This window comes from Pseudomonas sp. MYb60, assembly GCF_002979555.1.
GTDB lineage: Bacteria > Pseudomonadota > Gammaproteobacteria > Pseudomonadales > Pseudomonadaceae > Aquipseudomonas.
This window is the reverse complement of record NZ_PCOZ01000004.1, coordinates 334,611-391,421: the sequence shown is the minus strand read 5'-3', so window position 1 is coordinate 391,421 and position 56,811 is coordinate 334,611. Positions and strand designations below refer to the sequence as shown.

Here is a 56,811-nt window from a genome sequence, read left to right as displayed (position 1 = left end):
CGACCCCGGTTGTCACTCTCAGCAATTTGCCCGTCAATAATTCACCGGTAGACGTTACCGTGCCCCTTGCGGATATTTTGAGCAAGCCCTCAGGTATCTATCAAATGGCGTACATCTATAAAGACCGAGCGGGTAACGAATCCACCTTTCCCCCATACCTGGCGGAGATAACGCTTTCCGTCGAGCCCAGCCCTTCAAACCTGCAGCCGCCTGTCGTGCCTGAATCGCCGTTGGATCGGGAAGATGCTCAGTTGAATCGCGCTTATGTTCGAATCACGGGCTTCGATAATGCTGAAATTGGCGATCAAATCGTGGTCAGCTTTAACGGGCGACTGCTCTATCACACGGTCAACAACTTCATATTCCCTAAAGACGTTCCAATACCATGGCTCGATTTGGCGTTTGGAGGCCAGACTGCCCCCTATGTTGCCCCGGTTTTTTACAACGTTGTTCGAAACGGAAGCGCCTCCCCGAATTCCGCCACAATCAACGTACCCGTGGATATTTCTGCACCGGGCCTGGAACCTGATCCGGGCGGTCCTGGGCCGGTCAACCCAAACCTCGGCCTGCTGACACTCACCTCGGCCGGCGGCCTGACCAACGAAATCGGCCCGGGTGATACGGGTAATGCCACGGTTACTTTTGCTGTGTATAACGGCGCAACGGCGGGTCAGCTAATTCAGATTTACTTGAAGGGCCTGCCCATGCTGACACCGCCTTACACCGTCACCGTGGCGGACGAGACGGCTACACAGTTCAGTATTACGGTTCCCGCAGCAGGCATTGCCCTGGCCGGTAACGGTGTGCACGATGCCTATTACAGCCTCAATAACGGAACCAACAATAACGTCATCGACTCCTTGCCAACCCCGATCGATGTGAAGGCATTCGTAATTGAAGATTTGGCCGCGCTTGAATACCCGGATTCGATAGATTCCGGTATTGGCGACGACTCCCGCTTCATGAATTGCGATCATGGCGTTGCGTCAGGCATCAAAACCAGAATCATCAGCCCCGGCAAGTTGAAGGCCGGTGACAAAGTGAGCCTCGTGTGGGTGATCTATGGGCCTGATGACTTCTACTCGACCGTTGTAGTGCTCAGCCATGAGTTCGCTCCCGTGACCGTCACCATCGATCACTTTGCCGGGCACCCTGGCGAAGAGTTTATGGTGCCCTTCGCCACCTATATCTCACCTGTCACCGAGGGGCGTGTCGAGGCTTACTACAAAGTGCTCGGCGCGGGCGGTACGCCGGGACAGTCCGAACCTTCCATTTTGTACGTCACCCGCAAGCGCCTGGGCGGCGGTACTTGTGGCTGAAGCGCTGTTCCCAATGCACTGAGTCGTTCCCGATAACCCTTGAGGTCAATGCCTCAAGGGTTATTGGTTTTGCCCTGACGGTTCGCGTCAACGCTGCGCCCATCCATCATTAAGGAAAGTCCTACAAGGTCGTAGATTCGGCCTACATGAAGTTCCTCTGCGGGTACGTAATCTCTGCGCCTCTGAAAGCCCGAGTCGATGAGTCCTGTAATCGATTGGCTTGTTCAGTCACCCGACTAGAGGTTCTACCCAATGAATACCAACGTGTTTTTCAAACGTTCGCGCTTGTCTGCCGCGATCAAAATCCTGGCGATCGCTCCTTTTTCGCTGGCGGCAACTCACGTGTCCGCCGTGGACCTGGGCGCAGGTCAGCAGCTTGTCATTGATGCAGGCAGCGATTTTGATCGCTACACCCTGAAAGACGGTGCAAAGCTGATCTCCAACGGTGGTTCGATTCTCAGCATCCTGTCGCAGAATTCGACCTTTGAAATGAATGGCGGCGAGGTTGTGGCGGGCTCCGAACACGGCGTCCGGTTGTACGGCAGCCAGGCAACCATTCGCGATGCTCGAATTTCCAGCGCCAGCGGCATTGGGATGATCGTGGGCGAGCAAGATGGTGTAGGCAGTCACGCCCGGGTGTCCAACAGCCGGATCGAAGGCGCCACCTATGGCGTCAACCTGGGGCGGGAAAGTACGCTGCAGATGACGAACACGGATGTCATTGGCGGCGAGTTTGGCATACTGGCAATCGACGGCAACCTGACCGCCCAAGGCGGCAGTATCACCGGCGGCACCAATGGTCTCTATGTGTTTCGCACTGCTGATGGGATTGCACCCGCCAGCGTTCACCTCGAGGGCACCCGGGTAGTTGGGGAAACCGGTGCCGCCATCGTGGTGGACTCACCGGGGGTTGGTACTACGCCAATCACGCTCGTCAATGGCACCACGCTGGAGGGTGGCAACGGCAACATGTTGGAGGTGATCAACGGCGGCTCCGCTGACGTATTGGTCAACAACAGCAACCTGGCCGGCAACATTCAGGTAGGCGCCGGCAGTGCCCTGGACCTGAACCTGGATTTCGCCTCCATGAAGGGCGACATCATCAACGACGGTGGCACCGCCAATGTGGGCCTGAGCAACGGCGCAGTCCTGACCGGCCGCCTGGAAAACGTCGACAAGTTGTCGGTCAACAGCGATGCCACCTGGGTGTTGGTAGATGGCCAGGGTGAACTCAAGGAATTGTCGATGAACGGCGGTAACGTCAAGTTCGGCGACTCGGGCGCGTTCCACCAACTGGACGTGACCCACCTCAATGGCACCGGCGGCACCTTTATCATGAAGGCGGACTTCTCCACGTTGACAGGCGACTTCCTCAACGTGACCGGTACGTCATCCGGCGCCCACCAGTTGCTGATCGCCAGCACCGGTGCCGATCCGTTGTCCGATGACCGTTTGCATGTGGTTCACACCGCCGATGGCGGGGCGAGCTTCAGCCTGGTAGGCGACCGCGTAGACGTGGGTACCTATTCCTACGGCCTGGTCAGCGATAACCGTGATCACGATTGGTACCTGGATCCGAACAACAAGGTGATCAGCCCAAGCACCAACTCGGTATTGGCCTTGTTCAACGCGGCACCGAGTGTGTTGCTGGGTGAAATGACTACCCTGCGTACCCGTATGGGCGAGTTGCGCTTCAACGATGGCAAGTCCTCCGGGTTGTGGAGCCGTGCCTATGGCAACAAGTACGAAGTGTCCAACGACAAGACCGGCCTGGGTTACAACCAGTCCCAACGCGGTTTCACCCTTGGTGCCGATGCGCCGTTGCAGGCCGGTGATGGCCAATGGTTGATCGGTGCAATGGCCGGCCACAGTGCCTCGGACCTGGACCTCAACCGTGGCAGCAAGGCTGAGATCAAGAGCTACTACGTCGGCGGCTACGCCACTTGGCTGGATGCCGAAAGCGGCTTCTACTTCGACGGCGTGCTCAAGCTCAACCGCTTGCACAGTGATTCCGACGTGGCGATGAGCGACGGCAAGAAAGCCAAGGGCAACTACACGCAAAACGCCGTGGGCGCCTCGGCGGAAGTGGGTCGTCACATCAAGCTGGACGATGGCTATTTCGTTGAACCCTACGGACAAGTCGCGGCAGTGATCACCCAGGCCCAGAGCTACACCCTGGACAATGGCCTGCAGGCCAAGGGCGATCGTTCGAGCACGGTGATCGGTGAAGTCGGCGTGACCGCTGGCCGCAACTTCCAATTGGAAAGTGGCAGCGTGTTGCAGCCGTACCTCAAGGCCGCAGTGGCCCATGAGTTCGACCAGAGCAGCAAGGTGTTCGTCAATGACAACTCGTTCAATAACGACCTGTCGGGTTCACGCTTGAAGCTGGGCGCGGGCGTGGCGATGTCGGTGTCGCAGAACCTGAAGCTGCATGCGGATCTGGAGCGCAGTGTAGGCAAGACTATCAAGCAACCACTGGGGGTGAATGTGGGGTTGCGCTTCGAATTCTAAGGTGATGCAGTTGCAGGCTTGATGATGCATAAAAAAACCCGTACGCAAGTACGGGTTTTTTTATGCCATCTCCTTGAGTACCTCGTGACTTACAGCTTGACCAGTGTCGCGAAGTCGGCCTTACCGTTTGCTACCAGCATATGTTTGCCATCGGGTGTGACTTCAGCATCCATAGGGCCGTGGAATTCCGGCAACACACTGATGAGTTCAGGCCTGTCGTTTGTGGTGTCGAGAATGCTGACTTCATCGCGATCAAAATCACCAACATAAATCTTCTCGGCGATGGGGTGCGTAGCAACCATCCTTGCGTTGTCGAATGTCGTCACCTTAAGAAGCAGGGTATTGAGTTTTCGATTGAAAACCCCCAACTCGTTACCTTTGACATAAAAGCCGTTATCGCCGGTTTGCGAAAAAGCAAGATCGGCGACGGCCCCGGGAAACGGTGCTGATGTGATCCAAGAATCGGAGGCAGTATTGTACCGACGCATCCCGAATGAAGCCCCAAGGTCAGCAAATAGGATATTCTCGGGGCTCATGAAAACCCTCGATATTTGCGATGGAACAGTCGGGGAAACTGCTTGGACTGTATGGTTTTGCAGGTTGAGTTTTACGAGCCGATGTTCGTAATAGGAATTGAGCCACTCAGAGATTGCAGCGTACCCCCAAGAGGGTTGCCCAGAGGTTGTCGTGATATCCTCCGGTAACCGACGACCTAGTTGGATATGAGCAAGCAGTGTATAGGTATGGGCGTCAAATACACGGACGTAACTCCCTGGGTTCAAGATCTCGTGGTAATAACTCGCCAGCAGTTTTGTTCCGTCGGCACTCAAGGCAATCCCCCAGCACTTGGGCACTATAAGCGTCTGAACGACGTTGGCGGTTGGAATATCAATGACGCTGATTGACCCTGAGCCAATGTTCAATACAAATGCGATGTGGCTATCCGGCCTTATGACGATCCGGTGTCGACCCTGCCCAACCGGGATGTGTTTGACAATGGACGCCTTGCGCTGAATGCCGTAAGACACTGGTTTCAGCGCGATAGCGTTGCTTTCAAGCCCTGTCTCATCCATGGATACGCTGGCAAGCACGTTCAGGGTGCCACCATCATTGAGTTTGTCGAGATAGTCCTGCGGGATCAGATCACGCGTGCGCCTGGCTGTGAACTCTGCTGCGCTGACTTTGATGCCTTGACGCAAAAACAGATTCTCCACGCACTGCAGGTGAATGAAGACAGGTTGCTGCTGTTTGAAGAAGGGCCAGGCTTTCGCTTCGACGCTGTTAGGCTGGCTGGTATCGATCAGCCCTCCTTGCGCTTCAGGAACGCTCACCAAGTCAAGGGTTTGTTCTGACAGCGCATCCACGTCAACGGTCAGTTTGGGAGACTCAATAATCTCGTTGTTGCGCTTCACTTCAAAATGCGCGGTGAAGGACTCACCCACGTAAGCCGCGACAAAATCACTGATATAGGCAAACGTGATGTAGTCATGGCCGGCATCCGGGATCCCGGGTTTGCCAGGAATTGCGGGCATGCCTACGCCTGGCTTGTTCTGTACCACCAGCGTCACAAGGTCTGCGGGGTTCATCGGGTACTTGACCCTGAACGTGACAATACGAGGCGAAGGCGTCCAGACGTGCAGCGGGTTAAGGTGCACGACACAAGGTGCCACGTAAGTGCTTTCGAGCAGGCTCGGGCACTCGTTCAATTGTAGCTTCGCGCCTACGTTGACGATCAGTGGCAGGGATTTAAGCGGTGTGTCGGTAGGCAGCGTCCTGACTTCCCAGTGCAGTGTCATGGTGCCGTCTTTGTTCGCCAGCACCATTGCGCGTGCAATCGTGAAGGGCAGCGGTGAGCCAAACCAGGTCGGCGTCACTTTTAACCACGCGGTGGTTACACTGCCACCTGGTTTGCTGCCAGTGGCAACAATTCTGACCTCATCGTTCAGGGCGATGCTCGAATGTGGATGGACGAGCGCCCTCAGGTTGCCTTTGCTGACGAGCTCGTCAAACACATGATCAGGCGGTGGTGCTTCTGCTGAGGTGGGAGGGGGCAGCGTCACCGCAATGTCACCCACCTGGACGGTCACCGATTTCGAGGGGCGGGTGAAGTCTTCATTGACCACGTAATACGCTTTGAACGTGGAGCCCTCCAAGGCGGCGAAGCCGCTGGCATAGTCCAGGAAGTAGTCGATCGGTTCAGTGCCCGCGATCTCAGAGTATTTCGCATAAACAGGCGTGCCATCGAGGGCTTTGCCTTCGATGATCAGGTCGACCTTGTCGCTGGGATCTTGCCCGAAGAAAGGCACGGTAATTTCTACTGGATCGGTATCTACCGGCAAGGCTCCGCCCACGAGTCCTTTGACGATAGGGGCCGGCCGACTGTTGTCGACAGGTGTGCCGCGCATACTGTAAACGACGGCATTGGAGGGCGTATTGGCTTCACCCGCCCGCACGCGTTCATAAGTAATCAGCAAGCGGCCGCCCGCAAGTTTTTTGGCAAACGCCAACGGCAGAGGAACGTAAATGCGCAGCGCATTTGGCTGTGGAACGTTAACTGTTTCGGTGTGTTTTGAGGTCTCGCCTGTTGCGGTCAGCCCGAGATAGGTGACGAGTGCCTGGTCGTTGGCAGCCCAACCATGATTTCTGATGGGTATTTCAAAGTTCAGGTCGCTCGATTGTGAATCTGTGTCAATGAAGTCTTCGTCTGAACCTGCGTCGTAATCAGATTCAACTACAAATCCCTCAGGCAGCAACGGACCAGTGCCTCCACCTACGTTGCTTTGTATGAGTCTTGGAACTGAAAAGCCGATGGACTGATTACCGGCCTTATCCCTTACAAACCATTCAAGAATGTTTACCCCGGGCGTCACCTGTAGCCAAGTGCCGTAGTTGATGGTGATAACGATGGGGGCGTTGCCGGATGCCTCAAAACTGCTGACTTTGTGGGTGGCGATCACACCGCCAATACTGATGAAGATCACATCACCTTCTTTGCGGTGGTAGACCTGATCCACCAGCGGGTTCACCGGGTATTTATCAATGATCACCTTGATGCCCAGTTGAGCGGCCGCCTGGGTGATGATGCCGAAGGCTTCGATGGTTGAATCTTCGAAACGCACACGCGCCAGGTTTTCATTGATGGTGGGTGTACTGGCCTGTGGGTCGAGGCCCCCTGGCTCTTTTTGGTCCACCCAGATGCTCAAGGCGTCGGTCTGATCCGTGGTGCCACTAAAGCGCTTGACGAAGCCTTGCAACGTGTTGTTCGCCTGGTCGATAAACCGGACGGACTCAATATTCAGTGTAATGTCCTTGCCGATGGCTGCATCAGCGTCGGAGACGGTGTAGCTGGCGACCTGAAAACCATTGAGCTCAACCCAGACAAAGTCATTCCCAGCCTGTTCAAACCAAGCTTGGAGGGTGTAGATGACACCGAGGGCGCTGACCGCCAGGGCGGCTTTATTGAGAGCGCCGTCGGTGCCAGGTATGGGGGTCAGGTTAGGAATATAAGGGTATAGATCCGTGAATGGCAGCCGGGTTGAAGGGGGGCTGTGAAAACCGGGTGGGCAGCCTCCGACATCTGGCCGGTCAGGCAGGCGACCTCCAGCTTTTTTGCTCGGTCTTCTGCGCTGCACTGCGGGCACGCAACCACGCGGCAGGGCTGGCAGCGTAGTTTGATCGGGTGCAGGCTCCGTAGATGTGCAGTCACAGGGCAGGGCTGGCGGGAGATTCTGATCATGTGTCATGACGGGATACCTGTCTGAGTGTTAATCAAGAGTACGACCCGTAATCCATCGTTGAATTGAGTCGCAGCCTCGATTCAACGCCCCCCCTGCCACCCTGCCTAGCTGTGAGATTTGACAGTTAAGACGAACGGACGCAGCTCGTTGCGAGCCACGCCGGTATTGGTCAGGGCTGCCGGTTCCAGTGTCTGAACAACGGCTCCGCCAAAAACAACACAAACAACAACCGCATCACCTGCATCGCCGTCACCAACGGTACCGACAGTTGCAGGGTTTCGGCGGTGAGGCTCATCTCGGCAATGCCGCCGGGCATCATGCCTAAGGTCAGTGAGCGCAAGTCCAGGTGGGTCAGGGCACTCAGGCCGACTGCCGCCAACGTCGCCAGCGCCATGGTCAACGCCGTACCAATCAACGTGCGCCCCATGAACGACGGCGCCCGGCGAAAGAACTGCCGGTTGAAGTGACAACCCAAACCGCTGCCGATCAACCACTGGCCGATCTGGCTGCCGCCATCGGGCAGGCCGATATGCAAATCCCACACGACACTGGCCGTCGCACTCACCAGCAACGGCCCGAACAACCACGGGTTCGGCTGACGCAAGCGCTGCCAACCCCAGGCCACCAACGCGCCAAGCGGAAACAACGCCAACAGCCACGGCCAACTCACCGGCGCCGGATGAAACTGCGGCGCGCCGCCTTCCAGCAGATACTTGAAGATCGCCGGCACACACAGCACCACCACCAACACCCGCAGACTTTGCCCCGCCGCGACGCGGCTGAGCACCGCGCCATTGCGTGCGCCGAGGTTGACCATCTCGCCGGAACCGCCCGGCATGCTGGAGAAAAACGCGGTGGCGCGGTCTTCACCGCTGCGCCGCATCAGCCACACGCCGACCACGCTCGACAGGCTGGTGACCAGCGCGCCGAAAAAAATCAGCCCGAAGTGGCTCATCACCTGCTCGATCACCACCGGGGTGAAGTGCAGGCCGATGCCGATGCCGACCACCCATTGGCCGCATTTGCGCCCGCCGGGAATCTCCGCCAGCTGCCACGGCGTGAGGCAGCGCACCAGGATAATCGCCAGCAACGAACCGACCATGTACGGCAAAGGCCAGCCGACCAGGCTGGCCAGGTAACCGCCGGCCAGGCCGACCAGCGGTGTTCCCCACCAATGTTTAAAGGTGACCTCAGACATCGGCCACGGCACGACGCTGCAGGGCACGTTTGCGGTAGATCCGCACCAGCGGGAAGGCCAGCATCAGCGCGGTCAGCACCCACACCCCAAAGGTGATCGGGCTCGACCAGAGGATGTCCAGCGCGCCGTTGGAAATCGACAGCGCCCGGCGCAGGTTCTGCTCCATCAGGCCACCGAGGATAAAGCCCAGCAGCACTGGCGACAGCGGGAAGTCGAGCTTGCGCAGGATGTAACCGAAGATGCCGATGCCGACCATCAGGAACAGGTCGAAAGTGGTGGCGTGAACCGCGTACACACCGATCGCGGTAATGATCGCAATCACCGGCACCAGCGCCCAGTTCGGCACGGCAAGGATGCGCGTGAAGATGCGGATCATCGGGATGTTGAGGATCACCAGCATGATGTTGGCGATGAACAACGACGCGATCAGGCCCCAGACGATGTCCGGTTGCTGTTGGAACAGCAGCGGGCCCGGGGTGATGTTGTACAGCGACAGCGCGCCGATCATCACCGCGGTGGTGCCGGAACCCGGTACGCCGAGGGTCAGCATCGGCACCAGCGCGCCGCAGGCAGAGGCACCGATGGCGGTTTCCGGGGCCGCAAGACCGCGCATGTCGCCCTGGCCGAATTTACCGCTGGCACCCGCGATACGTTTCTCGGTCATGTAGGCAACCGCCGAGGCCAGTGTGGCACCGGCGCCGGGCAGCACGCCCATGATGAAACCCAGCAGGCCGCAACGGATGTTCACGACAAACACCGCAGACGCTTCCTTCAGGTTGAACATCATGCGCCCGGTGGCCTTCACCGCTTCCTGGCCACGGTGGGTTTTTTCCAGCAGCAACAGGATCTCGCTGATGGAGAACAGGCCCAGCACCAGCACGACAAACTGGATGCCGTCGGTGAGGTGGATGTTGTCGCCGGTAAAGCGGTACACGCCGCTGTTGGCGTCAATGCCGACCGCTGACAGGAACAGGCCGATCAACGCTGCGACGAAGGTCTTCAGCGGCTTGTCACCGGCCATGCCGCCGAGGCAGACAATCGCGAACACCATCAGTACGAAATATTCCGCAGGGCCGAAGGCAATCGCCCATTTGGCCAGCAGCGGCGCAAACAGCACCATGCCGCAGGTGGCGATGAACGCACCGATGAACGAACTCCACGCCGACAGCGACAGCGCCACACCGGCCAGGCCTTTGCGGGCCATCGGGTAGCCGTCGAGGGTGGTCATCACGGTGGAGGCTTCGCCCGGGATGTTGAGCAGGATCGAGCTGATACGCCCGCCGTATTCGCAGCCCAGGTACACGGCTGCCAACAGGATCAACGCCGACTCCGGTGGCAGGCCGAGGGCGAATGCAATCGGGATCAACAAGGCCACGCCGTTGATCGGGCCCAGGCCCGGCAGCAGGCCGACCACGGTGCCGATCAGGGTGCCGCACAGCGCGGTCACCAGGTTATAAGGGGACAGTGCAACGCCGAAGCCCTGGCCCAAGTAGCTGAAAGTATCCATATCAGTTCTCCAGAACGTCGAGCAGGCCCAGGGGCAACGGAACATCCATGGCTTTATCGAACAGCAGGTAAAGGCCCACGGCCATCAAGCTGACGATCACCACGCTCGGCAACCAGCGGCCGCCATACAGGCGCGCCATGGGGATGCCGATCAGCATGCTGCTGAGGATGAAGCCCAGGGGCTCGAAGGTGCCGGCGAACACGATCAGCAGCGCCACGCACACGCCGATCTTGACCAGGGTTTCGCGGTCCAGTGGCGGCTCGTCGTCGGTGTGCTTGGTCGGTTGTGGGCGAATGATCATGTAGATCAGGCCCAGGCTCATCAGCCCGAGCATCAGCAGCGGGTAGGCGCGAGGCCCCACCGGCTCGTAGGAAAACGCGGCCTGATACGGCCAGGCCATCAGCGCGAGACCGGCACAGACCAGCAGCATGATGCTGGCGAAAATGCGTTGTAAGAGCATGTGGAACTCCTGGGCCACGCCGCCCGGTTGAAGAGGACGTGGCCATGTGACAGGCAGGGGGCGGTTACTGGATCAGGCCAAACTCTTTGGCCAGCACTTTGTAGTCAGCCACTTGTTTCTTCACGTAGGTGTCCAGCTCCGGGCCGGTCATGGCGAACGGGAACAGCTCGCGCTGGTCACGCAGCTTGGCGAATTCGTCGGAGGCCAGCAGTTTGTCGAACGCCTCTTTCCACCAGGCGTAGTCGGCATCGCTGACTTTTGGCCCCAGGTAGAAACCGCGTACCACCGGCCAGACGATGTCGTAGCCTTGCTCTTTGGCGGTCGGAATATTCTTCATTTCCGGCTCGTCCAGACGCTGTTCGGAGAATACCGCCAGCAAGCGCATGTCGCCGCTCAGGATGTGCGGCATGGAGTCGGAGATGTCGGTACTGCCGACCTGGATGTGACCGCCGAGCAGGGCAGTGGCGATTTCACCGCCACCTTCGAGCGCCACGTAGCGCAGTTCACGCGGGTTGATCCCGGCGGCCTTGGCGATCAGCGCGGTTTGCATCCAGTCCTGACTGCCAACGGTGCCGCCGGAACCGATCACGACGCTGCCCGGATCTTTCTTCAGGGCTTTGACCAGATCGTCGAGGGTCTTGTAGGGCGAATCGTTTTTCACGGCGATGGCCCCGTAGCTGGTGCCAACGGCTGCCAGCCAGCGCACGGCGCCTTCGTCGAAGCGGCCGAACTTGCCCTGGGCCAGGTTCAGCAGCGAACCGCTGGACCAGGCCACCAGGGTGCCAGCATCCGCAGGGCGCTGGGCGACCACGGCGTTGTAGGCCACCGCACCGACGCCGCCGGGCATGTAGGTGACGCGCATCGGCTTGCTCAGCAGCTTTTCGTTGACCAGCGCGCTCTGCGCCAGTTTGCAGGTCAGGTCAAAGCCGCCGCCGGGGGAGGCCGGGGCGATGCATTCCGGGCGCTTGGGTTCGTCGGCGGCCAGCAGTTGGCCGGCGAACAGCAGGCAGCCGGCGGCGAGAGTCAATTTACGCAGTGAAAAGGTCATGGTGTTCTCCGTCTTTGTTGTTATGAGGGGCTACTACCAGAGCGCGATGCTGTAGCTCACCAGCAAGCGCATTTCATCCGCATCACGGGCTGAATAGTTGGAGCGATAGGTGGCATTGCGCAGGCGCACGGCCACATCCTTGAACGTGCCGCTCTGCACCACGTACTTGATCTCGCTGTTGCGCTCCCACTCTTTGCCAGTGTCGCCGTTCCTGAGCTTGATATTGTCACCCGAGAGGTAGCGGCTCATGAAACTCAGGCCTGGAATACCCAGCTTGGTGAAGTCGTAGTCATAACGTGCCTGCCAGGAACGCTCCTCGGCGCCGGCAAAGTCGTTGATCTGCACGAAGTTGACCAGGTACGGGTCGCTGCCATCCACGTAAGGGAATGCACTGTCGCCGGACATGTGCTGGTAGCCGGCGCTGAGCTTATGGCCATTGAGGGCATAGCTGAACAGGCCATTGAGCGAGGTGTTGTCGATCTTGCCGCCACGGGCTGCGCCGGTGTCATCGCTGATGGCCAGGCGCAGGTCGGTGGCGAAGGTGCCGGGGCCCATCGGCCGGGCGGCGACCAGGCCAAGGAAGTGCTGGCGGTACACGTCATCGAGTTGGGCGAAGTGGTAGCTGCCGGTGATCTTGTCGGCGAACTTGTAGTCGGCGCCGCCAAAGTTGAAATGCTTGCCGGTGGCGCCACTGACGAAGCGGCTGTTCTTGTTGTTGAGCGCGATGTCTTCGTAGTTGCTGTCGTCGCGGTCCTTGGCCTTGTCCAGGCGGCCGCCGGTGAACACCAGGTTCTTGAATTCCTTGGAGGTGATCAGGCCACCGTTGAAGGTCTGCGGCAGGATGCGCCCGTCGTTGGGCTTGAGGATTGGCAGTTCAGGGATCAGCGCGCCGATCTTCAGTTCGGTCGCCGAGATCTTCACCTTGCCGGTCAGGCCCAGCTTGGAGTACGAGTCGGCGGCGCGGCCATCGTCGTGGGTGGGCAGCAGGCCGGTGCCGGTGCGGTCGGGGCTGGAGTCGAGCTTGACCCCCAGCATGCCCAGTGCATCCACGCCAAAACCGACGGTGCCGTCGGTGTAGCCCGATTGCAGGTTGAGCATGAAGCCCTGGGCCCATTCGTCGCGCTTGGATTGCTGCGCGCTGGTGCCGTCGCGAAAGTCACGGTTGAAGTACATGTTGCGGGTTTCCAGGGTCGCGCTGCTGTCTTCGAAGAAGGCAGCCTGGGCAAGCGGCGAAAAGCCGGCAAGGGCAGCGGCACTGGCGAGGGCGGTGTGGGTCAGGCGAGAAGAACGCACAGGCGAGAGGGCCTGGGGCTGTGTCGACAGCATCGTTGTGTACTCCGTTATTGTTCTTATTTTGGCGAAAACGCTTCGTGGCGTTTTTCGGGCGCTGCGGCTCAAGCAGCTCGGTGGGCAGACCACCGTGACTGGATGCTAAAGGGCGAAGCTTTCACTAACCTTTCAATGGCCTTTCAATGTTTTCGGGCTTCACAGGGCAGGCGGCGCCTGTAAACTGCCCGGCAAAGCGTGGCGTCGACCACCCCTGAACGAGGTAGAAATCCATGCGTGTCTTGCTGGTTGAAGACCATCTGCAACTCGCCGAAAGTGTCGCCCAGGCGCTCAAGAGCACGGGTTTGACCGTCGACGTGCTGCACGACGGCGTAGCGGCGGACCTGGCCTTGAGCAGCGAGGAATACGCGGCGGTGATCCTCGATGTGGGGCTGCCGCGCATGGACGGTTTTGAGGTGCTCGCCCGTTTGCGGGCCCGCGGGAAAAATCTGCCGGTGCTGATGTTGACCGCGCGCAGCGATGTAAAAGACCGCGTGCACGGCCTGAACCTCGGCGCCGACGACTACCTGGCCAAACCGTTCGAACTGACCGAGCTAGAAGCCCGGGTGAAGGCCCTGCTGCGCCGCAGCGTGCTGGGCGGCGAGCGCCAGCAGACCTGCGGGGTGCTGGTCTATGACCTCGACACGCGGCGTTTCACCGTGGGCGGCGAGCTGATGACGTTGACCTCCCGCGAGCAGGCGGTGCTGGAGGCGCTTATTGCCCGCCCGGGCCGGGTGATGAGCAAGGAACAACTGGCCTCCCAGGTGTTCGGCCTGGATGAAGAGGCGAGCCCCGACGCCATCGAAATCTACGTGCACCGCTTGCGCAAGAAACTCGATGGCCAGCCCATCGCCATCGTGACCTTCCGTGGCCTGGGCTATCTGCTGGAAGCCCGCGATGCATAAGCCCAGCAGCCTGCGTTGGCGGTTGCTGTGGAACCTGGCGCTGTTGTTGGTGCTGCTGATGCTCGCCAGTGGCATGAGCGCCTACTGGAACGGTCGCGAGGCCGCCGACACGGCCTACGACCGCACTCTGTTGGCTTCGGCGCGGACCATCGCTGCCGGCCTGACCCAGGTGGACGGCACCTTGAGCGCCAATGTGCCCTACGTGGCGCTGGACACCTTCGCCTACGACAGTGCCGGACGCATCTATTACCAGGTCAATGACATCGACCAGAAGCTGATCTCCGGTTACGAAAACCTCCCCGGCCCACCGCCCGGCACGCCGCGCACCGATGACTATCCTGCCTTGGCGCGCTTCTATGACGCGGTGTACCAAGGCCAGCCCGTGCGGGTGGTGAGCCTGCTCAAGGCGGTTTCCGAACCGAACATGAACGGCATGGCGGAAATCCGCGTGGCCGAAACCGATGAGGCACGGGTGAGCATGGCCCGCAGCCTGATGGCCGACACGCTGCTGCGCCTGGGCATGCTCGCCGTGGGCGCCTTGCTGCTGGTGTGGTTTGCGGTGAGCGCTGCGTTGCGTCCGCTGGAACGCCTGCGCACGGCGGTGGAAGAACGCCAGCCGGATGACCTGCGGCCATTGCCGTTGGTGGAAGTGCAGCATGAGTTCGGCCCGCTGGTACGTTCCCTCAACCATTTCACCGAGCGCCTGCGCGGGCAGTTCGAACGCCAGGCGCAGTTCATCGCCGATGCTTCCCACGAACTGCGTACCCCTTTGGCGGCGCTCAAGGCCCGTTTGGAATTGGGCTTGCGTGCCGAGGACCCGGCGACCTGGCGCACCACCCTGGAAACCGCCGCCCAAGGCACCGACCGCCTGACTCATCTGGCCAATCAATTGCTGTCGCTGGCGCGCATCGAAAACGGCGCCCGGGCAATTGCCGAGGGCGGCGCGCAGTTGCTGGATTTGAGCCAACTGGCCCGGGAGCTGGGCATGGCCATGGCGCCCCTGGCCCATGCGAAAGGCGTGGCGCTGGCGCTGGAAGCCGATGAGCCGGTGTGGCTGCGTGGCGAGCCGACCTTGCTCAATGAATTGCTGAGTAACCTGGTAGACAACGCCCTGGCCCACACCCCGCCGGGCGGCAACGTGATTTTGCGGGTGTCGGCACCGGCGGTGCTGGAGGTGGAGGATGACGGCCCCGGCATTCCCCAGGATGAACGCGACAGGGTGTTCGAGCGCTTCTATCGCCGCAGCCAGCAAGGCATGGGCTCAGGATTGGGGTTGGCGATTGTTGGCGAAATCTGCCGCGCCCACTTGGCGCAGATCAGCCTGCACGATGGTGAGCAGGCCGGGTTGAAGGTGCGCGTGAGTTTTATCGCCGGTTGATCAGTAGAACATCGAGCGCGCTTCATCCAGCTCGACGCGCAGCGCCTCGCTGTACGGGTCGACGCCCAGTTTGCGCAAAGCCGGCAGGTTGGACACCGCGACGCTCGCCAACGGGTGGTCGGTGCCGCGATGGCAATACAGCACGGCAATCTGCACCAGGTCGATGTAGTCGAGGCTGGCTGAGTCGCGTTCCAGGTTCAGGTACTGGCCCGGTAGTTTGGCGAGCATTTCCGGGAAATCCCAGACGTTCAGCAGTTTGTCGCCGAGCACGGGGTGGATGCTGTCGATGACGTGGTCAAGACTGACGGGGTCAGAGAGCAGTTCGTAATGGTCTTCGGCATAGGTGAGGATCGGCAGCACGCCAATCTGGTGCACCAGGCCGCCGAGCGCCGCCTGGTCCGGCTTGAGCTGGCTGTGGCTGCGGCATAGCGCGTAGCTGACGCCCGCGACTTCCAGGCTGCGGCGCCATACATCGCGCATCTTCTGTTCGACCGCCTCGGAGCGCGCATGGAAAATCTGCTCCATCACCAGCCCAATCGCCAGGTTACTGCTGTAGTTGGTGCCCAGCCGGGTGATGGCGGTGTGCAGATCGGTGACTTCCTGGGTCGCGCGCATCAACGGGCTGTTGACCACTTTGATCAGGCGCGCCGACAGCGCGGTGTCGCGACCGATCACTTTGCTCAAGTGGCTGATGCTGATCTCCGGGTCTTCAGCGGCCTGACGAATTTGCAGCGCCACTTCCGGTAACGTCGGCAGAACCAGGTCATCGTTGTCGATGGCTCTCACCAACGCCTGTTGGACTTTTTCCGCCAGCTTGTTCATTCATGCTCTCTAGGGTGTTGCAAAAAGGTACGGCGATTAACGCTGGATCTCTCGATCGCGATCGAGTGTGTAAGGCAGGTCAAGCAGGTGCAGGCCGGGGCCTTCCAGTGTGCCTAAATGCACATCGCCACTCTCGGCAGCTTCGGCTTGCAGCACGGCCAGAAGTTCAATGGTTTGGTCAGCATTAGCTGCAATCACCACCTCGCCGATCGCGCTGTTGTGACTGGGCGAAAACAACGGGGTGCCGGGTTCGGGCAATGCCGACGCGTCGAGGCTCAGGCGATACAGGCGGCGCTTGAGTTTGCCCAGGTATTGCATGCGCGCGACGATTTCCTGGCCGGTGTAGCAACCTTTCTTGAAGCTCACGCCGCCGACGGCTTGCAGGTTGAGCATCTGCGGGATGAACAGCTCGCGGGTCTGTGGCATGACCTGGCCGATGCCGGCACGGATCTGGCCGAGCAGCCATTCATTCAACGGTTTTTCTTCGATGAGCAGTTGGCCACGCACGGCATCAGCATGCTCGGCAGGTACCCAGAGTTCGGCACGGCCAGGGGACACGCGGATGGCGATCAAGGTGTCGGTGCGGGCCACGCTGTCGGTCTCGGCCGGCAATTCGAGGCCCAGGCTGGCCAGTGTAGATTGCGCGTTCACCAGGCCGAATCGCGCCCAGGCGGCACTTTCATCGGTGAGTTTGGATTTGGAGAACACAGCGTATTTCTTCAGGTCCGCCAGTTGCGGCTCCAGCAACTCGGTGGCCATGGCCAGCAGCACGCCATCGCCTTGCAGCAGGATGCGGAAGCTTGACTGCATGCGCCCCTTTTGCGTGCAGCGCGCGCCGAGGCTGGCCTGAATGTCGCTCAGGTAGTTGAGGTTGCAGGTCAGTTGGCCCTGCAGGAACTTGGCAGCGTCGGCGCCGCGGACGGCGAGGACGCCTTCGTGTGACAGGGGGCAGAAGAAAGCAGAGTCAGCCATGGGTCATCGCAGGTCAAAAAGTCATGGGTGCATCATAGAGGGGCGCCCGGCAAATGGATAGTTTCCGTATGGGGCGACCAAAGCCGAGTGTTCCAGTGCCGTCGGGCCTGTATACTTGCCGCCTATTTGAGGAGCGTTCCATGGTCGAAGATGTAGAAATCAATCGTCTCTACTGGCACAGCCGTCGTGGCATGCTGGAACTGGACGTGTTGCTGGTGCCTTTCACCAAAGAGGTGTACGCAACCCTCAACCCGGTGGACCGCGACCTCTACGTCCGGCTGTTGACGTGCGAAGACCAGGACATGTTCGGCTGGTTCATGGAGCGCAGCGAGTCCGAAGACCCGGAGCTTCAGCGCATGGTCCGGATGATCCTGGACCGTGTCCAGCCCAAGTAATCCCGCGTTTGAATGCCGCTGGCAGGCCTCTAGAGGGTTGCTGGCGGCGTATCTTCTTGCCCAGTTGACTGCGCTGGGTGCCTTGCTGTCGATGCATCTGCCGTTGTCCAGCCTGGGTATTTTCCTGTGCCTGGCCCATGCCGCCTGGGTCGTGCCCCGTCATATCCTGTTGACTCACCGTTCGTCGATTCGTGGCCTGCGCCGTGACGCCGACGGCTGGCAGCTGTTCAGTCATGAGCGGGGCTGGCACGGCGTTCAACTGCGTCCCGACAGCCTGGCGCTGCCGCTGGTCGTGGTGCTGCGCTATCGCGTGCCGGGGCAGTGGTGGGTGCGGTCGGTGTGTGTGCCCAGGGATTCGCAGGTCGCCGATGTGCACCGGCGCCTGCGGGTACGCCTGAAATTCAGCCGCCGTAGGTGGTTGGCACCAGGATAGTGTCGCGGGCTTCGGGCAGCATGTCCGGGTAGTCGAGGGTGTAATGCAGGCCTCGGCTTTCCTTGCGCTCCATGGCCGAGCGGATCATCAGCTCCGCGACCTGGGCCAGGTTGCGCAGCTCGATCAGGTCGCGGCTGACCTTGTAGTTGCTGTAGAACTCGTCGATCTCATCCAGCAACAGGCGCACGCGGTGCTGGGCCCGTTGCAGACGCTTGTTGGTGCGCACAATCCCCACGTAGTCCCACATGAAGCGGCGCAGCTCGTCCCAGTTGTGGGCGATGATCACGTCTTCGTCCGAATCGGTAACCTGGCTGGCGTCCCAGCGGGGCAGGGCGTCCGGTACTGCAATATGGGGCAGTTGCTCGAGGATGTCCGCCGCGGCCGAGCGCGCGTATACAAAGCATTCGAGCAGTGAGTTGCTGGCCATGCGGTTGGCGCCGTGCAAGCCGGTGAAGCTGGTTTCGCCAATCGCGTACAGGCCGGGCACATCGGTACGGCCGTGCTGGTCGACCATCACCCCGCCGCAGGTGTAATGCGCGGCCGGAACCACGGGGATCGGCCCTTTGGTGATGTCGATGTTAAACGCCAGGCAGCGTTCGTAGACCGTAGGGAAGTGTGTCTTGATGAAGTCTTCGGGCTTGTGGCTGATGTCCAGGTAGACGCAGTCGATGCCCAGGCGCTTCATTTCGTGGTCGATGGCGCGGGCGACGATATCTCGCGGCGCCAGCTCGGCGCGTGGGTCGAAGCGCTGCATGAAGCGCTCGCCATTGGGCAGCTTGAGGTAGGCGCCTTCCCCGCGCAGCGCTTCGGTGACCAGGAAACTCTTGGCCTGCGGGTGATACAGGCAGGTGGGGTGGAACTGGTTGAATTCCAGGTTGGCGACCCGGCAGCCCGAACGCCAGGCCATGGCGATGCCGTCGCCGCAAGCGCCGTCGGGGTTGCTGGTGTAGAGATAGACCTTGGCGGCGCCGCCCGAGGCGAGAATGGTGAAGCGTGCACCGTAGGTGTCGACTTCGCCGCTGGCGCGGTTGAGCACGTAGGCGCCGAGGCAGCGATCGCCGTCCAGACCCAGACGCTTTTCGGTGATCAGGTCGACGGCCACCCGCTGTTCCAGCAATTCGATGTTGGGGCGCTGGCGGGCCTGTTCGAGCAGGGTCTTGAAGATGGCGGCGCCGGTGGCATCGGCGGCATGGATGATGCGGCGATGGCTGTGACCGCCTTCACGGGTCAGGTGGAATTCGAAGCTGTTGTCGACCGTGCCGGCGTGTTCGTCACGTGTGAACGGCACGCCCTGATCAATCAGCCACTGGATGGCCTCGCGGCTGTGCTCGACGGTAAAGCGCACCGCCTCTTCATTGCACAACCCGCCGCCGGCGTTGAGGGTGTCTTCGACATGGGATTGCACCGTATCGGTGTCATCCAGCACCGCGGCGACGCCGCCCTGGGCCCAGAATGTCGAGCCGTTGGCCAGGTCGCCTTTGCTCAGTACCGCAATGCGCAGGTGGCTGGGGAGCGTCAGCGCCAGGCTCAAACCGGCGGCGCCGCTGCCGATCACCAGGACATCGTGTTGAAACTGTTGGCTCATTGATAGGATTCCGCAAAAAGCGATCCAAGGGGCTGGCGCAGACAGGACGCCTGGATCGGCGAATCAAAGGGGCACACGGGCCACTAGTATATAGAGGGGTGGAGCGGCACAATAGCCGGGCATTCGTGGCAATGTGAGATTACGGTGCACGGCTAGGGTAAAATCAGCCGGTTGTTGAGGCGGGAACTTTTTGCATAAGCCCCGACTCAATAGCAGGTTGCCCGAAAGCTGGGAAAACGTTGAGTTTATTGGCCCGTCGGGAGCATTGGACGCGTCAGAAAACCGGCGACAAGATTATTCGCGCAGCCGGCGTTGCCCGCGCTGCGTTTTTCGTGTGTGCCAAATCAGTGCGTGCCGGAAACTTGCTTGAAGGGGGAGAACTTTTGCGAAAAGACCGAGTCTATGTTTGCAAGCCTGATCGTTTAGTTATGCAAGCCTCCTTCAAGTACAACGAGGAGTGTTCATGCTAACCCAGGAAGAGGATCAGCAGCTGGTCGAGCGCGTTCAACGCGGCGACAAGCGAGCTTTTGATCTGCTAGTGCTGAAATACCAGCACAAAATTCTCGGGTTGATCGTGCGGTTTGTGCACGACACCCATGAAGCGCAGGACGTTGCACAGGAGGCCTTTATCAAGGCGTACCGTGCACTGGGCAATTTCCGCGGTGACAGTGCGTTTTACACGTGGCTCTACCGCATCGCCATCAACACGGCGAAGAACTATCTGGTGTCTCGCGGACGCCGCCCACCAGATAGCGATGTTAGTTCAGAAGATGCTGAATTTTATGATGGTGATCACGGCCTCAAAGATCTCGAGTCGCCGGAGCGTGCATTGCTGCGCGACGAGATCGAAGGCACCGTTCATCGCACCATTCAGCAACTGCCAGAAGATTTGCGTACGGCGTTAACTTTACGTGAATTCGATGGTCTGAGTTACGAAGACATTGCGAGCGTCATGCAGTGTCCGGTGGGGACTGTAAGGTCACGGATTTTCCGGGCCCGGGAAGCCATCGATAAAGCCCTGCAACCGTTGTTGCAGGAAAACTAAAGACAGCGGCGACAGCCAAGAGAGGAACCGCCATGAGTCGTGATGCCCTGCAGGAATCGCTGTCCGCAGTGATGGATAACGAAGCGGATGAACTGGAACTTCGTCGAGTGCTCAACGCATTTGATGATGCCGATACCCGTGATACCTGGTCTCGTTACCAAGTCGCTCGGGCGGTGATGCACAAGGATCTTCTAATCCCTCGTCTGGATATTGCTGCGGCCGTTTCTGCCGCGCTGGCTGATGAAGCCGTTCCGGCTAAAGCTGCTCGTGGTCCATGGCGTAGCCTGGGTCGTCTGGCAGTCGCTGCCTCGGTGACTGTTGCCGTGCTGGCCGGTGTTCGCCTGTACAACCAGGACGAGATCGCCGGTGCCGAATTGGCCCAGCAGACCCAGCAGCCAGTGATGGCTGGACCTCAGGTCAAAGGCCCAGCGGTATTGGCCGGCTACAAGGAAAGCTCTGACACCACCGGCCCGATGGCCAGCGGTGTATTGCAAGGGCAATCCGGCTGGCAGGATCAGCGTCTTCCAGGTTACCTGCGCCAACACGCACAGGAATCAGCCCTGAAAGGCACTGAAACCGCTCTGCCTTACGCTCGCGCGGCAAGCCTGGAAAACCGCTGATCCGTAGGGAGCTCTATGCGAGCCATACCGCTCCTTACGTTGTTACTCGGAAGCTGGTTTGTACTGCCCGCCCACGCCGACGAAGCCCAAGACTGGCTGACGCGACTTGGGCGGGCCGAGCAGCAGCAAAGTTTTCAAGGTACGTTCGTCTACGAGCGTAACGGCAATTTCTCTACCCACGACATCTGGCATCGTGTCCAGAATGGTCAGGTACGCGAGCGGCTCTTGCAGCTCGATGGCTCTGCTCAGGAAGTCGTGCGGATCGATGGACGAGCCCAATGTGTCAGCGGCACCCTCGTCGCAGGCCTTGGTAATTCACGTGAAGCCCCTTCACGTGCACTGGATCCGCAGAAACTCAATCAATTCTACGAATTGGCCGTCATCGGCAAGTCTCGCGTGGCCGGTCGAAACGCAGTGATTGTGTCGATTACACCGCGTGATCAGTACCGCTATGGGTTTGAACTGCACCTGGACCGTGACACTGCATTGCCGCTCAAGTCGTTGCTGCTCAATGAGCAAGGCCAGTTGCTGGAGCGCTTTCAGTTCACGCGATTGGATACGTCAACGGTGCCCGATGATCGTGACTTGCAGCCCAGCGCTGAATGCACGCCCATTGCCGCCGGCAGCAGCAAGACGCCAGAAGTGGAATCCAGCGAAACATGGCACCTTGAGTGGCTGCCGCCGGGTTTCCAGCAGACCAACAGCAGTGCCCGCAAAGATGCCCACACCAAAGCCACCGTCGACAGCCTGATGTATGAAGACGGCCTGGCTCGCTTCTCAGTATTTCTCGAGCGAATCAACGACGCCAGCGTGACGGAAACCCGTACCCAGTTGGGGCCTACGGTGGCCGTATCGCGCCGCCTGAATACGGTGGAAGGCGAGATGATGGTGACGGTCGTCGGCGAAATTCCCATCGGCACTGCCGAGCGTGTGGCCCTGTCGGTGCGCGGTGAAAAAAAGACGCCCGCCACGCCGTGAACGCTTAATCCTGCGTTCATCCTGTGCTTTCACGCTCCTTTCATGCCTGATAGTCCACAGTGAACATGAAATGTCTGGATCAGCATTTTCACTTGCAAAAAACTCTCATGTTTTTTATAGGTCAGAGCCTGTCGGTTCTGGCTTTGCCTTGTTCGCGGAACAAAGATGTCGGTCGAAGTTTTCGGCGTTTCTTGAACCTGTCGCTCAACCCTGCTCGTCGTAACGGGAGCTGTATGTCGATACCACGTTTGAAGTCTTACCTATCCATAGTCGCCACAGTGTTGGTGCTGGGTCAGGCCGTGTCCGCGCAAGCGGCCGAGCTGCCTGACTTCACCCAATTGGTCGAGCAGGCCTCGCCTGCCGTGGTGAATATCAGTACCACGCAAAAACTGCCGGACCGCAAGGTCTCCAACCAGCAGATGCCCGACCTCGAAGGCCTGCCGCCGATGCTGCGCGAATTCTTCGAGCGCGGCATGCCACAACCACGCGCCCCGCGCGGCGGCGGTGGTCAGCGTGAAGCACAGTCCCTGGGCTCGGGCTTCATCATCTCGCCGGACGGTTACATCCTCACCAACAACCACGTGATTGCCGACGCCGACGAAATCCTTGTACGCCTGGCCGATCGCAGTGAGTTGAAAGCCAAGCTGGTGGGCACCGACCCACGCTCCGACGTGGCCTTGCTGAAGATCGAAGGCAAGGACCTGCCGGTGCTCAAGCTGGGCAAATCCCAGGACTTGAAAGCCGGGCAGTGGGTGGTCGCCATCGGTTCGCCGTTTGGCTTTGACCACACCGTCACCCAGGGCATCGTCAGCGCCATCGGTCGCAGCCTGCCGAATGAAAACTACGTGCCGTTCATTCAGACCGACGTGCCGATCAACCCAGGCAACTCCGGTGGTCCGCTGTTCAACCTGGCGGGTGAAGTGGTCGGCATCAACTCGCAGATCTACACCCGCTCCGGCGGTTTCATGGGCGTCTCGTTCGCCATCCCGATCGACGTGGCCATGGACGTCTCCAACCAACTCAAGGCGGGCGGCAAAGTCAGTCGTGGCTGGTTGGGCGTGGTCATCCAGGAAGTGAACAAGGACCTGGCTGAATCGTTCGGCCTCGACAAGCCGGCCGGTGCCCTGGTTGCGCAGATCCAGGACGATGGCCCGGCAGCCAAGGGTGGCCTGCAGGTCGGTGATGTGATCCTGAGCATGAATGGTCAGCCTATCGTCATGTCGGCGGACCTGCCGCATCTGGTCGGCGCGCTCAAGGCTGGCAGCAAGGCCAAGCTGGAAGTGATCCGCGAAGGCAAGCGCCAGAACGTCGAGCTGACCGTTGGCGCGATCCCGGAAGAGGGTGCGACGCTGGATGCCCTGGGCAACGCCAAGCCAGGTGCCGAGCGCAGCAGCAACCGCCTGGGGATCGCGGTGGTTGAGTTGACCGACGAGCAGAAGAAGAGCTTCGACCTCAAGGGCGGCGTGGTGATCAAGGAAGTGCAGGATGGTCCTGCGGCCCTGATCGGCCTGCAGCCTGGCGACGTCATCACTCACCTGAACAATCAGGCCATCAACACCACCAAAGAGTTCGCCGACATCGCCAAGGCGCTGCCGAAGAACCGCACGGTGTCGATGCGTGTGCTGCGTCAGGGGCGTGCCAGTTTCATCACTTTCAAGCTGAGTGAGTAAACCCGCCGCTCACTAAAAAGCCCCGCTCTCGTTCTACGAGGGCGGGGCTTTTTAGTGGGTGATGGTTTAGCTCATCATTCCCTTTACCAGCCGTTCCTGTTCGATCAGTTCACGCTGACGTGCATCGATCCGCGACGACAACGGGAAATTGTTGCCGGCGCGACGTTTGGCAAAGTCCAACTGTTGAATGGCCTGCTGGAAGTCGCCCACCAAGGCAAAGTATTCAGCACGTGCCTGATGCAGGCCGATGATATTGCCGGACAAGCCGCGCGTCTCGGCCACTTGGTACCACACGTCCGGATCGTCAGGGCGTGACTTGAGCAGGCCGTCCAAGGCCTTTTCGGCATCGACGTTGCGGTTCTGCTTGAGCAGCAGGTCCACGCGCACCTGGTTCAGCGGGTAGTTGCCGGGGTATTGGGTCAACAGGCGGTCGGTGCGTTGCTGGGCATCGGGCAGGCGATTGTTGTCCATGTCCAGCTGGATCTGCGCCAGGTTGTAGGTGATGTCGTTGGGCGCCTTGGCCAACAGGGGGGCAAGGTTTTCCCGCGCGTCCTTGAACTGCGACCCCTTGATCTGGGCGATGGCCAGGCCGTAGCGCGCCACGTCGTTTTTCGGGTTCTCGTCCAGTTGCGCGCGGAAGCGTTTGGCGGCAAGGCCGGGAGTGTCTTCATACTGCAACTGCACCCGCGCGCGAATCAGCTGATAGCGCAGGCTGTCTTCCTTGCCGCCGGACTTGGCCTGCTCGGCACGGTTACGGGTGTCGGCGATGCGAGACTCGGTTACCGGGTGGGTCAACAGGAATTCCGGCGGCTTGGCGTCGAAACGGTATTGGCGCATCAGGCGTTCGAACATGGTCGGCATGGAGCGTGGGTCGTAGCCGGCCTTCTCCAGGTTGAGGATGCCGATGCGGTCCGCTTCCTGTTCGTTCTGGCGGGAAAAGCGCCGCTGTTCCTGGATGGCCGCAGCCTGGCTGCCGGCGATCGCCGCAATGCCCGCGTCGCCTGCGCCCGCTGCTGCAGCAATGATGCCGCCGAGCAAGGCTGCCATCATCGGGATCTGCATGCGCTGTTGCGCTTCCACGCCACGGGCGAAGTGGCGCTGGGACAAATGCGCGAGTTCGTGAGCCAGTACCGATGCGTATTCGCCTTCGGTCTGGGCATTGAGGAACAGCCCGCCGTTGACCCCGACAATTCCACCCGGCGCGGCAAAGGCGTTCAGTTGCGGGCTGTTGATCAGGATGAATTCCAGGCGTCGGTCGTTCACCTGGCTGGTCTCTACCAGCTTGTAAACGCTGGTTTCGACATAGTCCTTGAGCTGCGGGTCGTTGAGTTGCGAGACCTGGCCGCGCAGATAAGCCAGCCAGGCGCGGCCCAACTGATATTCCTGTTGTGGCGAGACAATGGCAGAACTGGCGTCGCCAAGTGACGGCAGGTCGTCAGCGAAGCCTGGGGAGGCCAGCAGGCAAGCCAGCGTCAGCAGGGTAGGGCGCAAAAAAGTCATGCACAAAGCCTTTCGACAAAGAGGTTACTGTAGCCGGACACTGAGCTTCGGACCAGATATTCTAAGCGGCCCATCCCTGTACCCGGAGCTGAACCATGACCGACGCTGTAGCCTTCGATGCCGAACTCGATGCCAGCGGCCTCAATTGTCCGTTGCCATTGCTCAAGGCCAAGCTGGAGCTCAATCGATTGGCGAGTGGCGCGGTGCTCAAGGTCATCGCCACGGATGCGGGCTCCCAGCGCGACTTCCGGACATTTGCCAAATTGGCCGGTCACACCTTGCTGCGAGAAGAAGAGGACGCTGGCGTCTACCGTTACTGGTTGCGCAAGGCCTGAGCCGTTTGCCCCTACCACCCGAGGTTGATTGATGTTCAAAGTGTTACGAGACTGGATCCAGCGCTACTTCTCGGATGAAGAAGCGGTGGTGCTCGCGGTCCTGCTGTTTCTGGCGTTCACCGCCGTCCTCACCTTGGGCGGCATGCTGGCGCCCGTGCTGGCGGGGATGGTGCTGGCCTACCTGATGCAGGGGCTGGTCACGACACTGGAACGCTTGCGCCTGCCGGGCGGGGCGGCGGTGGGGTTGGTGTTCGCCTTGTTCATGGGCTTGCTGGTGCTGTTTATCGTGGTGGTGCTGCCCCTGCTGTGGCACCAGCTGATCACGTTGTTCAACGAACTGCCGGGCATGCTCGCCAAGTGGCAATCCCTGTTGCTGTTGTTGCCGGAACGCTACCCGCACCTGGTATCGGATGAGCAGGTGTTGCAAGCCATCGAAGTGGCACGCGGCGAGATCGGAAAATTCGGACAATGGGCGTTGACCTTTTCCCTGTCCAGCCTGCCATTGCTGGTCAACATCATGATCTACCTGGTGCTGGTGCCGATCCTGGTGTTCTTCTTTCTCAAGGACCGCGCCATGATCGGTCGCTGGGTGCGTGGCTACCTGCCACGTGAGCGCGCGTTGATCACCCGCGTGGCAGAGGAAATGAACCGGCAGATTGCCAACTACATTCGTGGCAAGGTGATCGAGATCATCATCTGCGGCGGCGTCACCTACATCGCTTTCATTGCCCTGGACCTCAACTACGCCGCGCTGCTGGCATTGCTGGTGGGTATCTCGGTGGTGGTGCCGTATGTCGGCGCGGTGGTGGTGACCGTTCCCGTGACCTTGATCGCACTGTTCCAGTGGGGCTGGAGCGACCAGTTCATCTACCTGATGGCGGTGTACGGGATCATCCAGACCCTGGATGGCAACGTACTGGTGCCGCTGCTGTTTTCGGAAGCGGTCAACCTGCACCCGGTGGCGATCATCTGCGCGGTGTTGTTGTTTGGCGGGCTGTGGGGATTCTGGGGGGTGTTTTTTGCGATCCCGCTGGCGACGCTGTTCAAGGCGGTGCTGGATGCGTGGCCACGGCAGGAGCCGGTCGTTGCACCGCTGTTGTAGGCGTGCGCTGGCTCGCGAAAATCGTCAACGATAACGCGCGCAGGCTGAATGTCCGCGGCGCTCTCAGGTTTTTCGCGAGCAAGCTGCTCCTGCAGGTGTTTGGCAAATTCAGGCCTTGTTCAAAGCCTGCGCCGCCGCTAAAACGGCGTCCACATGGCCCGGCACCTTCACGCCACGCCATTCCTGGCGCAGCACGCCATCCTTGTCGATGAGGAAGGTGCTGCGATCCACGCCCAAGTATTCCTTGCCGTAGAGCTTCTTGAGCTTGATCACATCGAACAGTTGGCAAACGGCTTCGTCCTTGTCGCTGATCAGCTCGAAGGGGAATGACTGCTTGGCCTTGAAGTTCTCGTGAGACTTAAGGCTGTCGCGCGAGACGCCGAACACTTCGGTGTTGGCGGCCTGGAACGCCGCGTACTGGTCACGAAAGCCCTGGCCTTCAGTGGTGCAGCCCGGCGTGCTGTCCTTGGGGTAGAAGTAGATGACCACTTGCTTGCCCTTGAGCGCCGCGAGGCTGAAGGTCTGACCGCTGGTGGCCTGGGCTTCGAAATCGGCAACCGGTTTATCGATGACTACCGCCATGAAAACTTCCTTACATTGGGTTCTGTGGGCGCCATGGCTCGATCAGTGCGTCGAGGTTCAGTGCGTCGGCGAAGTCCAGGAACTGGTCGCGCAGCCAACTGATCTGCACACCTGCCGGCAAGGTCACGGTGAACGTGGCGTTGAGCATGGTGCCGCCGGTTTGCGGGGCCTGGTAGGTGTCGCAGGTCAGGTTCTCCAGCTCGACGTTGTGGTCGATGAAGAACTGGCACAGCTCGTTGACGATGTCCGAACGGTAGGCCGAGCTGACGTAGGCCACGTAAGGCAGGGCTTGCGGGCGATTTTCCAGGGCCGCGCTGCGCACCACGTTGACGGTGAAATTGTGTTTCTTGGCCAGGCCGGGCAGGCCGGTTTCCAGGCGCGCCAGGGCATCCCAGGAGCCAGAGATCTGCAGGACCAGTGCGCTGCACTCGCCATGGCGGGTCAGGCGGGAGGTCACGACGGCGCAGCGGTTCTCATGGCTGGCGCGGCACAGGACGTTGGTCAGCTCCATGGGGTTGGCGCCGAGGGCACTGATAACAAGGAATTGTTCGCGAACTGTGGGGGTGGACATGCAGCCTTCCTAAAGCGATGAGCGGTCGATACTGTGTAACCCGTATCGATCAAAGGATGAAGGGTAGCGAAAACCATCGCCAAGGGCTAGGAGGTGGCGTTTTCATTGCGTGATCGGTCTGATTTCAGCGTGCGTCAGGACCCGCTTTGGCCCAATGATGGCATTGCCCGTCGTTTAGTTGCCTCATAACGCATCCACAGGCGGTACTTTGCTTGTGCAAGCATCTTGGCGCCAGTACCATTACGGCTCTCTTTTTCCGGCAGGAGCGGTTGCATGATTGCGGGCAGTATGGTGGCACTGGTCACACCCATGGATGCACAAGGTCATCTCGACTGGGACAGCCTTGGCAAACTGGTGGACTTCCACCTGCAAGAAGGCACCAACGCCATCGTGGCGGTCGGCACCACCGGTGAATCGGCCACGCTTGATGTGGAAGAACACATCCAGGTCATCGAATTCGTGGTCAAGCGCGTCGCGGGCCGCATCGCCGTGATCGCCGGTACGGGCGCCAACTCGACGCGTGAGGCGATCGAGCTGACCAAGAACGCCAAGAAGGCCGGCGCCGATGCCTGCCTGCTGGTGACCCCGTACTACAACAAGCCGACCCAGGAAGGCCTGTACCAGCACTTTCGCACCATCGCCGAAGCGGTCGATATCCCGCAGATCCTCTATAACGTACCGGGCCGCACCGCGTGCGACATGCAGGCCGCGACCGTGATCCGCCTGTCCACCGTGCCGAACATCATCGGCATCAAGGAAGCCACTGGCGACCTGCAGCGCGCCAAGGACATCCTGGCCGGTGTGAACAGCGATTTCCTGCTGTATTCCGGTGACGACGCCACCGCTGTCGAGCTGATCCTGCTGGGCGGCAAGGGCAACATCTCCGTGACCGCGAACGTGGCCCCGCGTGCCATGAGCGAAATGTGCGCCGCCGCCATCGCCGGTGATGCCGTGACCGCTCGCGCGATCAACGAGAAGCTGATGCCGCTCAACAAGACACTGTTTATCGAATCCAACCCTATTCCCGTGAAATGGGCACTGACTGAAATGGGCATGATGCCGGACGGTATCCGTCTGCCGCTCACCCGTCTCAGCGAAGCCTGTCACGAACCGCTGCGACAGGCCCTGCGCCAGTCCGGCGTCCTGGTTTAATTGAGGAAGCACTACGCATGAAGCGATTGGCCGGACTTTCCGCACTTGCCTTGATTATCTCCAGCACCAGTGGCTGCGGTTGGATCTGGGGCCCGGAAGGCTACTTCCGTGACCGCGGCAGCGATTACCTGGAAGCACAACCCAGCAAACCGATGGAATTGCCAGCGGGCGTCAACGTCGCCAAGCGCCTTGACCCGTTGCTGCCGATCCCGCGCAACGTCGCCGACGACACCACCAAGGGTGAGTACATCGTGCCGCGTCCTCAGCCGATCTCGGCCGTGGCGGATGCCAGCGACTACAGCCTGCAAAAAAGCGGTGACTCGCGCTGGATCGTAGCCCAGCGCCCGCCCGCCGAAGTCTGGCCGGTGGCCGTGCAGTTCTTCCAGGACAACGGTTTCCGCATCGACGAGCAGCGCCCGCAGACCGGTGAATTCACCACCGCGTGGCAGCAGGGCAGCGAGCTGTCCGCCACCATGGCCAAGCGCCTGCAAGCCGGTGGTGTCGCCGCCGACAGCGAAGCCCGTGTGCGTGTGCGCATCGAGCCGGGCGTGCAGCGCAACACCAGTGAAGTCTATGTGGTCAGTGCCGAGCGTCCTGCCGGCAGCACCGCCAACGTCGATTTCACCAACCGTTCGGTCAACACCGGTGTCGATTCGGCATTGGTCGACGAGATGCTGGCCAGCATGAGCCGTATTTCCGAGAAGGGCGGTTCGGTTTCCCTGCTCGCCGCGCGTGATTACGACACCCCGAGCCGCGTCAGCCTCACCGAAGACGGCAGCGGCAACGTGGTGCTGAACCTCGGTGAAGACCTGGACCGTGCCTGGGCCAGCGTTGGTCGCGCCCTGGAACAAGGCCCGTGGCGTGTTGAAGACATCAACCGCAGCCTGGGCCTGTACTACATCAACGTGGCGGAAAAAGCCGAGCGCAAGGACGACGAGCCAGGTTTCTTCGGCAAGCTGTTTGGCAGTGCGCCAACCAAGGAAGAGGTCGAAACCCGTGCCGAGCGTTACCAGGTTCGTTTGAGCAAGGTTGGCGAAAGCGTGCAGGTGACGGTCGAGAAGAACATCAACACCGTGGCGCCAGCTGAAACAGCGCGCAAGGTGTTGGGCGTGATTCAGGACAACCTGGGCTGATCCGATGCGTTTTGCCGTTCTCGGCAGCGGTAGCCAAGGGAACGGCACGCTGGTCGCACATGACGACACGTATGTGCTGGTGGATTGTGGTTTCTCGCTGAGGGAAACCGAGCGGCGCCTGCTGCGCCTGGGGGTTCACCCCTCGCAGCTGAGCGCGATTCTGGTGACCCACGAACATGCCGATCACGTGCATGGCGTGGGTTTGCTGTCTCGGCGCTACAATCTTCCGGTATACCTCAGTCGCGGCACGTTGCGCGGGATGCGCAAACCCATTGAACCTGCAGGTTTCCTGGCCGGTGGCGAGCAGTTGCACATCGGTGCCTTGAGTGTCGATGTGATTGCCGTCGCGCATGATGCTCAGGAACCGACGCAATACGTGTTCAGCGACGGTGAGCGGCGTTTCGGCGTGCTGACCGACCTGGGTTCGTATTGCGCAAAGGTGCTGGACGGTTACCGCGACCTCGATGCATTGATGATCGAGTCCAACCACTGCCGGGACCTGCTGGCTCGCGGTCATTACCCTCGCTTTCTCAAGCAGCGGGTGGGCGGCGAACTGGGACATTTGAACAACCACCAGGCGGCGTACCTGGTGTATGAGTTGGGCTGGCAAGACCTGCAACACCTGGTCCTGGCCCACCTGAGCAGCAAGAACAACCTGCCGCAGCTTGCCCGGCAATGTTTTGTCGACACCCTCGGGTGCGACCCGGACTGGCTGCAACTGGCCGATCAAGATTCAGGGCTCGACTGGCGACACATCGCCTAGCCCACCTTTTAGCAAGCGGAGCCCATCATGGAAAAACGTGAAGAACTCTACCGCGGCAAAGCCAAGTCGGTGTACAAGACCGACGACGCCAACCGCCTGATCCTGCTGTTTCGCAACGACACTTCGGCGTTCGACGGCAAGCGCATCGAACAACTTGATCGCAAGGGCATGGTGAACAACAAGTTCAACGCCTTCATCATGCAGAAGCTCGAAGAGGCCGGTATTCCGACCCAATTCGACCAGCTGCTGGGCGACAACGAATGCCTGGTCAAGAAGCTCGACATGATCCCGGTGGAATGCGTCGTGCGTAACTACGCGGCCGGCAGCCTGGTCAAGCGTTTGGGCGTTGAGGAAGGTCTCAAGCTCAACCCTTACACCTTCGAACTGTTCCTGAAGGACGACGCCAAGGGCGACCCGTTCATCAACGAATCCCACGTGGTGGCATTCGGCTGGGGCACCGCTGAGCAACTGGCGCGCATGAAGGAGTTGTCCCTCAAGGTCAACGACGTGCTGAGCAAGCTGTTCGACGACGCCGGCCTGCTGCTGGTGGACTTCAAGCTCGAATTCGGCGTATTCCACGACGGCTCCATCGTCCTGGGCGACGAATTCAGCCCGGACGGCTGCCGCCTGTGGGACAAGGACACCAAGAAGAAGATGGACAAAGACCGCTTCCGCCAGGGCCTCGGTGACGTCATCGAAGCCTACGAAGAAGTCGCCAATCGTCTCGGCGTACCGCTTTAATCGACGCAAGCATCTGATAGCACGGAAAAAATTCGATTCTGCGCTTTGCTTTCCTGATTCACGCTGTTATGATGCGCGCCGTTGGAGAGATGCCAGAGTGGCCGAATGGGACGGATTCGAAATCCGTTGTACCTTCACCGGTACCTAGGGTTCGAATCCCTATCTCTCCGCCATTACATAGAAAAAGCCCCGTAGCTGAATAAGCTACGGGGCTTTTTTGTTTGGGATGTCCCGTCCTCAGTTGGTCTGAGCGACCAAGCCATTACTGACTTTGCGTCCCAACACCAGCACCGTCACAAAGCCTGCGCCCACCAACGCTGTGGCCAAACTCAGCAGCACCGCGCTGCCCATCTGGTCGACGATCTGGCCGCCGAAGAACGAGCCCAGTGCGATGATCACCTGGAACAAGGCCACGAACAGCGGCATGCCGCGTTCCACGTCCTTGGGCGCGACCACGAACATCCAGATGCTGGCGCAGGCCGGGAAGGCGCCGAACGCGAAGCCCCAGAGTGCGATCAGCATTGTGGCGCCGGTCATGCCGGTGGCGAAGTGAGGGAACAACGCGGTGCTGGTGCCGATCATCAGCGCCACCAGCAACAGGGTGTGGCGCACGCTGCGGTTGGCGGCGAAGCCGGCGAATACGTTGCCCATCACCCCGGCCACGCCATAGAGCAACAGCAGCGAGCCGATGGTCGGGCCATCGAAGCCGGCGCTGTTCTTGAAGAACGGCGCGACATAGGTGTAGGCCGCAAAGTGCGCCAGGCCGATCAGCAAGACAGCGATCAGGCCGACCCGGGCTTGCGGGTTGATGAACAGCGCCGGCAGGTCGCTGACGCGAATGGCTTTCTCCGGTTCGAGCCGGGGCAACAGGAACATCTGCGCCAGCAGCACCGGCACGCCCACCAGTGCAGTGACCAGGAAGGTCATGCGCCAGCCCATCAGGCCGCTGAGCCAGGTGCCGACCGGCACGCCGAGCACGGTGGCCAGGGTCACGCCCATCATGATGATCGAGGTCGCCTTCGCGACGCCCACACCTTGCGGGGCCAGGCGGCCGCTGAGGGCGATGGCCGTGGCCCAGAAGCCGCCGATGCTGATACCCAGCAGTACGCGGCCGAGCAGCAGCAAGTTGAAGTCACTGGCGAAGGCCACGACCGAGTTGGCGATGATCATGATCAGCGTCAGGCCGATCAGCAGATAGCGCCGGTCCATGGTGCCAATGCTCACCGACAGGAAGGGCGCGGCGAGGGCCGCCATGATGCCGGGTAGGGTCACCATCAGCCCGGCGTGACCGGCACTGATGCCCAGGTCGCTGGCGACGTCGTTGAGTACGCCGACCGGCAGAAACTCACTGGTCACCAGGGCGAAGGCACCCACGGCAACCGAGAGAATGGCCAGCCACTGCTGTTTGACGCTTTGTTGATTATGTTCAGGGCGGCCGCGTGGGGCCTGGGAGGCGTTTGGCATGGTGCTGGGTTCCAGGGGGGAATGTCGCCCGAAGTCAGGCGGAGGGGAAATTCTGGAAGCGATTATATAAACCGACCCGGGGAATGCAGCAGGCGCTCGTTTCGATAGTAATCATCAGTGTCATCGATGAAACGCTGCTCCTCTCATGCGTAGTGAAAATAACTCATTGATATAAATGACTTATTTTTCGCCGCTGGGTACGTGCCTAAAGTCCTCCCCCGGGCTGCCGAAATGCTCTCATACGACGTCGTATCCCTAATAAGAGAGCACCCCCCAATGTCCCTTCGCAGCCTGTCCATCGCCCGCCGTGCGGGTTTGGGTTTTGCCTTGATTGCTATGCTCGTAGCCCTGCTGGGGTTTTTTGCGCTGTCGAACATGGCCAGCATTCGCGCCAGTGCCGTGCAGGTGGAGCGCGGGCTGGTGCCCAAGATGCGGATGGTGTCGGATATCCGCGAGATCATGCTGCGCATTCGCACGATCTCTCTGCGCATGGCCCTCGACCCAAACCCCGCAGGTCTCTCGCAATATCGCAGCCAGATGGACACCCGCAGCCAGGACCTGACGAAAAGACTGGCCGACCTCAATGCCGTCATCGACACGCCCGAGGTGCGCACGCTCTATGACCAGTTCCAAGGCTCGCTGCGTCAGTACCAGCAGGGGCTGGCCCAGTCCTTTGTGCTCGCCGACAAGCAACAGGGCGCCGAGCTGAACAAGTTGCTGCTGGTGGACATGAAAACCGTGGTCGACGGCTCCGGTGCCCAGCTCAACGCCCTGGCCGATTACTACAACGCCCAGATCAACCAGCAGGGCGAGGTGGCCGAGGCGGAGTACAGCCGTTCGCGCACCATGGTATTCGGCTTCGTGATCCTGGCGGGACTGAGTACGGTGGCCCTGGCCTGGTTGCTTACTCGCAGCATTGTCGGGCCGTTGGGGCAGGCGATGCGGGCTGCGGAAAACGTCGCTCAAGGGGATTTGACCCAGGATGTGGAGGTGACCGGAAACGACGAAGTTTCCCGTCTGCTGGTGGCGCTGCAGTCCATGCAAGGCAACCTGCGCAGCACGTTGCAACTGATCCGCCAGTCGGCCGCGCACATGGCGGCGTCCTCCACCCACCTCAACGGCATTACTGACGAGAGCAGCCGCAGCCTGCAAAAGCAGACCGCAGAAATCGAACAGGCCGCGACGGCGGTCAACGAGATGACGTCGGCCGCCGATGAGGTTGCGCGCAATGCAGTGTCGACGTCCGAGTCCACCCGCCTGTCCAACGAAACGGCCCGTGAAGGTCAGCACCGCGTGGGGGAAACGGTCAGCGCGATCCAGGCCCTGAGCAGCAATATCGGCGAAACCTCGGGCCTGGTGCAGAACCTGGCCGAGCAGTCGCGGGATATCGGCAAGGTGCTGGACGTGATTCGCTCCATTGCCGAGCAGACCAACCTGCTGGCGCTCAATGCGGCCATCGAGGCTGCGCGGGCGGGTGAGTCCGGTCGTGGTTTCGCGGTGGTGGCGGACGAAGTGCGTGCATTGGCCCATCGCACCCAGCAGTCGACGCTGGAAATCGATCAAATGGTCACAGCCATGCGCACCGGTTCCAACGAGGCGTTGATGTCGATGCAGTCGAGTAGCCAGCGTGCCACCGATACCTTGACCCTGGCCGAAGGCGCGGGCGGTGCCTTGAGTCAGATCACCGAGTCCATTGACCAGATCCACCAGCGCAACCTGGTGATCGCCAGCGCCGCCGAGGAGCAGGCGCAGGTAGCCAAGGAAGTGGACCGCAATATCGTCAATATCCGCGACTTGTCGGCGCAGTCGTCCTCCGGCGCCGGGCAAATCAACGGTTCAAGCCAAGAACTGGCGCGCTTGGCCGTTGCACTCAACGAAGCCGTAGCGCGGTTCCAGTTGTAGTCAGTCGGGCGACAGTTCCAACACCCGGTTCCTGCCGCCCTCAGCCAACAGGTACGTGCCCCGTCCCGTCGCCACAATCGACTGGGGCGCCTTCAGGAATGAAAGAATGGTCTGCTGGCGTCCCTGCTTGTCAATCAGCAGCAAGCGCGCGCGGTGGGTAGCGTCTTCACTGACCCACAGCCCGCGCTCATCGCACATCAGGAACGTCGGCTGGTTGAGGTGGCTCAGCACCACCGGGTCGCTGCCGTCGGCGGTGAGCTCGCGAACCACGCCCTTTTTCTTCTCGTTGTAGAGCAGGCGCCCGTCGGTACAGCGCACGATGGATTCACCTTCCTGCACCTGATCGCGCAGCACGGTCAGGGACTGGTCGCTCCAACGGTAACGCAGCACGCGCCCGAACGGGGTACGGTCTTCGATGGCGTACAAGTCGTCGCCTTCATCCCACAAGCCTTGCACGCTTTCGCCCTTGAACAGCTCGGTGACCACGCCGTCCTTGAGGAAACTCACCGGCTTCCCGGCGGACTCCTGGCTGAACACCCAGCCGCCGTGGGTGGCGAACATGCCGTCGGGCTTGGACAGATGGCTGACCACCACTTCACGGGAATCATCCGGACGGATGCGCACAATGCTGCCCTTGGCGAAGTCCAGCTCCTGGCTGACCATAAAGGAACCATCCGGCAGCGGCGCCAAGGACGCCGCCTTGGGCACGTCGCGGTGCAGCACCCGGACACTCCAGCCGCTGGCTGTGCTGACGGGGTAAAAACTCTGCCAGGCAAAGAAGCCCAGGGTGGCGACGAGCAGCAGGCCAATGCCATACAGGCTGACTTTCAAAGCCTGATACGGCGAGGCGCTGCCTTGGGTTTTTCCAATGTTTCTGTTCATTGATCACTCAATCATTCGGTCTTGTTGTTCAGGACTCATGCCAGTCAGGCTGTCACTGTACGGCGTCATCGTGCTCACGTGCTTCGGGTGAAAAGACGGCCGCGTAGCTTACGACTTTTCGGCAGGTTTTCCTTCCCGCCTGGCTGCCGTATGGGTTCGCTGGAGAGGGTTCGACAGCCAGACTTCCATGGCGCGCCACCCGTTGCCGTACGATAATGCCCTCCAATCCGACCCGCCTGGCCATCTTTTCGTGATCATCAACTTCGACCTCAACGACCTCCAAGCCTTCCGCGCCGTGGTAGACAAGGGCAGTTTTCGTGGCGCCGCCGAGGCGATCCGAATCTCGCAGCCGGCCTTGAGCCGGCGCATCGAAAAGCTCGAATCCGCGCTCGATGTGAAGCTGTTCGAGCGCACCACGCGAAGGGTCAGCCTGACCATGGTCGGCCGCGCCTTCCTGCCGCAAGTGGAGCGCATGCTGGACGACCTCGACATCGCGCTGATGGGCATCAGCAACGTGGCCTCCACGCGCATGGGCAATGTCACCATCGCCTGCGTGCCTTCGACCGCGTATTACTTCATGCCCCACGTGATCTCCGAATTCCACAAGCTGTATCCGAAAATCCGCCTGCGGGTCCTGGATGCCAGCGCCGGCGAAGTGTGCAGCGCCGTGGAAAGTGGCGAGGCGGATTTTGGCGTGAGCTTCAGCGGCAGCCTGGCCGATGAAGTGGAGTTTGAATTGCTGCTGCAGGAACGCTACGTGCTGGCCTGTCGCCGTGACCATCCGCTGGCCGAGCGCGACAGCGTGAGCTGGACAGAAGCCTACGAGCACGACTACATCGAGGTGGACAAGACTTCTGGCAACCGTTTCCTGCTGGACCAGGCCCTGCGTGGGGTGCGGGTGAAGAAGCCGAGTATCTGCGAGACGCACCACGTGACCACCATGATCGGGCTGGTGGAGGCGGGGCTGGGGGTGGCGATGGTGCCATCGATTGCCATGCCGGCGAACCCACACCCGATTCTGGTCAGTGTGCCGTTGGTCGAGCCGCAGGTGATGCGCAATGTGGGCTTGATCAAGCGCCGCGGGCGGACATTGCCACCGGCGGCGCTGGAGCTGGAGCGATTGGTGCGGGAGATGCCGTTCCGGTCAGCGTGACACCGAGTCCAGCCCGGTGGACTGCACCAGCGGTTGGGCTTCGGGTGAGGCCAGGTACTTCAACAAGGCCTTGGCCGCTTGCGGATGTTCGGCATTGACCGGAATGCCCGCCGCAAAACGCGTCACCGACTGCACGTCCTCGGGGATTTTTCCGACATAGGTCACACCTGGCACCGGTAACAATTCCGCGACCTGCTGCAGCCCCACTTCGTAGTCCCCCTTGGCGACCACCGAGGCCACCGGGATGCGTTCAATCATGTCGCCTTTGGCGGGCATGCCGAGCTTCTTGAACAGCTCTTTCTCGACATACACACCGCTGGCGCTGTCCGAGTAAGCGATGGATCGGGCCTTGCTCAGCACCGCTTTCAATTCGGCGTCGGTGCCGATGGCCGGTTTGGCGGCGCCTTCCTTCACCACCAGGCCTATGCGCGAATCCGCCAGCTCGACGCGGGACGCCTTGTCGACCTTGCCTTGCTTGATCAACTCATCCAGGGCGTAGCCGACCATGATCACCACGTCGGCGTGTTCGCCGCGGGCCAGGCGGTTGGGAATCGCTTCCGGCGCCTTGCCCATGGACGGGCCGAGAACGGTGTCCAGGCTGTCGCCGCTTTGTTTGGCGTAGTGCGGACCGAGCAGCTTGTAGGCAGCGGTGAAGCCGCCGGAGGTCATCACGTTGAGCTCCTCAGCCTGGGCGGTGAGCGCCAGGGCGCCGAGGGTCAAGGCTGTCAGGGTTTTGAACAGAGACTGCATCACGCCGCCTCCTGCATCACTTGGCCACGGGCATTCGCGCGGCGATACAGCGCGAGGGTCGAGCACAGGGCGCACGCCGCGGCGAACATCATCCAGTAGGCCGGCGATGCCTTGTCGGCGGTGATGTGGATGAACCAGGTTGAAATCGCCGGGGTGAAGCCACCGAAGATCGCAGTTGCCAGGCTGTAGGCCAGGGAGAAACCCGCCACCCGCACTTCCACCGGCATGATCTCGGTGAGGGCCGGGATCATCGCGCCGTTGTACAGGCCATAGAGGCACGAGAACCACAGCAGGGTTTCCAACATATGGGCGAAGCTCGGTGCGTTGACCACGTAGGACAAGGCTGGGTACGCCGTCAGCACCGTCAGTACGGTCATGGCGATCAATACCGGCTTGCGGCCGAAACGGTCGCTCAGGGTGCCGCCGATCGGCAGCCAGACGAAGTTCGACACGGCCACCAGCAAGGTCACCAGCAGGGCGTCGGAGGTGCTCAATTGCAATACGGTCTTGCCGAAGGTCGGTGCGTACACGGTGATCAGGTAGAACGCGGTGGTGGTCATGGCCACCATCAGCATGCCGCCGATGACCACGGTCCAGTTTTTCACCAGCGTGGCCAGCACTTCGCGCATGGTCGGGCGATGCTTGCGGTTGGCGAACTCTTCGGTTTCCTGCAGATTGCGACGCAGCACGAAGATAAACGGAATGATCACGCAACCCACGGCGAACGGAATGCGCCAGCCCCAATCGGCCACCACGGCAGGTTCCATCCACACGTTCAGGCCATAACCCAGCGCGGCGGCGACCACGATGGAGATCTGTTGGCTGCCCGATTGCCAACTGGTGTAGAAACCCTTGCGACCCGGCGTGGCCATCTCGGCGAGGTACACCGACACACCGCCCAGTTCCGCGCCAGCCGAGAAGCCTTGCAGCAAACGGCCCAGCAGCACCAGCAGTGGCGCCCACAGGCCGATGGTGTGATAACCCGGCACCAGCACGATCAGCAGGGTGCCGCTGGCCATGATTGCCAGGGTCACGATCAGCCCTTTGCGGCGACCGACGTCATCGATATAGGCACCCAGGATGATCGCGCCCAACGGTCGCATCAGGAAGCCCGCGCCGAACACGGCGAAGGTCATCATTAATGACGCAAACTCATTAGCCGCGGGGAAGAACGCGGCAGCGATGTAGGTGGCATAGAAACCGAACAGAAAGAAGTCGAACTGTTCGAGGAAGTTGCCCGAAGTCACGCGGAAAACCGCACCAACTTTCGAGCGGGCAGAGTCGGGCCGGGTAGGGCTAGTCATGGTTTGTGTCTCCAGCGTTCTTTTTAAAGTGCTTGTTTCGCCTAAGACTGAGGATATTGGCTGACACATTTAGAAATGATAAGTGAGTTATTTGGATCTATTAATGCGCATTGGTTATCAATTGCTGATATTTCCCATGACGTTCCATATTCCGCAGCGCCAAATAGGGAAGGGGCAGCGCCTCCCACGCAACCATCGGCGCATAGACGCGGCTCCCCGGGCTTTCTAAACTGCGGCTTGTCTTGGGGAAAGGGGCAGGCGCCGATGAATCGCAATGAATTACGCAAGGCCGACATCAACCTGATGGTGGTCTTCGAAGCACTGATGCTCGAGCGCAACGTGACGCGGGTGGCAGAGAAGCTGTTTCTCGGCCAACCCACCATCAGCTCGGCCCTCAACCGATTGCGCACCTTGTTCAACGACCCGCTGTTCATCCGTGTCGGTCACCGCATGGAGCCCACCGCACGTGCCGAAGAGATCATCCAGCACCTGTCGCCGGCGCTGGATTCGCTGTCGTCGGCGCTGAGCCTGACCCATGATTTCGACCCGTCTATCAGCACCATGACCTTTCGCATCGGCCTGTCCGATGACGTCGAATTCGGCCTGTTGCCGCCGTTGCTGCGCAGCTTGAGGGGGGAGGCGCCGCAGGTGGTGTTTGTGGTGCAGCATGTCGATTACTGGCGGATTCCCGACCTGTTGGCCTCCGGCGACATCACCGTGGGCATCACCCAGACCCGTGGCCTGCCGGCCAATGCCAAGCGCAAGTTGCTGCGCCATATTCATCCACGCGTCCTGCGGGCCGACGCTTCCGACACGCCGCTGACCCTCGACGAATATTGCGCACGGCCCCACGTGCTGGTGTCCCACACCGCCAACGTGTCCGGGTTTGCCGATGAGTGGCTGGCGGAAATCGGGCGCAAGCGCCAGGTCGTGCTGTCGGTGCCGCAGTACAGCGCCTTGCCGGCGCTATTGGCCGGTACCGACCTGATCGCCAGCCTGCCGGATTACACCGCGGAGGCCATGGCGGTGTCGGGCAACCTGTTCTGCGAGCCGTTCCCGTTCCAGACACCCACCCTGGACCTGTCGATGGTCTGGCTCAGCCATGTGGACACCGACCCGGCCGAGCGCTGGGTGCGCTCGCGGCTGGAAGCGTTCATGAGTGACAGAGGGTAAGTAACCCAGGCGTGAGGCTCCGCCATTTCATCCGTGGTATATCTAGGAATCATCCTACGAAAGCCTCGGAGCTTCCCATGCCGCACCTGCACCTGGAATACACCGCGAACCTCACGCAACTGGACACTGACAAGGCCCTGTTGCGCCTGAATCATGCGCTGGTGGCGTCCGGTCAATTCGGTGCCGAGTTCGATATCAAGAGCCGTGCAATCGAAGTCGAGAGCTTTCGCGTCGGCACCGGCCTGAATGAACGGGGGTTTGTCGCGGTGCGACTGGCGTTGCTCAGCGGGCGCTCGCCGCAGGTCAAGAAACAATTGTCGGAAAGCCTGTTGGCCGTGCTGCAAGACCTCGGCCCATGGCCAGAAGGCATACAGGTGCAACTGAGTGTCGAGGCGCGGGACATGGACCGCGATACCTACAGCAAAGTCGCCGTCGGCTGAGGTCTGGCGAGGCTGCCTGCTCGGACTGGCGTGAGCAGCGGCCTCGTCACAGCGTGTTACAGCAATTTCTGCTGCGCACAGATTTTTACCACCTGTTCCCTGAACCAGGCGTTGGCACTGTCCCGTTCACTGGTTTCGTTCCACTGCATCTCCAGGGTAAAACCCGGCAAACCCGCAGGCGCCTCGCAATGGCCGAACATCGAGGCGGGCGCCAGCAATTGCTGTACGCGGCGGGGCAGGGTGACGATAAAGTCGGTGCCACTGATCATCTTCAACGCCGCACCGTAGCTGTTGGCGCGGGCCACCACCTGGCGCTTGCGGGCCTGACGCGCGAGCCAGCCGTCGATCATGTTGGTGTCGGACGTCCAGGGGGTTGGGAACACGTGGCGACGCTCGACAAAGGCGTGCAGGCTGAACGCCGGTTCGCTGTGGGCAGAGCGCTTGTCAAACACGCACACCAAATCATCCTCCAGCAACATCTGGCTATTGAAGTCTTGGTGGGCGCGGTGAAAGTGCGGGCCGAAGCAGATGATCAGGTCGAGGCGACCGTCGCGCAAACCGTCAGCGGGGATATCGGTTTCCAATTTATGCACATTCACGATCACCGGGAGGTCGGCGCGGTCGAAGTGCTTGAGCAGGCGCGGCAGAATCAACTGCTCGAAGTATTCCGGGGCGCACACATTGAACGTCACTGCGCGTTGCGTCGGGTCGAACGCCTGGCCACCGGCGTGGCACTGGTTGATGTTCTCGAGGATTTTCTGCACATGGCCATACATGTGCGTGGCCTTGTACGTCGGGCACATGCCGGCCCGTGTGTTGATAAACAGCTCGTCTTCAAAACTGGTGCGCAATTTTTTGAGGCTGTAGCTGACGGTGGACTGGCTGACACACAGGGTCTCGGACACTTCGGTCACGCTGCGCTGGTCGTAGACGGCGATGAACACCATCAGATCCTGCATGTCGAGTTTTCTGAGCAAATTACTGTTTAGCATCCATTCCATCCAGTCAGCCCTGGCACTGAGGCAGTGCGCGATAAGCGCCAGAGCTTAGCGGATATGGTGCCCATAGTGCGCGGGGTTGAACCGGGTGAGGATCAGCAACATCACCACAACCACCGCGGTCAGCGACCACCAGGCCCATTCAAAGCTGCCGAGCTGATCGCGAATCACCCCCGCGATCAGCGGCGACAGCCCGGCAATCAAATAACCGATGCCCTGCACAAAGGCGGTGAGGGCGCCGGCGCGGCGCGGGTTGTCCAAGTGGTCGAGGTACAGGATCAGGCTCATGGGGAACAGGCCGCCGATGCCCAGGCCCAGCAGGCAGGGCCACAGCAGGCTCAGGTGTTGGGGCGCCAGGATCAAGCCGCAGAAGCCGATGATGATCAACACCAGCAATACCGCCACCACACTGCGTTTATCCGGGTGCCGGTTGGCAATGGCCGGGGTGACCAGGCCGGATATCACCTCCATGGCCGTCAGGAAACCCAGCAACAGACCGGCGTTCTGTTCGCTCCAGCCTTGCTCCACGTAGTACGGCGCCAACCAGGCGAGCACACAGGTGTAGGACGCGGTGCCCAAGCCAAAGAAAATCGCCAGCAACCAGGCGCGAGCGTTGCCGAAAAACATGGCCTGCGTGTCGGTACCGGCCTGGGGCAACGCAGGCAGTTTCGCGCGCAGGGCGTACCAGGACACCAGCGCCAGTACTGCCAACACTGCCCAGATCGCCAGGCCCACGCGCCAGCTGGCGCTCTGGACCTGCACCCAGGGCGCGAACGATGCCGCCAGCGCGGCGCCGCCCATGATCGCGGTGACGTACAGGCCCATGAACAGCGAAACGTTGTCGCTGAACCGCGACTTGATCAGCGCCGGCATCAACGCCTGGATCAACGCAATCCCGACTCCGGCCGCGATGGCGCTGACGATCAGCTCCAGCGCCGAATCTACCCACAACCGCGACAGCGTGGCGCCGCCAATCACCAGCAACGACAGAACAATACTGCGGTGCTCGCCCAAGCGTTTGGCCACCGCCATGCCAAAGAACATCGCCAACCCCATGGCCATCACCGGCAGCATGGTCAGCAAGGCGGCACTGCTGAAACTCAAGGGCACATCGCCACGGATCGATGACAGCAACGGCCCCACGGCCGCCATCGACGGACGCAGGTTAAGGGCGACCAGCACGATGCTGATCATCAGCCAGACGGCGGTGGCGGGTTTTGCGTGAACGGTTTCCATGGGCAGGCCTTGAATGAACAAGGGCGAATCAGGCCACGGGGTGGGCGGGTCGGCAAACGAGAAAGTCGCAGGGCCTATTGAAAAATGCGATTCAACGGTGTCCTCAGTTGGCCCGAATCACATGCTTGACCTCCTGAAACGCCGCCAAGCCCCACGGCCCCAGCTCACGGCCGATGCTGCTCTGCTTGTAACCACCCCACGCTGTTTGCGGGAAGATCACCTGCGGCGCGTTGATCCATACCAGCCCGGCCTGCAAGGCGTTGGCGACGCGATCGGCGGTGGCAACGCTGGCGCTGACCACACTCGCCACCAGGCCGAAATCGCTGTCGTTGGCCAGATCAATCGCCTCGACCTCAGTGGTGAAACGCCTGACACACAGCACCGGGCCGAAGATCTCCTCATTCCACAACGCGCTGTCCAGTGGCACATCGGTGAACACCGTCGGCCGAATGAAAAAGCCGTGCGCCAGATGCGCTGGACGCTCACCGCCACACAGTAACCGCGCACCCTGCGCAAGGCCTTGCTGGAGATGCCCCAGCACCCGTTGATATTGCGCGTGGTTGATCAGCGCGCCCATTTCCACGTCCTCGGCAAATGGCTCGTCGACGCGAATCCCTTCAGCCCGCGCCTGCAAACGGCGCAGGAATTCATCCGCCAGGTTGTCGGCTACCAGCACACGGCTGGTGGCCGAGCACATTTGCCCCGCGTTGAAAAAGCCACCGGCGCACGCCAACTCTATGGCGAGGTCCAGATCGGCGTCGGCCATCACCAGCAGCGAGGATTTGCCACCCAACTCCAGGCTCACGCCCTTGATGGTTTCCGCCGCCCGTTGCATCACTTGCACACCCACCGCATTGCTGCCGGTGAAGGAAATCTTCGCCACGCGACGGTCCGCCGCCAACGGCGCCCCCACGGCCAGGCCAGTGCCGCACACCAGGTTGAAGACGCCCGCGGGGAACCCTGCCGCCGCGATGATGTGCGCCAACTGCAGCTCCGCCAGTGGCGTGACTTCCGATGGTTTGAGCACCACGCAGCAACCGGCAGCGAGGGCTGGGGCGAGTTTCCAGGCGGTGGTGACCATGGGGAAATTCCACGGCACGATCAGCCCCACCACGCCGCAGGGTTCGCGGCGCAGGCGTGCGCTGAAATCGTCGCTGGGCAGCGTCACGGGACAGTCCTGGCTGACGTCCAGTTGTTCGGCGAGGCCGGCGTAGTAGTCGAAGGTGGCGATCACGTCGTCCACATCGATACCCGCTTCTAACAGCGGCTTGCCGTTGTTGCGCGACTGCACCTGCATCAGCGGTTCGCGTTGTGCGCGCACGCCCTCGGCGACCTTGCGCAGCAGCGCGGCGCGATCCCGGCCCGAGCTGTTGCACCAGTCGCCAAAGGCCGCGCTGGCCGCGTCCACCGCCCGCGTTACCGCCGTGGCATCGCCGCCGCTGACGTGCGCCAACACGGCCTCGGTGGCGGGGTTGATCACTTCCAGTACCGTGTTACCTGCCAGCCATTCACCGTTGATATACACGCCGTTCATACCGCCACCTCCTGCATCCAAAGTCCCTGGTCGATTTCAATCAGCGTCGGCCCTTGGCGATCCGCCGCCGCCCGCAGTGCGCTACGCAACGGTGCGATCCCCTGAATACGCTCTGCGGCGCAACCGAGTGCCTTGGCTACACCGATAAAATCCGGGGTGTAGATGTCCACGCCCACGGGTTCGATGGCGCGGTTGAGCATGTATTTCTTGATCTCTTCATAGCCTTGGTTATTCCACAGCAGCACGATCACGGGCGTGCGTGCTTCCACCGCGCTGGCCAGTTCCGGCAAGGTGAATTGCAGGCCGCCGTCGCCGATCAGGCACACCACCGGCTGCCCGTCGCCCCGCCCGAGCCAGGCGCCGATGGCCGCTGGCAACGCATAGCCCAAGGTGCCGTAGCCGGTGGAGGCATTGAACCAGCGCCGTGGGTGGTCGAGGTTAAGGGTGAGGTTGCCGCTGTACACCGGCTGGGTGGAGTCGCCCACCAGTACCGCGCCGGGCAGTTCGTCCAGCACCGTTTTGAGCAATAGAGTGTGCGCACGGGTCGCGGCGTCCCAGGTGGGCGTGAGTTCGGCCCACAGACTAGCGACGCGTCGGGTGCCCCAATCGGCGTTGCGTGGCGGCAACGGCGTACTGGTTACCTCAACCAGCAAGGCCTCGGTGGCGATCTGCGCATCGGCCACCAGTGCCACGTGCGGAGGGTAATTGCGCACGGTCTGGTCGGGGTCGATATCAATGCGCAGCAGGGCGCCGGGAATTTCGAAACCGCCGGCGAAAGTGACGTCATAGTCGGTCTCGGCCAGCTCGGTGCCAATGGCCAGCACCACGTCTGCTTCGGCCACCAGGGCACGGGTGGCGACCAGGGTCTGGGTCGAGCCGATCAGCAGCGGGTGCGCGGCGGGCAGCAGGCCCTTGGCGTTGATGGTCAGTGCCACCGGCGCCCCGAGCATTTCGGCCAACTGGGTCAACGCGGGTGCAGCACCGATGGCGCCGCCACCGGCCAGGATCAACGGGCGCTTGGCCGCCGCCAACAACTGGCCCATCTGTTTCACGGCGGCGGGCGCCGCACCGGCGCGGGCCACGCTGACAGGTTGACTGCCCAGCAGCGCGTCGGCGTTTTCCACCAATACATCCAGCGGAATTTCGATGTGCACCGGGCGCGGTCGCCCGGCCTGGAACAGCGCAAACGCCCGCGCCAACACCCCTGGCAACTCGGCTGCCGACATCAGCGTATGGGAGAACGCGGCGACGCCCGCCATCATCGCGCTCTGGTTCGGCAGCTCATGCAACTTGCCGCGCCCGCCGCCGAGTTGGCTGCGCGACTGCACGCTGGAAATCACCAGCATCGGGATCGAGTCGGCATAGGCCTGGCCCATTGCCGTGGTGATGTTGGTCATGCCCGGGCCGGTGATGATGAAACACACGCCAGGCTTGCCGCGGGTGCGCGCATAACCGTCGGCCATGAAGCCGGCACCCTGTTCGTGGCGCGGGGTGACGTGGCGGATGCCCGAGCGGGCCAGGCCGCGATACAGCTCTACCGTGTGCACGCCAGGGATGCCGAACACCTGGTCGACGCCGTAGCCTTCCAGGAGGTGGACCAATACTTCGCCGCAGGTCGCCATGTACGTCGCTCTTGTGATGAATTCGTGGCGGTATTGGAGCGTCTGGCCGGTAGCGGCAACAATCGATAAAAAGTCATACTCGCCATGTCCTCACGTCATGGCTGCGCCCCAATGAAACGCCTTCCTCCATTGCCTGCGTTGCACACCTTTTGGGTCACGGCCCAGTGCTGCAACTTCACCCGCGCCGCCGAGCAGTTACACATCACCCAGGGTGCGGTGAGCCGGCAGGTCGCCGGGCTGGAAAATCACTTGGGGTATGCGCTGTTCCTGCGTCAGGCACGGGGCTTGAGCCTGACCGACGAGGGCCGTGAGTGGTTTGCGCGTACACAGCAGGTATTCGGCCTGATCGGCGACGCGGTGGAGCAGATCGGTAACCGCCGCCAGACCCTGCAACTCAAGGCCTCCACCTGCGTGATGCGGTGGCTGCTGCCGCGCCTGATGCACTGGCAACAGGAGCGCCCGGACGTGCCGGTGGAACTCACCACCACGGTCGCCTACACCGTGGACTTTCGTCGCGAGCAATTCGACGCCGCGCTGATCTACGCGCCCATTGTCGATCAGCCTGTCGAGGCCCGGCATTTGTTCGATGAGCAACTGACACCGGTCTGCGCGCCGTCCTTGCTCAACATGCTGCAGACGCCGGCTGACTTGCAGCAACAGATGCTGCTGCACCCCACGCGGGATGAACGGGATTGGGCGCTGTGGCTCAAGGCGGCGAATACACGCCTGAGCAATGTGGCCCAGGGGCATCATTTCGAAACGCTGGACCTGGCCATGACCGTAGCGTCCCAAGGCTCGGGCGTAGCGATTGGCGACAGTGCGCTGATAGGCGAGGATTTGAAGGCGGGACGGCTGGTGATGCCGTTCGACTTGAAGGTACCGACGGGGATGGGCTATTTCCTGGTGCATCCCCCCGGGACCCAACCCTCAGCGGGTCTGGAAGCGTTGATGGACTGGCTGGAGAGCCAGGCCCATTTTCCACACCACTGAGGGGCAGGCGGCTGACCCACCGCCTTCGCGGGCAAGCCAATTCTCACAGCGGTGCCCGCGCAGGGTCAGTAGCCGACGGTGAAGCGTTGGCGGGCGTGCTTGGGCGATTCAACCTCATCGATCAGGGCGATGGCATAGTCCGCAAAACTGATCCAGCTGCGGCCTTCATGGCTCACCAGCAAAGCATCCTGGCCCACGCGGAATGTGCCGGTGCGCTCGGTCTCGACGAACTCCGCCGACGGCGACAGGAAGGTCCAGTCCAGCGCCTTCTCTTCACGCAAGGCGTCGAGGAAAGCCGCGCCCGCGCTGGCTTCAGCCTTGTACTCCGGCGGGAATCCGGGGCTATCAATGACGCGGCTGCCATCCGGCAGCAACAACGAACCGGCACCGCCCACCACCAGCAAACGTGTTACGCCGGCTGTCTTCACCGGGCCGATCACGGCACTGGCGGGGAGGGTGGCGAAGTGTGCGGCGCTCACCACCACGTCGCTGCCACTGACGGCGTGTTGCAAGGCTTCGGCATCCAGCGCATCGACTTGCTTGAGGGTGACGCCGGCGCGTGCGGCGAGCTTGTCGGTATTGCGCGCGATGGCCACCACGCTATGCCCACGGCGCAACGCTTCTTCCAGCACTTGGCTACCGGCACGGCCAGTAGCACCAATGATTGCGATCTTGCTCATGACGTTCTCCAGTTCGTTAGGGATGTAAAACCATTCACCACTGCATTTCGCCCTTGGCGACCTTGGCGCTCAGTTCCAGGGAGCTTTCGTCGGCGAGGGTGGGGTAACGTTTTTTCATTGCCACTATCAGCGCGGCGGAGTCCTTGGCCTTGGCCGTCTCGACATCGAAGGCCTTGATGTAGTCGGCGGTAAATGCCACCGATTGCAGCGACGGCGTCCCCAGGTAGTGCCCCGGAATCACGGTGCGCGGCTGCAATTGTTCGATACGGTGAAGGGTCGCCAGCCAGTCCTGGTGAGACTGCGCGCCCTGGGTATCGGCCATCCATAGGTGAATGTTCTCGGCGATCACCACGCCACCGACCACGGCCTTGATCGACGGGATCCACACCACACTGCGATCCGGTTGCGGGCCGTCCAGGCCGATCACCTCCAGTGTTTGCCCTTCCAGGCTCAGGCTATGGCCCTGCAGCACCTGCGGCACAACGGTCCTGGCCGGTTTGTCGGCGCCCATTTTCGGGCCCCAGAACGCCAGTTTCCCGGCCACGGTGGCCTTGATGTGATCCACCACTGGCTGCGGCGCCACCACCTTGGCGTCGGGGAACGCGGCAGTGAGGGTGTCGAGGCCGAAGTAGTAATCCGGGTCGCCGTGGCTGATGTAGATGGTGGTCAAGTGCTTGCCACTGGCGCGGATCTTCTGCACCAGTTGCTCGGCCTGGCCTTTGCCGAATTGCGCGTCCACCAGGATCGCGTCCTTCGCACCACTGACCAGCACCGAGGTCACCGGGAAGATCGCCGCTTCACCCGGGTTATAAACGTCGAGGGTGAGCTCAGCCGCTGTGGCATGGGCGGCGAAGGCCAGGGCGGCCGTCGCCAGGGTCAAGCGTTTGAGGGTGGACAACATCGGGGCAGCTCCTGCCATCGCTAAAGGATGCACAGAGCTTAGTTGCACAAAACCCAACTAAAAATGCGATGCTGGGACATAGTTTGTTTCTGAAATCGGGCAAATCATGGATCGTCTGCAAGCAATGCGCGTGTTCGTCACAGTGGTGGACCTGGGCAGCCAGTCCGCCGCGGCTGACCACCTGGACCTGTCGCGCCCCGTGGTGTCGCGCTACCTGGCCGAGCTCGAAGACTGGGTCGGCGCGCGCCTGCTGCATCGCACCACACGCAAGCTCAGCCTCACGGCCGCCGGCGGTGAAACCTTGCCGCGTTGCCGGCAGATGCTGGAGCTGAGCAGCGACATGCAAGCCGCCGTCAGCGAACCGGACGATGCGCCCCGTGGCCTGTTGCGCCTGAGTGTCAGCACCTCGTTCGGCCAGGCGCAATTGGCCGACGCCATCGCCGACTACGTGAAGCGCTACCCGCTGGTGACCGTCGACCTGCAGATGCTCGACCGCACGGTCAACCTGGTGGACGAGCGGATCGACCTGGCGATCCGTACCAGTACCGACCTGGACCCCAACCTCATTGCCCGACGCCTGACCGTCTGTCGCTCAGTGGTGTGCGCCACCCCGGCGTACCTGCTGGCGCATCCAGCGCCTGAAAAAGTCGAAGACCTGGCGCGACACAACTGCCTCACCCATTCGTATTTCGGCAAAAACCTGTGGCATTTCGAAGAGGGCGGCGAGCATGTCTCGGTGCCGGTGCACGGCACGATCACGGCCAACGAGGCCAGCACCCTGCTGCGTGTGACGCTGGCGGGGGCAGGGGTGTGCATGCTGCCCAGCTACCAGGCCGGCGACTATATCCGCCGTGGTGAACTGGTGCGTCTGCTGCCCGAGGCAGAGCCCCGGCAGATGAACATTTACGCGGTGTACGCCTCGCGCAAACACATGCCCGCGGCGCTGCGCAGCCTGCTGGATTTCCTGGTGCTGCGGTTCCCTGAATCGCCGGCGTGGGATGCCGGGCTGTGAGCCTGAAATAAACCGGTTGAATGTCGTCCAATAATGGCAACTTGCCCGGGCTGGCCTATGCTTTAAACAGCACCGTGTAGATCCGCGAGAGGTCTGTGCCATGAGCATTAAAGCCAGAAAATATTTGATGATCTTCAGCCTGTGTGCGCTGGTCAGCGCGCTCTATGGCACTGCCGCCTACCGCGTCGAGCAGACGCGCATGCAGCCGACCTTTGCGATCAGCTGCCATCAGGACCAGTGCGTGCCGCGCTCCGGCAGTTTCAGCGCATTGCGCTGAAACTGTAACGCCGAAGGTTCCACGGGTTCACACCGGGGCAGCCTCGGCCTTGAGCTGTTCGCGAAATGCCTTGGGTGAAAACCCCACTCGCCGGCGAAACAGTCGCGAGAAGTTGGTCGGATCGGAAAACCCCAATACCTCCGACATCTCATTGATGGTCATGCTGGTGTAAGTCAGCAAGCGTTTGGCCTCCAGCAATTGGCGGTCATGCATGATCTGCAGCGCGGGCTGCCCGCCCAATTCCCGACATGTCCCGTTCAGGTGTGAGACCGAGATGCCCAACTTGTGGGCCAGGTCCTCGATCTTGGGGTGTTCGCGGTAATGCTGCTCGACCAATTGAGTGAAGCGCCGGAAATACTCGCGGCCCCTGGGGGTGCGAGGATGGCGGCGCTGGATCGCCTGACGGCTGATCCACACCAGCAGCACGCTCACCAGGGCGTGCATCATCATGTCCCGGGCGGGTTGTGCGTCGGCGTACTCGTCCTGCAGGCGGGCGAGCTGGCTGTTGAGATAATCCTTGTCCTTGCCTGCCGGGTAGTTGCCCAGGGCATGCAGGGCGTCGGCCGTGACCCCCAACTGGGTCTGCAGATGGCTGACCAGCGGCGCTGCCAGCGTCACCACGTAACCTTCCACATCCTCGGAAAACCGGAACCCGTGCACGCACAGCGGCGGCAACACCTGCAGGGTGGCCTCGTTGAGGGTGGTGCGCTGCCCCTCTATCTCAAGTTCTGCCTGGCCTTTGTGGACATACAGCAACTGGCACAGGTCCGCATGCCGGTGGGGCTGGATCTCCCACTGGTATTCCCGACTGCGCCGGGAAATGGTTTCGCAGTGCAACAAATCGGGTGTCGGCCATTGCTGGCTTTCCCCGTAAAGCTTGAAGACCGGAATCGCGGTTTTGGTCATGGTTTCAACCCGATACTCAGGAGAGTGGTGCGGTAATCGCCCCGATTGGCAAAAAGCGCAGGCTTTGGCTCAGTTTTCACCTTCTTATGCCGGCCACTCAAGTGAAAAATGTCAGCAACTAGACCAATGACAACTCTTTCACCTGATACGTTCGGGTGGAGCTTGCAGGCGATAAAAATAATGAAAACCCTGACCACTCAAGTCGCCATTATTGGCGCCGGTCCCTCCGGACTGCTGCTTGGCCAACTGCTGCACAACGCCGGAATCCAGACCCTGATCCTGGAGCGCCAGAGCGCCGAATACGTGCAAGGCCGTATCCGCGCCGGCGTGCTTGAGCAAGGCATGGTCGACCTGCTGCGTCAGGCGGGCGTCAGCCAGCGCATGGACAGCGAAGGCCTGGTGCATGACGGGTTTGAACTGGCGCTCAATGGCCAGCTCACCCACATTGATCTCAAAGCGTTGACCGGCGGTCAGTCAGTGATGATCTACGGCCAGACCGAGGTCACCCGCGACCTCATGACCGCCCGCGCCGCCAGTGGCGCCATTACCTTTTACGAAGCACACGACGTGCAGCCTCACGGGATGAAAAGTGATCGACCCTGGCTCACTTTCGAGCATCAGGGCGAAGCCTATCGCCTGGACTGCGACTACATCGCTGGTTGCGACGGCTTCCACGGTGTCGCGCGGCAATCGATTCCGGCTGAGTCGCTGAATGTCTTCGAGCGGGTCTACCCCTTCGGCTGGCTCGGGATCCTCGCCGACACGCCGCCGGTGCACGACGAACTGGTCTACGCCAGGCACCCGCGCGGCTTCGCCCTGTGCAGCATGCGTTCACCGACACGCAGCCGCTATTACCTGCAAGTGCCGGTGGAAGAGCCCTTGGATGAATGGTCGGACGAACGTTTCTGGACCGAGCTGAAAACCCGCCTGCCCAACGACCTGGCGGAGCAGTTGGTGACCGGGCCGTCGATCGAAAAGAGCATCGCCCCCCTGCGCAGTTTCGTGGTGGAGCCGATGCAGTACGGGCGCCTGTTCCTGCTCGGAGACGCGGCGCACATCGTGCCACCCACCGGGGCCAAGGGGCTGAACCTGGCGGCCAGTGATGTGAGCACCCTGTATCGGATCCTGCTCAAGGTGTTCGGCGAGGGGCGCGTGGAGTTGCTCGAGCGCTATTCCGCCATTTGCCTGCGGCGGGTGTGGAAGGCCGAGCGGTTTTCGTGGTGGATGACCTCAATGTTGCACCAGTTCCCGGAGGCCGATGGTTTCAGCCAGCGAATTGCCGAGAGTGAACTGGACTACTTCGTCCAGTCCGACGCCGGTCGCCGGACCATTGCCGAAAATTACGTCGGGCTTCCTTACGAAGCTATTGAATAGCCTGCTATCGTATCGGGCATCCCCGTGGGCCGCCCGTCCCTGCGGGCTCTGCTCGAAGGTTAATCGTGACTCAGCTCAACGCTCCAACGCTTCCCGCCGTGCGCAGCATCCTGGCTGCGCTGATGATGGCGATCTTTCTCGGCGCCCTCGACCAGACGATCGTCGCCGTGTCGATGCCGGCCATTTCTGCCCAATTCCACGACGTCAACCTGCTGGCCTGGGTGATCTCCGGCTACATGGTGGCGATGACCGTGGCGGTACCGATCTACGGCAAGCTCGGTGACCTGTACGGCCGACGGCCGATGATGCTGATCGGCATGGGCCTGTTCACCCTGGCCTCGCTGTTTTGCGGCCTGGCGCAAAGCATGGAGCAACTGGTGCTGGCGCGGGTCCTCCAGGGGATCGGCGCCGGCGGGATGATCTCGGTCAGCCAGGCGATCATCGGCGACATCATCCCGCCCCGCGAGCGGGGGCGTTACCAGGGTTATTTCAGCGGCATGTACGCGATCGCCAGCGTGGCCGGCCCGGTGCTGGGCGGTTACATGACCGAGTACCTGTCGTGGCGCTGGGTGTTCCTGATCAACCTGCCGCTGGGCGCCGGCGCCTGGTACGTGGCCCATCGCACCCTGGTGGGGTTGCCGGTGCCGCAACGAAAGCCCGTCATCGATTACCTGGGCACGGTGCTGATGATCATCGGCTTGACCGCGTTGTTGCTGGGTATCACCGAAATCGGCCAGGGCCACCGTTGGCACGACACTCAAGTCATGGGGCTGCTGGCCGGTGCGCTGGTGGGGTTGAGCCTGTTCGTGTGGCACGAACGCCGCGCGCGCGAGCCCTTGTTGCCGATGCACCTGTTCGGCATTCGCAGCGCGGTGCTGTGCTGGTGCACGATTTTCTTCACCAGTTTCCAGGCCATTTCCCTGACGGTGCTGATGCCGCTGCGCTTTCAGACGGTGACCGGTTCCGGCGCCGACAGCGCGGCCTTGCACTTGCTGCCGTTGGCGATGGGCCTGCCGATGGGCGCGTATTTTGCCGGGCGCATGACCTCGGTGACCGGGCGCTATAAACCGATGATCCTCAGTGGCGCGCTGCTGAGCCCCGTGGCGATTCTCGGCATGGCGCTCAGCGCGCCGCAGGCGGTGGGGCAGACCGCGCTGTTCATGCTGCTGTGCGGGATCGCCTGCGGCTTGCAGTTCCCCACCTCCTTGGTGGGCACGCAAAATTCGGTGGAGCAGCGTGACATTGGCGTCGCCACCAGCACCACCAACCTGTTCCGCTCCCTGGGCGGCGCGGTGGGGGTGGCGTGCATGTCGGCGCTGCTGCTGGCGCTGTTGCAGGATTCCAGCTTCGCCCACCTGGCCAGCGGCGCGCTGGTGGCCGAAGGCAGTTCGGGCAACGTGCTGCTCGACGGCCTCAACGCTGCCCCCGGCCCCGCGCAGGATGCCTTGCGCAGCGAACTGGCGGCGACGTTCCGGCATCTGCTGATGGTCAGCGCGGCCATCTCGCTGCTGGGCCTGGCGGCGGCCATCGCCATGCCCAACCACGTGCTGCGCGGGCGTGGAGACAAAGCTGAATGACCGCCACCCCTCAGCGCCTAGCCTCCCACGCACCTCAAGGGCTGTAGTAACCCACCGCAACCAGAAAGTGCCCGGACTTGCGCACGTAGGCGTGCTTGTTTTCCACTTTTCCGGTCACCGGGTTTTTCCAGCGGTACTTGTATTCCCCCTGATCCTGCTCTGCGATCAGTCGCAGGATCGGCTCGCCAACTGGCTTGCCGTCGGGGTCCTTGATCTTGCTGAAGTCCGTGTTGATCAACCGCAAGTTGGTGCCGTGGGCCACGTAGCGTCGGGTATCGAGGTCTACCACGAACACATAGAGGTCATCCTGCAGGAAACCGCCCTGCAACGAATTGATCGCCTTGAGCGTGCCGGCTTCGTCCTTGGCCAGCGCCTCTGCCGCCTTGTTGCGCAGGGCCCGGGCCTGTTCCGGGGTGGCCCGGGGCAGGTAATAGCCCACCGCAAGAATGCGGTCGCCCACTCGCTGGTAGAACACGTGCTTGCGTTCGACCTTGCCGTCGTTCCAGTTCTGCCAGCGGTAGTCGGCCTGCTGGATGCCCTGATCTTGCTGCACCTTGAGTGCGTCCTTGAACGACTGGCGCAGGTCCGGGCCGAGCACCTCGGACACATCGCGGCCGATCAACGCGGAGGAGGGCCCGCCGCTGGCCAGCAGCACACCCTGGGTGTCGACCACGAACACGTAGCGATCCTTGTCGACAAACTCGCCCTGGCGACTGAATGCGGCGAAGGCCTTGTCGCCCTGGCGCTGGTAATGGGCCAGGGCTTTTTCCAGCAGCGCCTTGGCGGCCGTGGCGTCCTGTTCCTCGGTGGTGGCCGCGTTTACCTGGCCGAAACACAACAGCAGCAGCCAGGTGATTCGGAGCATTCCCTTCATGGTCCGTCCTCGATCTTGTTGGTGTGCCAAGAGCGTAGACGGCTGTGCTCTACCGCGCCGAATGTTTAGCCAGGCTGCAACCACACTCCGCCAAGCCTGAATTTAACCGCCCGGGCCGGCGTGTGACGCTGCCAGGCATCGCCCTCACTGTGATCCCCCATGGACGGTTCCACCGACACGCTCCCCGAGCTGGCCTTCTGGGCACTGTTCCACTGCCGGCATGCCCGCCCGCCGGACGTCACTCTCCTACGTTGATCCATCCCCGGGATGGCGCGCACCTGCGCGCTTGTCTTACGCGAACGTATGAGAATGCCCATGAGTGCCTTTGCCTGCCTGCAAGAAGCCCAATCCTTCCTTGAACAGCACCCTCACATCGAGATGTTCGAGCTGTTTATCCTCGACAACAACGGCGTGCCACGGGGCAAGCTGCTGCACCGCGATGAACTGCTGGCCGTCTACGAGAGTGGCCGGCCGCTGCCGAGTACCATTCTCGGCCTGACCATCAACGGTGATGACGTAGAAGATTCCGGGCTGGTGTGGGACGTCGGCGATATCGACTGCCGCGCCTATCCCATCAGCGGCAGCCTGCAACCGATGCCCTGGCGCGTGATTCCAACGGCGGCGGTGCAAGTCAGCATGCACCCCACCGAAGGGATGCCCGCCACCGTCGCCGACCCCCGGCACTTGCTGGCCAAGGTCATCGACGGGCTCAAGGCCGACGGGTATTACCCGGTGATGGCGGCGGAACTGGAGTTCTACCTGCTCGACCAGCAACCCGACAGCCAGGGCCGCCCGCAGCCCGCGCGGGACAGGGACGGCGGGCGGCCGCGTTCGACTCAGGTCTACGGCCTGCGCGAGCTGGAGCAGATCGAACCTTTCCTCGCCGACCTTTACAGTGCGTGCAAACTCCAAGGCATTCCGGCGCGCACGGCGATTTCCGAATACGCCCCGGGCCAGGTCGAGATCACCCTGGAACACCGTGCCGACGCGCTGCAAGCCATGGACGAAGCGGTGCGCTACAAGCGTCTGGTCAAAGGTGTGGCGCATCAACACGGGATGACGGCCTGCTTCATGGCCAAGCCGTTCGATGACCTGGCCGGCACGGGCATGCACATGCACGTCAGCCTGGCCGATGCCCACGGCAACAACCTGTTCGCCAGCGACGCCGCCGACGGAACGCCGCTGTTGCGCCAGGCGGTGGGCGGCATGCTCAGCACCTTGCTCGACACCCTGTTGATGTTCTGCCCCAACGCCAACTCCTATCGCCGCTTCCAGGCCAACAGCTACGCACCGCTGGCCGCCACCTGGGGCGTGGACAACCGCACTGTCAGCCTGCGCGTGCCCGGCGGGCCGGCCAACTCCCGGCACATCGAACACCGCATCTGCGGAGCCGACGCCAACCCGTACCTGGCCGCCGCGGCGATACTCGCCGGCATTCACCGGGGCATCCGTGAACAACGCGACCCCGGCGCGCCGGTGGAAGGCAATGGCTACGCGCAGGCCAACGCACTGTTGCCGACCGACTGGCTGACCACGCTGCGCGCACTGGAAGGCTCCAATTGGGCGCGAGAGGCGTTCGGCAGCGAGTTTCTCGGGGTGTACCTGGCGATGAAGCGTGCCGAATATCGCCAGTTCATGGGCGAGGTGGGGGAGCAGGATTGGCGCTGGTACCTGCATCACGCGTGAGCCACGGGCTTTCGACCTTTTTTTCACGTCGCGCTGGTTAAGCTGCGAATCAAGGTCGATTCAACCCCATGAGCCCGCGATGTCGTCACAACCACCTTCTTCCATCGAGATCGAATACGCCGAGCGCTGTGACCGTGAGCACGCGCGGGTCTGCGCCGAGACCCGCCCGCCAGGCTTGCGCCGGCGGCTGGCGTCGTGGCGCGATGAATGGCTGGTGCGCCAGGCGTTGAAAGTGGCAGGCGAGCCGGGCTTGATCCTTGACCTGGCCTGCGGCTCCGGGCGCTTCTG

The 56,811-nt window shown here is 61.5% G+C and carries 51 protein-coding genes, 1 tRNA gene and 1 pseudogene (2 of these 53 running past the window's edge); 29 read left to right on the top strand and 24 right to left on the bottom strand.

All coding sequences use genetic code 11. The features are described from left to right. Together CQ041_RS09650 and CQ041_RS09645 are read left to right on the top strand one after the other, a co-directional pair. Nucleotides 1–1,319, top strand: partial view of a hypothetical protein gene (locus CQ041_RS09650; protein ID WP_146116057.1) — the 3' portion only. It extends 715 nt beyond the left edge of the window; 1,319 of the gene's 2,034 nt are visible here — the last part of the coding sequence; its start codon lies off the left edge, out of view; it ends in the stop codon at nt 1,317–1,319. A 252-nt stretch (nt 1,320–1,571) separates the two neighbouring features. After that, nucleotides 1,572–3,830 (top strand): autotransporter outer membrane beta-barrel domain-containing protein, encoded by a 2,259-nt coding sequence (locus tag CQ041_RS09645; protein WP_105522547.1) that lies wholly within the window; start codon nt 1,572–1,574, stop codon nt 3,828–3,830. Nucleotides 3,831–3,919: 89 nt separating this feature from the next. On the opposite strand, the gene CQ041_RS09640 is transcribed toward CQ041_RS09645, so the two are convergent. The 6 genes from CQ041_RS09640 to CQ041_RS09615 all read right to left on the bottom strand — a co-directional run bounded on the left by CQ041_RS09640 (nt 3,920) and on the right by CQ041_RS09615 (nt 13,106). After that, the gene (locus CQ041_RS09640; RefSeq protein WP_177429376.1) at nt 3,920–7,471 is read right to left on the bottom strand and encodes a YncE family protein; all 3,552 of its coding nucleotides are present in this window, start codon (nt 7,469–7,471) and stop codon (nt 3,920–3,922) included. A gap of 265 nt (nt 7,472–7,736) precedes the next feature. Next, nucleotides 7,737–8,765 (bottom strand): AbrB family transcriptional regulator, encoded by a 1,029-nt coding sequence (locus tag CQ041_RS09635; RefSeq protein WP_105522596.1) that lies wholly within the window; start codon nt 8,763–8,765, stop codon nt 7,737–7,739. Further along, nucleotides 8,758–10,272 (bottom strand): tripartite tricarboxylate transporter permease, encoded by a 1,515-nt coding sequence (locus tag CQ041_RS09630; RefSeq protein ID WP_105522545.1) that lies wholly within the window; start codon nt 10,270–10,272, stop codon nt 8,758–8,760. The genes CQ041_RS09635 and CQ041_RS09630 overlap by 8 nt, the downstream gene beginning before the upstream one ends. A 1-nt stretch (nt 10,273) precedes the next feature. Continuing rightward, nucleotides 10,274–10,732: a tripartite tricarboxylate transporter TctB family protein gene (locus tag CQ041_RS09625; protein WP_105522544.1), complete on the bottom strand. Its 459-nt coding sequence runs from the start codon at nt 10,730–10,732 to the stop codon at nt 10,274–10,276. 64 nt (nt 10,733–10,796) lie between these two features. After that, nucleotides 10,797–11,780: a tripartite tricarboxylate transporter substrate binding protein gene (locus CQ041_RS09620; protein ID WP_105522543.1), complete on the bottom strand. Its 984-nt coding sequence runs from the start codon at nt 11,778–11,780 to the stop codon at nt 10,797–10,799. 33 nt (nt 11,781–11,813) lie between these two features. Beyond that, entirely contained in the window at nt 11,814–13,106 is a 1,293-nt protein-coding gene (locus tag CQ041_RS09615) for an OprD family porin (protein WP_105522542.1), read from the bottom strand. 233 nt (nt 13,107–13,339) lie between these two features. On the opposite strand from CQ041_RS09615, the gene CQ041_RS09610 reads away from it, so the two are divergent. Further along, nucleotides 13,340–14,011 carry a response regulator gene (locus tag CQ041_RS09610; protein ID WP_048719583.1) on the top strand — a complete coding sequence of 224 codons (672 nt, stop codon included), beginning with the start codon at nt 13,340–13,342 and terminating at the stop codon, nt 14,009–14,011. Continuing rightward, nucleotides 14,004–15,389, top strand: coding sequence for a sensor histidine kinase (locus CQ041_RS09605; protein ID WP_105522541.1), 1,386 nt, complete (start codon nt 14,004–14,006; stop codon nt 15,387–15,389). The genes CQ041_RS09610 and CQ041_RS09605 overlap by 8 nt, the downstream gene beginning before the upstream one ends. Here CQ041_RS09605 and CQ041_RS09600 read toward each other — a convergent pair whose 3' ends face one another. Both CQ041_RS09600 and CQ041_RS09595 read right to left on the bottom strand, forming a co-directional pair. After that, nucleotides 15,390–16,211: an HDOD domain-containing protein gene (locus CQ041_RS09600; protein WP_105522540.1), complete on the bottom strand. Its 822-nt coding sequence runs from the start codon at nt 16,209–16,211 to the stop codon at nt 15,390–15,392. It lies immediately after the preceding gene. 36 nt (nt 16,212–16,247) lie between these two features. Continuing rightward, the gene (locus CQ041_RS09595) at nt 16,248–17,183 is read right to left on the bottom strand and encodes a folate-binding protein YgfZ (RefSeq protein WP_105522539.1); all 936 of its coding nucleotides are present in this window, start codon (nt 17,181–17,183) and stop codon (nt 16,248–16,250) included. Between the two features lie 140 nt (nt 17,184–17,323). Between CQ041_RS09595 and CQ041_RS09590 the strand changes: the two genes are divergently transcribed. Both CQ041_RS09590 and CQ041_RS09585 read left to right on the top strand, forming a co-directional pair. Continuing rightward, on the top strand, nt 17,324–17,578 hold the full coding sequence (locus CQ041_RS09590; RefSeq protein ID WP_105522538.1) for a succinate dehydrogenase assembly factor 2: 255 nt from the start codon (nt 17,324–17,326) through the stop codon (nt 17,576–17,578). Next, nucleotides 17,562–18,011, top strand: coding sequence for a hypothetical protein (locus CQ041_RS09585; protein ID WP_105522537.1), 450 nt, complete (start codon nt 17,562–17,564; stop codon nt 18,009–18,011). Before CQ041_RS09590 ends, CQ041_RS09585 begins: the two co-directional genes overlap by 17 nt. On the opposite strand, the gene nadB is transcribed toward CQ041_RS09585, so the two are convergent. After that, nucleotides 17,980–19,596 (bottom strand): L-aspartate oxidase, encoded by a 1,617-nt coding sequence (gene nadB, locus CQ041_RS09580; protein WP_105522536.1) that lies wholly within the window; start codon nt 19,594–19,596, stop codon nt 17,980–17,982. The genes CQ041_RS09585 and nadB overlap by 32 nt on opposite strands. A gap of 463 nt (nt 19,597–20,059) precedes the next feature. Between nadB and rpoE the strand changes: the two genes are divergently transcribed. The 4 genes from rpoE to CQ041_RS09560 all read left to right on the top strand — a co-directional run bounded on the left by rpoE (nt 20,060) and on the right by CQ041_RS09560 (nt 23,909). After that, on the top strand, nt 20,060–20,641 hold the full coding sequence (gene rpoE, locus CQ041_RS09575; RefSeq protein ID WP_003172477.1) for an RNA polymerase sigma factor RpoE: 582 nt from the start codon (nt 20,060–20,062) through the stop codon (nt 20,639–20,641). A gap of 32 nt (nt 20,642–20,673) precedes the next feature. Beyond that, nucleotides 20,674–21,261, top strand: coding sequence for a sigma-E factor negative regulatory protein (locus tag CQ041_RS09570; RefSeq protein ID WP_105522535.1), 588 nt, complete (start codon nt 20,674–20,676; stop codon nt 21,259–21,261). Nucleotides 21,262–21,276: 15 nt separating this feature from the next. Continuing rightward, on the top strand, nt 21,277–22,239 hold the full coding sequence (locus CQ041_RS09565; protein WP_105522534.1) for a MucB/RseB C-terminal domain-containing protein: 963 nt from the start codon (nt 21,277–21,279) through the stop codon (nt 22,237–22,239). Between the two features lie 233 nt (nt 22,240–22,472). Continuing rightward, nucleotides 22,473–23,909, top strand: coding sequence for a DegQ family serine endoprotease (locus CQ041_RS09560; RefSeq protein WP_105522533.1), 1,437 nt, complete (start codon nt 22,473–22,475; stop codon nt 23,907–23,909). Nucleotides 23,910–23,975: 66 nt separating this feature from the next. On the opposite strand, the gene CQ041_RS09555 is transcribed toward CQ041_RS09560, so the two are convergent. After that, complete coding sequence (locus CQ041_RS09555; protein WP_105522532.1) at nt 23,976–25,409, bottom strand: M48 family metalloprotease; 1,434 nt, start codon at nt 25,407–25,409, stop codon at nt 23,976–23,978. 95 nt (nt 25,410–25,504) lie between these two features. On the opposite strand from CQ041_RS09555, the gene CQ041_RS09550 reads away from it, so the two are divergent. Both CQ041_RS09550 and CQ041_RS09545 read left to right on the top strand, forming a co-directional pair. Continuing rightward, nucleotides 25,505–25,744, top strand: coding sequence for a sulfurtransferase TusA family protein (locus tag CQ041_RS09550; RefSeq protein WP_105522531.1), 240 nt, complete (start codon nt 25,505–25,507; stop codon nt 25,742–25,744). 31 nt (nt 25,745–25,775) lie between these two features. Further along, entirely contained in the window at nt 25,776–26,846 is a 1,071-nt protein-coding gene (locus tag CQ041_RS09545; RefSeq protein ID WP_012722771.1) for an AI-2E family transporter, read from the top strand. A gap of 108 nt (nt 26,847–26,954) precedes the next feature. Here the strand turns inward: CQ041_RS09545 and CQ041_RS09535 are convergent, their stop codons facing one another. Next, nucleotides 26,955–27,428: a peroxiredoxin gene (locus CQ041_RS09535; protein ID WP_105522529.1), complete on the bottom strand. Its 474-nt coding sequence runs from the start codon at nt 27,426–27,428 to the stop codon at nt 26,955–26,957. Between the two features lie 10 nt (nt 27,429–27,438). Then, the gene (locus CQ041_RS09530; RefSeq protein WP_017137336.1) at nt 27,439–27,999 is read right to left on the bottom strand and encodes a glycine cleavage system protein R; all 561 of its coding nucleotides are present in this window, start codon (nt 27,997–27,999) and stop codon (nt 27,439–27,441) included. 273 nt (nt 28,000–28,272) lie between these two features. Here CQ041_RS09530 and dapA point away from each other — a divergent pair, with 273 nt between their 5' ends. The 5 genes from dapA (at nt 28,273) to CQ041_RS09505 (ending at nt 31,961) form a co-directional block, all read left to right on the top strand. After that, nucleotides 28,273–29,151 carry a 4-hydroxy-tetrahydrodipicolinate synthase gene (gene dapA / locus CQ041_RS09525; RefSeq protein WP_105522528.1) on the top strand — a complete coding sequence of 293 codons (879 nt, stop codon included), beginning with the start codon at nt 28,273–28,275 and terminating at the stop codon, nt 29,149–29,151. A 17-nt stretch (nt 29,152–29,168) separates the two neighbouring features. After that, a complete protein-coding gene (gene bamC / locus CQ041_RS09520; RefSeq protein WP_105522527.1) occupies nt 29,169–30,284 on the top strand; it encodes an outer membrane protein assembly factor BamC in 1,116 nt (371 codons plus the stop codon). Between the two features lie 4 nt (nt 30,285–30,288). Beyond that, nucleotides 30,289–31,047 carry an MBL fold metallo-hydrolase gene (locus CQ041_RS09515; protein WP_105522526.1) on the top strand — a complete coding sequence of 253 codons (759 nt, stop codon included), beginning with the start codon at nt 30,289–30,291 and terminating at the stop codon, nt 31,045–31,047. 27 nt (nt 31,048–31,074) lie between these two features. Beyond that, nucleotides 31,075–31,788 (top strand): phosphoribosylaminoimidazolesuccinocarboxamide synthase, encoded by a 714-nt coding sequence (gene purC, locus CQ041_RS09510; protein ID WP_105522525.1) that lies wholly within the window; start codon nt 31,075–31,077, stop codon nt 31,786–31,788. 83 nt (nt 31,789–31,871) lie between these two features. Further along, nucleotides 31,872–31,961: transfer RNA gene (locus CQ041_RS09505), tRNA-Ser, on the top strand. A 64-nt stretch (nt 31,962–32,025) separates the two neighbouring features. On the opposite strand, the gene CQ041_RS09500 is transcribed toward CQ041_RS09505, so the two are convergent. Next, on the bottom strand, nt 32,026–33,252 hold the full coding sequence (locus tag CQ041_RS09500) for an MFS transporter (protein ID WP_105522524.1): 1,227 nt from the start codon (nt 33,250–33,252) through the stop codon (nt 32,026–32,028). A gap of 231 nt (nt 33,253–33,483) precedes the next feature. Here CQ041_RS09500 and CQ041_RS26795 point away from each other — a divergent pair. Next, a pseudogene (locus tag CQ041_RS26795) lies at nt 33,484–34,296 on the top strand (MCP four helix bundle domain-containing protein); the annotation flags it as partial. Then, a complete protein-coding gene (locus CQ041_RS26790; RefSeq protein ID WP_371923010.1) occupies nt 34,291–35,154 on the top strand; it encodes a methyl-accepting chemotaxis protein in 864 nt (287 codons plus the stop codon). The pseudogene CQ041_RS26795 and the gene CQ041_RS26790, both read left to right, overlap by 6 nt. On the opposite strand, the gene CQ041_RS09490 is transcribed toward CQ041_RS26790, so the two are convergent. Continuing rightward, complete coding sequence (locus tag CQ041_RS09490; protein WP_105522595.1) at nt 35,155–35,958, bottom strand: hypothetical protein; 804 nt, start codon at nt 35,956–35,958, stop codon at nt 35,155–35,157. A 328-nt stretch (nt 35,959–36,286) separates the two neighbouring features. Here CQ041_RS09490 and CQ041_RS09485 point away from each other — a divergent pair, with 328 nt between their 5' ends. Further along, a complete protein-coding gene (locus tag CQ041_RS09485) occupies nt 36,287–37,189 on the top strand; it encodes a LysR family transcriptional regulator (RefSeq protein WP_105522594.1) in 903 nt (300 codons plus the stop codon). Here CQ041_RS09485 and CQ041_RS09480 read toward each other — a convergent pair. Beyond that, nucleotides 37,181–37,939 (bottom strand): substrate-binding domain-containing protein, encoded by a 759-nt coding sequence (locus CQ041_RS09480; RefSeq protein ID WP_105522522.1) that lies wholly within the window; start codon nt 37,937–37,939, stop codon nt 37,181–37,183. The two genes, CQ041_RS09485 and CQ041_RS09480, sit on opposite strands and share 9 nt — an antisense overlap. Continuing rightward, nucleotides 37,939–39,243: an MFS transporter gene (locus tag CQ041_RS09475; RefSeq protein ID WP_105522521.1), complete on the bottom strand. Its 1,305-nt coding sequence runs from the start codon at nt 39,241–39,243 to the stop codon at nt 37,939–37,941. The genes CQ041_RS09480 and CQ041_RS09475 overlap by 1 nt, the downstream gene beginning before the upstream one ends. A 264-nt stretch (nt 39,244–39,507) precedes the next feature. On the opposite strand from CQ041_RS09475, the gene CQ041_RS09470 reads away from it, so the two are divergent. Both CQ041_RS09470 and CQ041_RS09465 read left to right on the top strand, forming a co-directional pair. Beyond that, on the top strand, nt 39,508–40,416 hold the full coding sequence (locus tag CQ041_RS09470; RefSeq protein ID WP_105522520.1) for a LysR substrate-binding domain-containing protein: 909 nt from the start codon (nt 39,508–39,510) through the stop codon (nt 40,414–40,416). Nucleotides 40,417–40,493: 77 nt separating this feature from the next. Continuing rightward, on the top strand, nt 40,494–40,856 hold the full coding sequence (locus CQ041_RS09465) for a 5-carboxymethyl-2-hydroxymuconate Delta-isomerase (protein WP_105522519.1): 363 nt from the start codon (nt 40,494–40,496) through the stop codon (nt 40,854–40,856). A gap of 56 nt (nt 40,857–40,912) precedes the next feature. On the opposite strand, the gene CQ041_RS09460 is transcribed toward CQ041_RS09465, so the two are convergent. The 4 genes from CQ041_RS09460 to CQ041_RS09445 all read right to left on the bottom strand — a co-directional run bounded on the left by CQ041_RS09460 (nt 40,913) and on the right by CQ041_RS09445 (nt 46,246). Beyond that, a complete protein-coding gene (locus CQ041_RS09460) occupies nt 40,913–41,848 on the bottom strand; it encodes a LysR family transcriptional regulator (RefSeq protein ID WP_105522518.1) in 936 nt (311 codons plus the stop codon). Nucleotides 41,849–41,902: 54 nt separating this feature from the next. Beyond that, entirely contained in the window at nt 41,903–43,090 is a 1,188-nt protein-coding gene (locus tag CQ041_RS09455) for a cyanate transporter (RefSeq protein ID WP_105522593.1), read from the bottom strand. A 103-nt stretch (nt 43,091–43,193) separates the two neighbouring features. Continuing rightward, nucleotides 43,194–44,624 carry an aldehyde dehydrogenase family protein gene (locus CQ041_RS09450; protein ID WP_105522517.1) on the bottom strand — a complete coding sequence of 477 codons (1,431 nt, stop codon included), beginning with the start codon at nt 44,622–44,624 and terminating at the stop codon, nt 43,194–43,196. Next, a complete protein-coding gene (locus CQ041_RS09445) occupies nt 44,621–46,246 on the bottom strand; it encodes a 5-guanidino-2-oxopentanoate decarboxylase (RefSeq protein WP_105522516.1) in 1,626 nt (541 codons plus the stop codon). Before CQ041_RS09445 ends, CQ041_RS09450 begins: the two co-directional genes overlap by 4 nt. 111 nt (nt 46,247–46,357) lie before the next feature. Between CQ041_RS09445 and CQ041_RS09440 the strand changes: the two genes are divergently transcribed. Further along, nucleotides 46,358–47,236 (top strand): LysR substrate-binding domain-containing protein, encoded by an 879-nt coding sequence (locus CQ041_RS09440; protein ID WP_105522515.1) that lies wholly within the window; start codon nt 46,358–46,360, stop codon nt 47,234–47,236. 65 nt (nt 47,237–47,301) lie between these two features. Here the strand turns inward: CQ041_RS09440 and CQ041_RS09435 are convergent, their stop codons facing one another. Together CQ041_RS09435 and CQ041_RS09430 are read right to left on the bottom strand one after the other, a co-directional pair. Beyond that, the gene (locus CQ041_RS09435) at nt 47,302–47,916 is read right to left on the bottom strand and encodes an NAD(P)-dependent oxidoreductase (protein ID WP_105522514.1); all 615 of its coding nucleotides are present in this window, start codon (nt 47,914–47,916) and stop codon (nt 47,302–47,304) included. A 34-nt stretch (nt 47,917–47,950) separates the two neighbouring features. After that, nucleotides 47,951–48,817, bottom strand: a complete 867-nt coding sequence (locus CQ041_RS09430; RefSeq protein WP_105522513.1) for an MBL fold metallo-hydrolase — start codon at nt 48,815–48,817, stop codon at nt 47,951–47,953. Nucleotides 48,818–48,923: 106 nt separating this feature from the next. Here CQ041_RS09430 and CQ041_RS09425 point away from each other — a divergent pair, with 106 nt between their 5' ends. Both CQ041_RS09425 and CQ041_RS26380 read left to right on the top strand, forming a co-directional pair. After that, complete coding sequence (locus CQ041_RS09425; RefSeq protein WP_105522512.1) at nt 48,924–49,829, top strand: LysR family transcriptional regulator; 906 nt, start codon at nt 48,924–48,926, stop codon at nt 49,827–49,829. 100 nt (nt 49,830–49,929) lie between these two features. Further along, nucleotides 49,930–50,106 (top strand): hypothetical protein, encoded by a 177-nt coding sequence (locus tag CQ041_RS26380; RefSeq protein ID WP_163002003.1) that lies wholly within the window; start codon nt 49,930–49,932, stop codon nt 50,104–50,106. Between the two features lie 27 nt (nt 50,107–50,133). On the opposite strand, the gene CQ041_RS09420 is transcribed toward CQ041_RS26380, so the two are convergent. After that, nucleotides 50,134–51,012: a helix-turn-helix domain-containing protein gene (locus CQ041_RS09420; RefSeq protein WP_105522511.1), complete on the bottom strand. Its 879-nt coding sequence runs from the start codon at nt 51,010–51,012 to the stop codon at nt 50,134–50,136. 189 nt (nt 51,013–51,201) lie between these two features. Between CQ041_RS09420 and pobA the strand changes: the two genes are divergently transcribed. Together pobA and CQ041_RS09410 are read left to right on the top strand one after the other, a co-directional pair. Further along, a complete protein-coding gene (pobA, locus tag CQ041_RS09415) occupies nt 51,202–52,386 on the top strand; it encodes a 4-hydroxybenzoate 3-monooxygenase (RefSeq protein WP_371923009.1) in 1,185 nt (394 codons plus the stop codon). Between the two features lie 65 nt (nt 52,387–52,451). Continuing rightward, nucleotides 52,452–53,963, top strand: a complete 1,512-nt coding sequence (locus tag CQ041_RS09410) for an MDR family MFS transporter (protein WP_105522509.1) — start codon at nt 52,452–52,454, stop codon at nt 53,961–53,963. 34 nt (nt 53,964–53,997) lie between these two features. Here the strand turns inward: CQ041_RS09410 and CQ041_RS09405 are convergent, their stop codons facing one another. Further along, nucleotides 53,998–54,837, bottom strand: a complete 840-nt coding sequence (locus CQ041_RS09405; RefSeq protein ID WP_105522508.1) for a cache domain-containing protein — start codon at nt 54,835–54,837, stop codon at nt 53,998–54,000. Between the two features lie 315 nt (nt 54,838–55,152). On the opposite strand from CQ041_RS09405, the gene CQ041_RS09395 reads away from it, so the two are divergent. Then, entirely contained in the window at nt 55,153–56,523 is a 1,371-nt protein-coding gene (locus CQ041_RS09395) for a glutamine synthetase family protein (protein ID WP_105522506.1), read from the top strand. A 79-nt stretch (nt 56,524–56,602) separates the two neighbouring features. Beyond that, on the top strand, nt 56,603–56,811 hold the 5' portion of the coding sequence (locus tag CQ041_RS09390; RefSeq protein WP_105522505.1) for a class I SAM-dependent methyltransferase. 391 nt of this gene lie beyond the right edge of the window; 209 of the gene's 600 nt are visible here — the first part of the coding sequence; its start codon is at nt 56,603–56,605; its stop codon lies beyond the right edge, outside the window.

Bases quoted from the DNA above. Each gene is read 5' to 3' on its own strand.
- CQ041_RS09645 (WP_105522547.1), top strand. From the start codon at position 1,572: ATGAATACCAACGTGTTTTTCAAACGTTCGCGCTTGTCTGCCGCGATC.
- CQ041_RS09635 (WP_105522596.1), bottom strand. From the start codon at position 8,765: ATGTCTGAGGTCACCTTTAAACATTGGTGGGGAACACCGCTGGTCGGC.
- CQ041_RS09630 (WP_105522545.1), bottom strand. From the start codon at position 10,272: ATGGATACTTTCAGCTACTTGGGCCAGGGCTTCGGCGTTGCACTGTCC.
- CQ041_RS09625 (WP_105522544.1), bottom strand. From the start codon at position 10,732: ATGCTCTTACAACGCATTTTCGCCAGCATCATGCTGCTGGTCTGTGCC.
- CQ041_RS09620 (WP_105522543.1), bottom strand. From the start codon at position 11,780: ATGACCTTTTCACTGCGTAAATTGACTCTCGCCGCCGGCTGCCTGCTG.
- CQ041_RS09615 (WP_105522542.1), bottom strand. From the start codon at position 13,106: ATGCTGTCGACACAGCCCCAGGCCCTCTCGCCTGTGCGTTCTTCTCGC.
- CQ041_RS09610 (WP_048719583.1), top strand. From the start codon at position 13,340: ATGCGTGTCTTGCTGGTTGAAGACCATCTGCAACTCGCCGAAAGTGTC.
- CQ041_RS09605 (WP_105522541.1), top strand. From the start codon at position 14,004: ATGCATAAGCCCAGCAGCCTGCGTTGGCGGTTGCTGTGGAACCTGGCG.
- CQ041_RS09600 (WP_105522540.1), bottom strand. From the start codon at position 16,211: ATGAACAAGCTGGCGGAAAAAGTCCAACAGGCGTTGGTGAGAGCCATC.
- CQ041_RS09595 (WP_105522539.1), bottom strand. From the start codon at position 17,183: ATGGCTGACTCTGCTTTCTTCTGCCCCCTGTCACACGAAGGCGTCCTC.
- CQ041_RS09590 (WP_105522538.1), top strand. From the start codon at position 17,324: ATGGTCGAAGATGTAGAAATCAATCGTCTCTACTGGCACAGCCGTCGT.
- nadB (WP_105522536.1), bottom strand. From the start codon at position 19,596: ATGAGCCAACAGTTTCAACACGATGTCCTGGTGATCGGCAGCGGCGCC.
- rpoE (WP_003172477.1), top strand. From the start codon at position 20,060: ATGCTAACCCAGGAAGAGGATCAGCAGCTGGTCGAGCGCGTTCAACGC.
- CQ041_RS09570 (WP_105522535.1), top strand. From the start codon at position 20,674: ATGAGTCGTGATGCCCTGCAGGAATCGCTGTCCGCAGTGATGGATAAC.
- CQ041_RS09565 (WP_105522534.1), top strand. From the start codon at position 21,277: ATGCGAGCCATACCGCTCCTTACGTTGTTACTCGGAAGCTGGTTTGTA.
- CQ041_RS09560 (WP_105522533.1), top strand. From the start codon at position 22,473: ATGTCGATACCACGTTTGAAGTCTTACCTATCCATAGTCGCCACAGTG.
- CQ041_RS09555 (WP_105522532.1), bottom strand. From the start codon at position 25,409: ATGACTTTTTTGCGCCCTACCCTGCTGACGCTGGCTTGCCTGCTGGCC.
- CQ041_RS09550 (WP_105522531.1), top strand. From the start codon at position 25,505: ATGACCGACGCTGTAGCCTTCGATGCCGAACTCGATGCCAGCGGCCTC.
- CQ041_RS09545 (WP_012722771.1), top strand. From the start codon at position 25,776: ATGTTCAAAGTGTTACGAGACTGGATCCAGCGCTACTTCTCGGATGAA.
- CQ041_RS09535 (WP_105522529.1), bottom strand. From the start codon at position 27,428: ATGGCGGTAGTCATCGATAAACCGGTTGCCGATTTCGAAGCCCAGGCC.
- CQ041_RS09530 (WP_017137336.1), bottom strand. From the start codon at position 27,999: ATGTCCACCCCCACAGTTCGCGAACAATTCCTTGTTATCAGTGCCCTC.
- dapA (WP_105522528.1), top strand. From the start codon at position 28,273: ATGATTGCGGGCAGTATGGTGGCACTGGTCACACCCATGGATGCACAA.
- bamC (WP_105522527.1), top strand. From the start codon at position 29,169: ATGAAGCGATTGGCCGGACTTTCCGCACTTGCCTTGATTATCTCCAGC.
- CQ041_RS09515 (WP_105522526.1), top strand. From the start codon at position 30,289: ATGCGTTTTGCCGTTCTCGGCAGCGGTAGCCAAGGGAACGGCACGCTG.
- purC (WP_105522525.1), top strand. From the start codon at position 31,075: ATGGAAAAACGTGAAGAACTCTACCGCGGCAAAGCCAAGTCGGTGTAC.
- CQ041_RS09500 (WP_105522524.1), bottom strand. From the start codon at position 33,252: ATGCCAAACGCCTCCCAGGCCCCACGCGGCCGCCCTGAACATAATCAA.
- CQ041_RS26790 (WP_371923010.1), top strand. From the start codon at position 34,291: ATGCAAGGCAACCTGCGCAGCACGTTGCAACTGATCCGCCAGTCGGCC.
- CQ041_RS09480 (WP_105522522.1), bottom strand. From the start codon at position 37,939: ATGCAGTCTCTGTTCAAAACCCTGACAGCCTTGACCCTCGGCGCCCTG.
- CQ041_RS09475 (WP_105522521.1), bottom strand. From the start codon at position 39,243: ATGACTAGCCCTACCCGGCCCGACTCTGCCCGCTCGAAAGTTGGTGCG.
- CQ041_RS09470 (WP_105522520.1), top strand. From the start codon at position 39,508: ATGAATCGCAATGAATTACGCAAGGCCGACATCAACCTGATGGTGGTC.
- CQ041_RS09465 (WP_105522519.1), top strand. From the start codon at position 40,494: ATGCCGCACCTGCACCTGGAATACACCGCGAACCTCACGCAACTGGAC.
- CQ041_RS09460 (WP_105522518.1), bottom strand. From the start codon at position 41,848: ATGCTAAACAGTAATTTGCTCAGAAAACTCGACATGCAGGATCTGATG.
- CQ041_RS09455 (WP_105522593.1), bottom strand. From the start codon at position 43,090: ATGGAAACCGTTCACGCAAAACCCGCCACCGCCGTCTGGCTGATGATC.
- CQ041_RS09450 (WP_105522517.1), bottom strand. From the start codon at position 44,624: ATGAACGGCGTGTATATCAACGGTGAATGGCTGGCAGGTAACACGGTA.
- CQ041_RS09445 (WP_105522516.1), bottom strand. From the start codon at position 46,246: ATGGCGACCTGCGGCGAAGTATTGGTCCACCTCCTGGAAGGCTACGGC.
- CQ041_RS09440 (WP_105522515.1), top strand. From the start codon at position 46,358: ATGAAACGCCTTCCTCCATTGCCTGCGTTGCACACCTTTTGGGTCACG.
- CQ041_RS09435 (WP_105522514.1), bottom strand. From the start codon at position 47,916: ATGAGCAAGATCGCAATCATTGGTGCTACTGGCCGTGCCGGTAGCCAA.
- CQ041_RS09430 (WP_105522513.1), bottom strand. From the start codon at position 48,817: ATGTTGTCCACCCTCAAACGCTTGACCCTGGCGACGGCCGCCCTGGCC.
- CQ041_RS09425 (WP_105522512.1), top strand. From the start codon at position 48,924: ATGGATCGTCTGCAAGCAATGCGCGTGTTCGTCACAGTGGTGGACCTG.
- CQ041_RS26380 (WP_163002003.1), top strand. From the start codon at position 49,930: ATGAGCATTAAAGCCAGAAAATATTTGATGATCTTCAGCCTGTGTGCG.
- CQ041_RS09420 (WP_105522511.1), bottom strand. From the start codon at position 51,012: ATGACCAAAACCGCGATTCCGGTCTTCAAGCTTTACGGGGAAAGCCAG.
- CQ041_RS09405 (WP_105522508.1), bottom strand. From the start codon at position 54,837: ATGAAGGGAATGCTCCGAATCACCTGGCTGCTGCTGTTGTGTTTCGGC.
- CQ041_RS09395 (WP_105522506.1), top strand. From the start codon at position 55,153: ATGAGTGCCTTTGCCTGCCTGCAAGAAGCCCAATCCTTCCTTGAACAG.